Annotated in this window: 56 protein-coding genes and 4 tRNA genes (1 of these 60 running past the window's edge); 38 read left to right on the top strand and 22 right to left on the bottom strand. The window is 64.9% G+C overall.

The window, feature by feature from the left end; genetic code table 11:
* Positions 1-253: 253 nt before the first annotated feature.
* Positions 254-961, top strand: coding sequence for an outer membrane protein (locus DCG74_RS28515; RefSeq protein ID WP_172783125.1), 708 nt, complete (start codon positions 254-256; stop codon positions 959-961).
* A gap of 166 nt (positions 962-1127) precedes the next feature.
* Here DCG74_RS28515 and DCG74_RS39050 read toward each other — a convergent pair whose 3' ends face one another.
* On the bottom strand, positions 1128-1346 hold the full coding sequence (locus tag DCG74_RS39050; RefSeq protein WP_373569497.1) for a hypothetical protein: 219 nt from the start codon (positions 1344-1346) through the stop codon (positions 1128-1130).
* Between DCG74_RS39050 and DCG74_RS38865 the strand changes: the two genes are divergently transcribed.
* A complete protein-coding gene (locus tag DCG74_RS38865; protein ID WP_373569534.1) occupies positions 1273-1470 on the top strand; it encodes a hypothetical protein in 198 nt (65 codons plus the stop codon). The two genes, DCG74_RS39050 and DCG74_RS38865, sit on opposite strands and share 74 nt — an antisense overlap.
* Positions 1471-1497: 27 nt before the next feature.
* Here DCG74_RS38865 and DCG74_RS28505 read toward each other — a convergent pair whose 3' ends face one another.
* Positions 1498-1752 carry a hypothetical protein gene (locus DCG74_RS28505; protein WP_172783127.1) on the bottom strand — a complete coding sequence of 85 codons (255 nt, stop codon included), beginning with the start codon at positions 1750-1752 and terminating at the stop codon, positions 1498-1500.
* A gap of 299 nt (positions 1753-2051) precedes the next feature.
* The gene (locus DCG74_RS28500; RefSeq protein WP_172783128.1) at positions 2052-2417 is read right to left on the bottom strand and encodes a hypothetical protein; all 366 of its coding nucleotides are present in this window, start codon (positions 2415-2417) and stop codon (positions 2052-2054) included.
* Between the two features lie 100 nt (positions 2418-2517).
* Between DCG74_RS28500 and DCG74_RS28495 the strand changes: the two genes are divergently transcribed.
* On the top strand, positions 2518-2682 hold the full coding sequence (locus DCG74_RS28495) for a hypothetical protein (protein ID WP_172783129.1): 165 nt from the start codon (positions 2518-2520) through the stop codon (positions 2680-2682).
* Positions 2683-2685: 3 nt separating this feature from the next.
* On the opposite strand, the gene DCG74_RS28490 is transcribed toward DCG74_RS28495, so the two are convergent.
* The gene (locus DCG74_RS28490; RefSeq protein ID WP_172783130.1) at positions 2686-2889 is read right to left on the bottom strand and encodes a hypothetical protein; all 204 of its coding nucleotides are present in this window, start codon (positions 2887-2889) and stop codon (positions 2686-2688) included.
* Positions 2890-3136: 247 nt separating this feature from the next.
* Here DCG74_RS28490 and DCG74_RS28485 point away from each other — a divergent pair, with 247 nt between their 5' ends.
* The 4 genes from DCG74_RS28485 (at position 3137) to DCG74_RS28470 (ending at position 8367) form a co-directional block, all read left to right on the top strand.
* The gene (locus DCG74_RS28485; RefSeq protein ID WP_172783131.1) at positions 3137-4834 is read left to right on the top strand and encodes a methyl-accepting chemotaxis protein; all 1698 of its coding nucleotides are present in this window, start codon (positions 3137-3139) and stop codon (positions 4832-4834) included.
* A gap of 258 nt (positions 4835-5092) precedes the next feature.
* The gene (locus tag DCG74_RS28480; RefSeq protein ID WP_172783132.1) at positions 5093-5806 is read left to right on the top strand and encodes a class I SAM-dependent methyltransferase; all 714 of its coding nucleotides are present in this window, start codon (positions 5093-5095) and stop codon (positions 5804-5806) included.
* A 96-nt stretch (positions 5807-5902) separates the two neighbouring features.
* Positions 5903-7735: a PQQ-binding-like beta-propeller repeat protein gene (locus DCG74_RS28475; RefSeq protein WP_172783133.1), complete on the top strand. Its 1833-nt coding sequence runs from the start codon at positions 5903-5905 to the stop codon at positions 7733-7735.
* Between the two features lie 212 nt (positions 7736-7947).
* On the top strand, positions 7948-8367 hold the full coding sequence (locus tag DCG74_RS28470) for a GFA family protein (RefSeq protein ID WP_172783134.1): 420 nt from the start codon (positions 7948-7950) through the stop codon (positions 8365-8367).
* 375 nt (positions 8368-8742) lie between these two features.
* On the opposite strand, the gene DCG74_RS28465 is transcribed toward DCG74_RS28470, so the two are convergent.
* Positions 8743-8817: transfer RNA gene (locus DCG74_RS28465), tRNA-Thr, on the bottom strand.
* A gap of 168 nt (positions 8818-8985) precedes the next feature.
* Positions 8986-9456 (bottom strand): hypothetical protein, encoded by a 471-nt coding sequence (locus DCG74_RS28460; protein ID WP_172783135.1) that lies wholly within the window; start codon positions 9454-9456, stop codon positions 8986-8988.
* A 283-nt stretch (positions 9457-9739) separates the two neighbouring features.
* Between DCG74_RS28460 and DCG74_RS28455 the strand changes: the two genes are divergently transcribed.
* Positions 9740-10216 (top strand): hypothetical protein, encoded by a 477-nt coding sequence (locus DCG74_RS28455; protein WP_172783136.1) that lies wholly within the window; start codon positions 9740-9742, stop codon positions 10214-10216.
* Positions 10217-10257: 41 nt separating this feature from the next.
* Positions 10258-10752, top strand: coding sequence for a hypothetical protein (locus tag DCG74_RS28450; protein WP_172783137.1), 495 nt, complete (start codon positions 10258-10260; stop codon positions 10750-10752).
* A gap of 60 nt (positions 10753-10812) precedes the next feature.
* On the opposite strand, the gene rlmB is transcribed toward DCG74_RS28450, so the two are convergent.
* Complete coding sequence (gene rlmB, locus DCG74_RS28445) at positions 10813-11646, bottom strand: 23S rRNA (guanosine(2251)-2'-O)-methyltransferase RlmB (RefSeq protein WP_172783138.1); 834 nt, start codon at positions 11644-11646, stop codon at positions 10813-10815.
* A gap of 207 nt (positions 11647-11853) precedes the next feature.
* On the opposite strand from rlmB, the gene DCG74_RS28440 reads away from it, so the two are divergent.
* Positions 11854-11939: transfer RNA gene (locus DCG74_RS28440), tRNA-Tyr, on the top strand.
* A 95-nt stretch (positions 11940-12034) separates the two neighbouring features.
* Positions 12035-12277, top strand: coding sequence for a GIY-YIG nuclease family protein (locus DCG74_RS28435; protein WP_172783139.1), 243 nt, complete (start codon positions 12035-12037; stop codon positions 12275-12277).
* A gap of 24 nt (positions 12278-12301) precedes the next feature.
* Here DCG74_RS28435 and DCG74_RS28430 read toward each other — a convergent pair whose 3' ends face one another.
* A complete protein-coding gene (locus DCG74_RS28430; RefSeq protein WP_172783140.1) occupies positions 12302-13333 on the bottom strand; it encodes an LLM class flavin-dependent oxidoreductase in 1032 nt (343 codons plus the stop codon).
* A gap of 135 nt (positions 13334-13468) precedes the next feature.
* Positions 13469-14392, bottom strand: a complete 924-nt coding sequence (locus DCG74_RS28425; RefSeq protein ID WP_172783141.1) for a LysR family transcriptional regulator — start codon at positions 14390-14392, stop codon at positions 13469-13471.
* Positions 14393-14505: 113 nt separating this feature from the next.
* Here DCG74_RS28425 and DCG74_RS28420 point away from each other — a divergent pair, with 113 nt between their 5' ends.
* From DCG74_RS28420 to DCG74_RS28410, 3 genes are read left to right on the top strand one after another with little or no spacing between them, the layout of a single operon-like run.
* Positions 14506-15864 (top strand): MFS transporter, encoded by a 1359-nt coding sequence (locus DCG74_RS28420; RefSeq protein ID WP_172783142.1) that lies wholly within the window; start codon positions 14506-14508, stop codon positions 15862-15864.
* Positions 15861-16364 (top strand): GAF domain-containing protein, encoded by a 504-nt coding sequence (locus DCG74_RS28415; RefSeq protein ID WP_172783143.1) that lies wholly within the window; start codon positions 15861-15863, stop codon positions 16362-16364. The genes DCG74_RS28420 and DCG74_RS28415 overlap by 4 nt, the downstream gene beginning before the upstream one ends.
* 17 nt (positions 16365-16381) lie before the next feature.
* Complete coding sequence (locus DCG74_RS28410; RefSeq protein ID WP_172783144.1) at positions 16382-17629, top strand: amidohydrolase family protein; 1248 nt, start codon at positions 16382-16384, stop codon at positions 17627-17629.
* A 48-nt stretch (positions 17630-17677) separates the two neighbouring features.
* On the opposite strand, the gene DCG74_RS28405 is transcribed toward DCG74_RS28410, so the two are convergent.
* Positions 17678-18658 carry an NADPH:quinone oxidoreductase family protein gene (locus tag DCG74_RS28405; RefSeq protein WP_172783145.1) on the bottom strand — a complete coding sequence of 327 codons (981 nt, stop codon included), beginning with the start codon at positions 18656-18658 and terminating at the stop codon, positions 17678-17680.
* A 56-nt stretch (positions 18659-18714) separates the two neighbouring features.
* Positions 18715-20772 carry an ATP-dependent helicase gene (locus DCG74_RS28400; protein WP_172783146.1) on the bottom strand — a complete coding sequence of 686 codons (2058 nt, stop codon included), beginning with the start codon at positions 20770-20772 and terminating at the stop codon, positions 18715-18717.
* A gap of 121 nt (positions 20773-20893) precedes the next feature.
* Here DCG74_RS28400 and DCG74_RS28395 point away from each other — a divergent pair, with 121 nt between their 5' ends.
* A complete protein-coding gene (locus DCG74_RS28395) occupies positions 20894-21484 on the top strand; it encodes a TMEM175 family protein (RefSeq protein WP_172783147.1) in 591 nt (196 codons plus the stop codon).
* Between the two features lie 4 nt (positions 21485-21488).
* On the opposite strand, the gene DCG74_RS28390 is transcribed toward DCG74_RS28395, so the two are convergent.
* Positions 21489-21869 carry a YciI family protein gene (locus tag DCG74_RS28390; RefSeq protein ID WP_172783148.1) on the bottom strand — a complete coding sequence of 127 codons (381 nt, stop codon included), beginning with the start codon at positions 21867-21869 and terminating at the stop codon, positions 21489-21491.
* Between the two features lie 213 nt (positions 21870-22082).
* Here DCG74_RS28390 and DCG74_RS28385 point away from each other — a divergent pair, with 213 nt between their 5' ends.
* Positions 22083-22268 (top strand): hypothetical protein, encoded by a 186-nt coding sequence (locus DCG74_RS28385; RefSeq protein WP_172783149.1) that lies wholly within the window; start codon positions 22083-22085, stop codon positions 22266-22268.
* A 27-nt stretch (positions 22269-22295) separates the two neighbouring features.
* Positions 22296-22499 (top strand): hypothetical protein, encoded by a 204-nt coding sequence (locus DCG74_RS28380; protein WP_172783150.1) that lies wholly within the window; start codon positions 22296-22298, stop codon positions 22497-22499.
* Positions 22500-22510: 11 nt separating this feature from the next.
* Here DCG74_RS28380 and DCG74_RS28375 read toward each other — a convergent pair whose 3' ends face one another.
* Positions 22511-23224, bottom strand: a complete 714-nt coding sequence (locus DCG74_RS28375) for an ABC transporter substrate-binding protein (RefSeq protein WP_172783151.1) — start codon at positions 23222-23224, stop codon at positions 22511-22513.
* Between the two features lie 332 nt (positions 23225-23556).
* On the opposite strand from DCG74_RS28375, the gene DCG74_RS28370 reads away from it, so the two are divergent.
* Together DCG74_RS28370 and DCG74_RS28365 are read left to right on the top strand one after the other, a co-directional pair.
* Positions 23557-25959 (top strand): ATP-binding protein, encoded by a 2403-nt coding sequence (locus DCG74_RS28370; protein ID WP_172783152.1) that lies wholly within the window; start codon positions 23557-23559, stop codon positions 25957-25959.
* Positions 25960-26291: 332 nt separating this feature from the next.
* Positions 26292-26365, top strand: a tRNA-Gly gene (locus DCG74_RS28365).
* A gap of 52 nt (positions 26366-26417) precedes the next feature.
* On the opposite strand, the gene DCG74_RS28360 is transcribed toward DCG74_RS28365, so the two are convergent.
* Positions 26418-27878, bottom strand: a complete 1461-nt coding sequence (locus DCG74_RS28360) for a hypothetical protein (RefSeq protein ID WP_172783153.1) — start codon at positions 27876-27878, stop codon at positions 26418-26420.
* Positions 27879-28178: 300 nt separating this feature from the next.
* On the opposite strand from DCG74_RS28360, the gene DCG74_RS28355 reads away from it, so the two are divergent.
* The 12 genes from DCG74_RS28355 (at position 28179) to DCG74_RS28300 (ending at position 39094) form a co-directional block, all read left to right on the top strand.
* Positions 28179-28631 (top strand): DUF2231 domain-containing protein, encoded by a 453-nt coding sequence (locus DCG74_RS28355; RefSeq protein ID WP_172783154.1) that lies wholly within the window; start codon positions 28179-28181, stop codon positions 28629-28631.
* Positions 28628-29962 carry a sorbosone dehydrogenase family protein gene (locus DCG74_RS28350; RefSeq protein WP_172783155.1) on the top strand — a complete coding sequence of 445 codons (1335 nt, stop codon included), beginning with the start codon at positions 28628-28630 and terminating at the stop codon, positions 29960-29962. Before DCG74_RS28355 ends, DCG74_RS28350 begins: the two co-directional genes overlap by 4 nt.
* 58 nt (positions 29963-30020) lie before the next feature.
* A complete protein-coding gene (locus DCG74_RS28345) occupies positions 30021-30236 on the top strand; it encodes a hypothetical protein (protein WP_172783156.1) in 216 nt (71 codons plus the stop codon).
* Positions 30237-30249: 13 nt separating this feature from the next.
* Positions 30250-30420: a hypothetical protein gene (locus DCG74_RS28340; protein ID WP_172783157.1), complete on the top strand. Its 171-nt coding sequence runs from the start codon at positions 30250-30252 to the stop codon at positions 30418-30420.
* Between the two features lie 370 nt (positions 30421-30790).
* A complete protein-coding gene (locus tag DCG74_RS28335; RefSeq protein WP_172783158.1) occupies positions 30791-32188 on the top strand; it encodes an MFS transporter in 1398 nt (465 codons plus the stop codon).
* A 116-nt stretch (positions 32189-32304) separates the two neighbouring features.
* Complete coding sequence (locus DCG74_RS28330) at positions 32305-33132, top strand: 3-keto-5-aminohexanoate cleavage protein (protein WP_172783159.1); 828 nt, start codon at positions 32305-32307, stop codon at positions 33130-33132.
* Between the two features lie 131 nt (positions 33133-33263).
* Positions 33264-34484: an MFS transporter gene (locus tag DCG74_RS28325; protein WP_172783160.1), complete on the top strand. Its 1221-nt coding sequence runs from the start codon at positions 33264-33266 to the stop codon at positions 34482-34484.
* A gap of 102 nt (positions 34485-34586) precedes the next feature.
* The gene (locus tag DCG74_RS28320) at positions 34587-35624 is read left to right on the top strand and encodes a hypothetical protein (RefSeq protein WP_172783161.1); all 1038 of its coding nucleotides are present in this window, start codon (positions 34587-34589) and stop codon (positions 35622-35624) included.
* 40 nt (positions 35625-35664) lie between these two features.
* A complete protein-coding gene (locus tag DCG74_RS28315) occupies positions 35665-36777 on the top strand; it encodes a pentapeptide repeat-containing protein (protein WP_172783162.1) in 1113 nt (370 codons plus the stop codon).
* 185 nt (positions 36778-36962) lie between these two features.
* Positions 36963-38192, top strand: a complete 1230-nt coding sequence (locus DCG74_RS28310; protein WP_172783163.1) for a CaiB/BaiF CoA-transferase family protein — start codon at positions 36963-36965, stop codon at positions 38190-38192.
* A 200-nt stretch (positions 38193-38392) separates the two neighbouring features.
* Positions 38393-38608, top strand: coding sequence for a hypothetical protein (locus DCG74_RS28305; RefSeq protein WP_025037058.1), 216 nt, complete (start codon positions 38393-38395; stop codon positions 38606-38608).
* A gap of 93 nt (positions 38609-38701) precedes the next feature.
* Entirely contained in the window at positions 38702-39094 is a 393-nt protein-coding gene (locus DCG74_RS28300; protein WP_172783164.1) for a RidA family protein, read from the top strand.
* A gap of 182 nt (positions 39095-39276) precedes the next feature.
* Here the strand turns inward: DCG74_RS28300 and DCG74_RS28295 are convergent, their stop codons facing one another.
* A complete protein-coding gene (locus tag DCG74_RS28295) occupies positions 39277-39948 on the bottom strand; it encodes a TetR/AcrR family transcriptional regulator (RefSeq protein WP_172783165.1) in 672 nt (223 codons plus the stop codon).
* 207 nt (positions 39949-40155) lie between these two features.
* On the opposite strand from DCG74_RS28295, the gene DCG74_RS28290 reads away from it, so the two are divergent.
* The 3 genes from DCG74_RS28290 (at position 40156) to DCG74_RS28280 (ending at position 43567) form a co-directional block, all read left to right on the top strand.
* The gene (locus tag DCG74_RS28290) at positions 40156-41391 is read left to right on the top strand and encodes an acyl-CoA dehydrogenase family protein (protein ID WP_172783166.1); all 1236 of its coding nucleotides are present in this window, start codon (positions 40156-40158) and stop codon (positions 41389-41391) included.
* A 140-nt stretch (positions 41392-41531) separates the two neighbouring features.
* Positions 41532-42590, top strand: a complete 1059-nt coding sequence (locus DCG74_RS28285; RefSeq protein WP_172783167.1) for a phosphotransferase family protein — start codon at positions 41532-41534, stop codon at positions 42588-42590.
* A gap of 350 nt (positions 42591-42940) precedes the next feature.
* A complete protein-coding gene (locus DCG74_RS28280) occupies positions 42941-43567 on the top strand; it encodes a LysE family translocator (RefSeq protein ID WP_172783168.1) in 627 nt (208 codons plus the stop codon).
* A gap of 119 nt (positions 43568-43686) precedes the next feature.
* Here the strand turns inward: DCG74_RS28280 and argE are convergent, their stop codons facing one another.
* Both argE and DCG74_RS28270 read right to left on the bottom strand, forming a co-directional pair.
* Positions 43687-44865, bottom strand: coding sequence for an acetylornithine deacetylase (argE, locus tag DCG74_RS28275; protein WP_172783169.1), 1179 nt, complete (start codon positions 44863-44865; stop codon positions 43687-43689).
* Positions 44866-46100: 1235 nt separating this feature from the next.
* Positions 46101-46886: an SDR family NAD(P)-dependent oxidoreductase gene (locus DCG74_RS28270; protein ID WP_172783170.1), complete on the bottom strand. Its 786-nt coding sequence runs from the start codon at positions 46884-46886 to the stop codon at positions 46101-46103.
* A gap of 133 nt (positions 46887-47019) precedes the next feature.
* Here DCG74_RS28270 and DCG74_RS28265 point away from each other — a divergent pair, with 133 nt between their 5' ends.
* Both DCG74_RS28265 and DCG74_RS28260 read left to right on the top strand, forming a co-directional pair.
* Positions 47020-47718, top strand: a complete 699-nt coding sequence (locus tag DCG74_RS28265) for a histidine phosphatase family protein (RefSeq protein ID WP_172783171.1) — start codon at positions 47020-47022, stop codon at positions 47716-47718.
* Between the two features lie 33 nt (positions 47719-47751).
* Positions 47752-48519 carry an SDR family NAD(P)-dependent oxidoreductase gene (locus tag DCG74_RS28260; RefSeq protein ID WP_135169859.1) on the top strand — a complete coding sequence of 256 codons (768 nt, stop codon included), beginning with the start codon at positions 47752-47754 and terminating at the stop codon, positions 48517-48519.
* Positions 48520-48713: 194 nt separating this feature from the next.
* Here DCG74_RS28260 and DCG74_RS28255 read toward each other — a convergent pair whose 3' ends face one another.
* A complete protein-coding gene (locus tag DCG74_RS28255; protein WP_172783172.1) occupies positions 48714-49949 on the bottom strand; it encodes a serine hydrolase in 1236 nt (411 codons plus the stop codon).
* 148 nt (positions 49950-50097) lie between these two features.
* Between DCG74_RS28255 and DCG74_RS28250 the strand changes: the two genes are divergently transcribed.
* Positions 50098-50173: transfer RNA gene (locus DCG74_RS28250), tRNA-Trp, on the top strand.
* A 116-nt stretch (positions 50174-50289) separates the two neighbouring features.
* Here DCG74_RS28250 and DCG74_RS28245 read toward each other — a convergent pair.
* The 3 genes from DCG74_RS28245 to DCG74_RS28235 all read right to left on the bottom strand — a co-directional run bounded on the left by DCG74_RS28245 (position 50290) and on the right by DCG74_RS28235 (position 52213).
* Positions 50290-51051: a glycosyltransferase family 2 protein gene (locus DCG74_RS28245; protein WP_172783173.1), complete on the bottom strand. Its 762-nt coding sequence runs from the start codon at positions 51049-51051 to the stop codon at positions 50290-50292.
* 140 nt (positions 51052-51191) lie between these two features.
* On the bottom strand, positions 51192-51698 hold the full coding sequence (locus DCG74_RS28240) for a hypothetical protein (protein WP_172783174.1): 507 nt from the start codon (positions 51696-51698) through the stop codon (positions 51192-51194).
* 8 nt (positions 51699-51706) lie between these two features.
* On the bottom strand, positions 51707-52213 hold the full coding sequence (locus tag DCG74_RS28235; RefSeq protein ID WP_172783175.1) for a hypothetical protein: 507 nt from the start codon (positions 52211-52213) through the stop codon (positions 51707-51709).
* Positions 52214-52380: 167 nt separating this feature from the next.
* Between DCG74_RS28235 and DCG74_RS28230 the strand changes: the two genes are divergently transcribed.
* The gene (locus tag DCG74_RS28230) at positions 52381-54042 is read left to right on the top strand and encodes a hypothetical protein (RefSeq protein WP_246708697.1); all 1662 of its coding nucleotides are present in this window, start codon (positions 52381-52383) and stop codon (positions 54040-54042) included.
* Here DCG74_RS28230 and DCG74_RS28225 read toward each other — a convergent pair.
* Positions 54026-55055, bottom strand: the 3' portion of a protein-coding gene (locus DCG74_RS28225) for a Gfo/Idh/MocA family protein (protein WP_172783177.1). It continues 11 nt past the right edge of the window; only the last 1030 of its 1041 coding nucleotides appear in the window; its start codon lies off the right edge, out of view; its stop codon occupies positions 54026-54028. The two genes, DCG74_RS28230 and DCG74_RS28225, sit on opposite strands and share 17 nt — an antisense overlap.

Genomic DNA, 55055 nt, shown 5'->3' with positions numbered 1-55055 from the left:
CAGAAGCAGCCGGAGCCGCTGGATCACATTTCGGCGAGCTTTGAACGGGTGGTTTCGACTTGCGACAAATCGTAACGGCGAGCCTTGCGCGGGCGACAAAAACAGCCGGTGCAGCGCGACGTGACGGAACAAAATCGCGTTGTTGCCGACCCGTCACAGTCACGAACGATCAACGTTCCGGCATTGCCGCGAAGCAACCCAATTCACGCCACGTTGTTTCCCGAGTGTCGTTAATGAAAGAACGGGGATGATCATGAAATCGATCTTGCTGGGTGCAGCAGCTCTGCTTGCGCTGGCCGCGCCGGCCGCAGCCGCAGACGTGCAGCCGCGCACCTACACCAAGGCGCCGGCCTATACGCCGCCCCAGGTGATCTACAACTGGACCGGTTTCTACATCGGCGGCCATGTCGGCGGCGCGTTTGCCGGCGACAACAGCTTCCGCTCGAGCGACGCCCGCTTCGTGGGCGGCGTGCAGGGCGGCTTCGACTACCAGTTCGCGCCCAACTGGGTGGTGGGTATCGAGGCCCAGTATTCCTGGCTGCCGACCAACAACAACGGCGTCACCTTCCCGCTGGGCACCCAGGTGACCTCCAACACCGACCAGATCGGGTCGGTGACCGGTCGCGTCGGCTACACCTGGGGACCGACGCTGCTTTACGCCAAGGGCGGTTATGCCTGGCGGAATAACGGCCTTGGCGTGAACATCGCCGGGGTGCCGCAGGCCTTCACCACCACCGGCAACAACAAGGACGGCTATACCGTCGGCGCAGGCCTCGAATACATGTTCGCGCCGAACTGGTCGGCCAAGGCCGAGTACCAGTATTACAATTTCGGCAGCACCACCTTCACCTCCGGCCCGGTCGACATTGTCGGCGTTCGTGGTCGGGAGGATGAGCATACCGTCAAGGCCGGTGTGAATTACCGCTTTGGCTGGGGCGGCCCGGCCGCCTCGCGGTACTGACGGACAGCGCTGATCCAAGACCTGAACATCCAAGACCTGACAAAGGCCGGCTGCGCCGGCCTTTCGTTTGCCGATCTGCACCCCGGCAGCGCCTTCATTTGCATTCCGTGAACCATTTGGCGCGTCATTTGCTTGCAAACGATGCTGGCGCGCATTCTCACGCGCGTCATGGGGCCGGTGTAAAGCAAAAATAATTTTTGCGATTTACGGAACTCGCGCTCCGGAACGCGTTATATGACAATTGCCGGGCTGGTGGGACGACGGACATGCGTATCTTGGTGTCGGCAGTGGCGCTCTCGTGCTTCTCCTGCCTGCCGTGCTCTGCACAGACAATCCTCAAATCCGAGCCTCTGATGTTGGCACCGTATGAGGTGGCCTTCGTCAAGGACGCCTCCTGTCCGTCCGGCAAGGTGCTGAAGGTCACCGGCGCCATCCGCGGGCTGCACCGCCGAAAGGCGTGCGTGCCGATGCCGGGCGAGCAGGCCTCGCTTGCGGCCGCCACCCCCTGAGCTTTCGCTCCGGCTCCGTGCCGGAGCTCAGGAATTCAGCTCGAGCTCCATCCTCGACTGCCGATCGGCCTCCGCCTTGTTCTTTGCGGGGTCCTCGCCCTGGGCCGCCTGGCAGGGCTCGATCTTGTAGTCGTTGTCGAGCACCCGGCGCGGTCCCGGCCGCTCCTCGTCCGCCGTCACGTCCACGACGAGACCACTTCGCTCGGCGAGCTTCCAGACGTCGGCCTCGCTCGGATAGGCCTTGCTGATCTGGGCGTCGTTGCAGAACAGGGCGTAGGGCATCCATCCCGACTCCAGGAAAGCCCGTTAACGAGCTCACGGGGTGAGGGGTTCCGGCCATCGGGCCGATCACGGGGGCGTGATCGTGGCGGGCGGTCCGTGAGTCCTTAACGAGTCCTGAATCTCGGAAAAAAGAATCCCTGGGACTCGTCGGCCGGAATCAGCGGATGTTTTCCGCCATGACGAGCGACCTGAAGACATCCTGCGGGCACATGCTCTTGCCGCTCACGCTGGCGCTGTTCGGCGCCTGCGCGGCCAATCTCTGGCTGGTCTGGTCCTGGCTGTAGGTCCCTGGGCGGGCCTTATTTTTCGGCCGGTGGGCCGGAGGCGTCGCGGATGGCGGCACGCAACTTGGTCAGGGTCGCCGCACAATATTCCTCACGTTCGCGCTCGAAACGTTCCTGGTGCTTGCGGAAATTGGCGATGCGGGCCTGCATCTCGCTGCGGAAATCGCCGCTGGTCCGCGGCAGCAGAGGCGCGGGCCGCGGCGGAAGGGAGGCTTGCGGCGGCTCGACCTCGACCGCCTCCACGGTGACGATCTCCACTGCAACGGCGGGGCCAGATGCAGGCGTCTCCGGCTGAAGGACGTCATCCTTCCTGCTGGTCACCGATTGGACGAACGCCAGTGTCTGCGCGATCAGTGCGTCGCGCTCCCTGATCCATTTCATGATCCACCTCAGCCGCGCGCATTCCAGCAAAGCGGCTGCTTCGAATCAAGGCAGTTTGCAGGGGATTGCATAATTTTCCCGGTGGTCCGACACTGGGCAGATGGATGCATCGAAAGAACGCCCGAACGCGGCGGAGGGCCTGAGGCTCATCCGCGCGTTCCTGACGCTCCCGCCCGACAAGCGGGCGGAGGTGATCGCGTTTGTCGAGGAATTGGCACGTGTTCACGGCCGACCCGAGGAGGGCGCGAAGGCTTCGCCGAGGTGAGCGCTACCGCTCGCGCGGATTGACGTTGGGCTCGAACGGCGCGCCGACCACCCGAACCGGGATCTGAGCACGCATGCGCGTGGTGAGGTCGATCACGGCTCGATCGGCGACCAGCTTATCGGGCGCTTGTCCCCGCATCGGCTCGAACAGCGCCAACGTCCCGGCCACGGCGCTGCAGCACAGCGTCACCGTCGCCAGCAGAATCATGTTTCGGTTTTCTTCCTGGATCCGCATGCGCCGACAACGGTTGACGCCGGAGCCGGTTCCGGGCCTGCGCTCTCCGACGCGAAAACAGGCTGAAGCTTACGCCAAGCTTACGACGGGGTGCCAAAGCGTTATTTTTCCGTAAGACTACTCCTGTCACTTGGTATCAATTCTTAACGTCCGCTGGTTCCAATCCCACCGCTGGGAATTGCTCGCGGTGCTGCGAGTCGGACATCATTGGGCGGCTGAAATGAGCTTTTTGAACAATCTGAAGATCGTGTGGAAGGTGGCGCTGATCGTGGCGGTGATGGGCTGCGCGATGATCGCAGTTGCGGGCTTCGGCCTGCGCGAGCTATCCGCGACGGTCGACGGCTTCGGCGAGCTCGCCGCTGCGCAATCCTCCGCTCTCAGCCTCGCGCGCGCCCAGCGCCGCGCGGAGACTTATCACGCCGCGCTCTATGCCGTCTTCACTGAGGCGACCGAGGCTGGCAATGCCGCCCGCCTGAAGATCGCGAACCAGAACCGGGACGAGATCCGTCAATACCTGGATGCGGCGGAGCAGGATGATCCGGCGCGCGCCAGCCAGATCAAGAACATCGGTGACCAGCTGAAGGCGGCGTTCGCAGGCTGCGACCCGGTGCTGAAGGCCGGATCGCAGGCCAGCACCACGGAAGAGAACGCCAAGGCCGCCGAGCGTGCGCACAAGGAGTGCGATCCGTTGCTCGATGGGGCTCTGGCACGCATCGCGCAGTTCACGACCGAGACCGGCCAGGCCGTTGCCAAGCGCAAGGATGCCATCAACCGCGACGCTCATGCCGCGACCTGGACCGTGATCGGCGTCAGCGCCGGCGGCCTGATCCTGGGCATCGCGATCGCGCTCTTCATCGGCCTCAAGGCGATGTCGCAGCCGATCGCCCAGCTCAAGCTCGCGATGGAGGGCCTCGCCCGCAACGATCTCACGACCGAGGTGCCCGAGAAGGATCGCCGCGACGAGATCGGCGACATGGCGAGGACGGTCGAGGTGTTCAAGACCAACGGGCTCGAGGTCGAACGTCTCAAGGCCGCGCAGACCGAAGCAGAGAAGCAGGCGGCCGAGCAGCGCCGCCGCGACATGATCAATCTTGCCGACGGTTTCGAGCGCGCGGTCGGTGAGATCATCGACACGGTCGGTTCGGCCTCCACCGAGCTCGAGGCGTCTTCCTCGACGCTGGCGACCACCGCGCAGCGCGCCCAGGAGCTGACCTCGGTCGTCGTCGCTGCCTCGGGTGAAGCCACCGGCAACGTCCAGTCGGTGGCGACCGCGACGGAAGAGCTGTCCTCCTCGGTGAACGAGATCAGCCGCCAGGTGCAGGAATCGGCGCGGATGGCGGGCGAAGCCGTCGCCCAGGCCCGCACCACGACCGAGCGCGTCAGCGAGCTCTCGGTCGCGGCCACGCGCATCGGCGATGTCGTCGAGTTGATCAACACCATTGCCGGCCAGACCAACCTGCTGGCGCTGAACGCCACGATCGAAGCGGCGCGTGCCGGCGAGGCCGGCCGCGGCTTCGCGGTCGTCGCCTCCGAGGTGAAGACGCTGGCCGAGCAGACCGCCAAGGCGACCGGCGAGATCAGCCAGCAGATTTCCGGCATCCAGTCCGCGACCCAGGAATCGGTGAACGCCATCCGCGACATTTCCGCCACGATCGAGCGGCTCTCGGAGGTGTCCTCGACCATCGCTGCGGCCGTCGAGGAGCAGGGCGCGGCGACCCAGGAAATCTCGCGCAACGTTCAGCAGGCCGCGCACGGCACTCAGCAGGTCTCCTCGAACATCACCGATGTGCAGCGCGGCGCCGCCGAGACTGGCTCGGCTTCCTCGCAGGTGCTCTCGACCGCCAAGATGCTGGCGAGCGACAGTACCCGGCTGAAGGACGAGGTCGGAAAGTTCCTGCGCACGGTGCGCTCGGCGTAAGCCGTCGTACCGCGGCTTTCGTCCGCCGGCGCTGACCGCGCTTAATGCGGCAGCACAAGGCCGAGCGCGAACACGAACAGCATGGTCGTCATGACGACGGCCGTCACCGCGCCGGCGACGATCTTGGCCTTCTCTTTGGGAGTGGTGGAGCGCATGGGATCTGGACGGGACGAATACGCTTCGTAGGTTTGCTGCCAGGCAATTTTGAACAGTTCGCCTGGGTTGTATACTGTGCCCGCACCGGAAGAGGCTCGCCCCATGATCCCCGATCGTCCTCCCGTGCTCGCCCACGAGCGCTTCGTCGCCGACCGTGACAATTTCTCAGGGCTGGATCTCGCCGCGCGGTTCGAGCGGATCGAGCGTACGAACCTTTGGGGCGCTGTCGGCTCGGTATCGGGCCTCGGCTCGGAGGACCTTGCCACCGCGGCCATCCAGGACGCGCTTCCGCCATTGCTGCAGCGGCTCGGCGTGCGCTCGCTGCTCGATGCACCTTGCGGCGATGCGGGTTGGATCGGCCGCGTCAAGCTCGACCTCGACTATATCGGCATCGACATCGTGCCCTCGCTGATCGCCACCAACAACCGGCGTGTGGCGGACGGCGAATTCGCCGGCCGATTCCTGGTTGCGGACATCACGCGTGATGCGCTGCCGCGCGCTGATTTGATCCTGTGCCGCGACTGCCTGGTGCATCTGAGCTTTCAGAACATCGCCCGGGCCGCCGCCCGCTTTCGCGAGAGCGGCGCGCAATATCTGCTCGTCACGACCTTTCCGGAATGGGACGACAACCACGATTGCGAGGACGGCGACTGGCGGGCGCTGAACCTGGAGAAGGCGCCGTTCGGCTGGCCGGCGCCGCACGCGCTGATCGATGAGCGTTGCGAGGAGGGCGGCGGCGGCTGGCGCGACAAGAGCCTCGGGCTGTGGCGGCTGCAGGAATTGCCGGATTCAGTCCGCATGGCCGCGGATATCTGACAGCGGCGGGCACAACGTCCATTGCATCCGCGATCGCGCCGGGGATAGACTTCTGGTTGCGTGAAGCGATCTCCCCTCGCATAGCCGGAGCCCACCATGAGCATACGTGCCGTCTTGGCCGCGTTGTTGATCTGGTGCGGCGCGCCGGCGCTGGCGCAGCAGGAAGGCGCCGCGCTCTATGCCGCGCATTGCGCGCAGTGCCACGACGGCGATGCGCAGTCCCGCATGCCGGGTCGCGCCGCCCTGCAGGCGATGTCGTTCGACCACGTGCTGGGGACGTTGACGACAGGCAGCATGGCGGCGATGGCAAAGGACCGCAGCGATGCCGAACGCCGCGCGATCGCCTCGTTCGTGACCGGCAAGATGCCGACGGGCAGCGCCGCCGCCGACGCGGAGGGCCGCTGCGTGCAGCAGGCGGGCGGCTTTCCGCAAGCCCTCGACGGTCCGCGCTGGAACGGTTGGGGCGTTGACGCCAGCAACAGCCGCTTCCAGCCGGCCGACATGGCCGGGTTGACCGCGGTGCAGGTGCCGCATTTGCGGCTGAAATGGGCCTATGCCTTTCCCGGCGCCTCGGTGTCGTTTGCGCCGCCCACCATCGTGGGCGGGATGCTGTTCATCGGCGGCACTGATCGCAAGGTCCACGCGCTCGATGCGCGAAGCGGCTGCACGCTGTGGACCTTGGCGCTTGATGCGGCGGTGCGCGCCGCGATCAGCTTTGCGCCGCTTCCGGGCTCCGATCAGTTCGCGATCTTCTTCGGCGATTTGCGCGCCAATGTCTATGCGGTGAACGCGCTGACGGGCGCGCTGATCTGGAAGGCCAAGGTGGAGGAGCATGCCGCCGCACGCATCACCGGCGCGCCGACGCTGCATTCCGGCGTGCTCTACGTGCCGGTGTCCTCGCTCGAGGAAGCCGCCGGCTCGCAAGCCTCCTACGAATGCTGCACCTTCCGCGGCAGCGTGGTGGCGTTGCAGGCCGCGACCGGCAAGATGATCTGGCAGGCGTACACGATCCCCGAGATGCCGCATCCGACCAGCAAGAATGCCAAGGGCACGCAGCTGTTCGGACCATCCGGCGCCGCCATCTGGTCGGCGCCGACGATCGATGTCCAGCGCGGCGCGGTCTATGTGGCGACCAGCAATTCCTATTCGAATCCGCCGGCCGCGACCGCCGATGCGATCCTTGCGTTCGATCTTGCAACCGGGAAGCTGCTCTGGACGCAGCAGGCGACGCCAAAGGACGCCTTCGTCGTCGCCTGCTTCAGCATGGACAAGACCAATTGTCCCGACCAGCCCGGGCCCGATCACGATTTCGGCCAGTCGCCGATCCTCGTCGCCTTGCGCGACGGCAGGCGCATTCTCGCCATCGCGCAGAAATCCGGCGTCGTGCACGCGCTCGATCCCGACGATGGCGGCAAGATCCTGTGGCAGACCCGGATCGGGAAGGGCGGTGCGCTCGGCGGCAGCGAATGGGGTTCGGCTGCGGACGGCGAGCGCATCTATGTCGCCAACTCCGACGTGCGCTTCAAGCGCGACGGCACGCGGCAGCTCGATGCCACGCAAGGCGGTGGCCTGTTCGGGCTCGACCTTGCCAGCGGCAGAGTCGTGATGGAGGTGCCGCCGGTCGCCTGCGGCGATCGCCCGCAATGCAGCCCCGCGCTCTCGGCGGCGGTGAGCCTGATCCCGGGTGTCGTGTTCTCAGGCAGCGTCAGCGGCTTCCTGCGCGCCTACGCCACCGACGGCAAGCTGCTCTGGGAGTTCGACACCGCGCGGGATTTCAAGGCGGTGAACGGGGTCCCTGCCCACGGCGGCGCGATCGACGGCCCCGGTCCCGTCATCGCCGGCGGCATGCTCTACACCAATTCCGGCTACGGCCAGTGGAGCGGCGTCGCCGGCAACGTGCTGCTGGCATTCGAGGCCGGGACGGAGTGACAATCTCGCCGCGGTGTCCCGGACGCGCTGCAGCGCGTTTGCAGACGGATTGAGGTTACCGCCGCGAACGCGTCATTGCGAGCGCAGCGAAGCAATCCAGAGTCTTTCGGCGGAGGCAGTCTGGATTGCCTCGCTGCGCTCGCAATGACGGAGGTTGAGCGCGAACGTAACCTTTTCAATTCGCAGCCAGCCAATGAGGGAGATCAGATTCGATGATCGATGCCAGATGCAGCTGCGGCGCGCTTTCGCTGTCGCTTCCGGGACCCTCGCGCCTCGTCGTTGCCTGTCACTGCCTCGACTGTCAGCGACGAACCGGCGCGCCGTTCGGCGTCGGTGCCTTCTATGCCGCAGAGACCGTCACGATCTCTGGAGTATCCAAGTCGTATGTCCGAACCGCGATGAGCGGCGGCAAGGTCTGCAGATATTTCTGTCCCGACTGCGGCTCGACGGTCTACTGGCAAGCCGACAATCTGCCTGACATGATCGGCGTTGCCGTTGGCGCGATCGCAGATCCGGATTTTCCGGCCCCGGTCAGATCGGTGTTCGAGCAGTCGAAACATGGCTGGGTCGAGATCGGCGGCTCGGCTGTCGAGCATTTCGAACAGAGCAGCGCGCGCAAGAGTTCAGGCTGAGGCACAGGGTTCGAGCGCTGATGCCGGCGCGGCCGGCGTTCGGTCAAGGCCGCTGCCGATGATTTGCGTTGGACGGCGCTCCTGATGTCTGTATCGCCTCACCAGGAGCACGGTCCAGCGGCGGATGAGGCCTGGCGAGTCCTACCGTTCCGGGAGGTGCGTCGCTGCTGGCCGTACGGGTATTGACGTGCTCTAGCGTGACTGTCGATGCAACCACAATGGCGATGGCCAAGCCGACAGCGGCTAAGACTAAGGCTGTCCGATCATTCGGGTCCATCACTAGACCTCCGCGAGACGGCTCTATGGTGAACGAGGAAACGCCGAACTGACGATTTGGTTCTTGCGTCAGGCCACGACGGGTGTCGGCTCAACCAATGGTGCCGGCTGAGGGGATTGAACCCCCGACCTTCGGTTTACAAAACCGCTGCTCTACCGCTGAGCTAAGCCGGCGACGCCTGGGAGGCAGGGGCGGAGCTCGGCTTGCGCCGGGGCCGTCCACCCGTGCGCGCCGCAATACCAGACTTGATCGGAAAGTGCCAGAACCGGGAGGTCACCAGCGCAAGACGTGAAACGGGCGGCCTCGTGGGCCGCCCGATGTCGTGTTCGGCTCAAGCTGCCTTACTGGCAAATGTGCCGGCGGCCGTCTGCGCCCTTGAACCAGGTGCCGGGCGTACAGACGAAGCCGTTGCGCTGGGCATAGGTGCGGGTGTCCCAGCTACGATTGTTCCAGCCGCGGTCCCACGAATTGTCATAGGCGTAGGAATTGTCCCAAGCGCGGAATGGGGCGGTGGCAATCGCACCAGCAGTGCCGATGGCGGCGCCGGCGACGCCGGCCGCGACGTCGGTCGGCCAGAACCCGGTGGGGCTCCTGTTCCAGTCGTTATTCCAATCGCGGTTGGTCTGGCGATAGGACATGCGACGGTGGCGGTAGCCGCTATCGGTTGATGCCTTTGCGGGGCCGAGGGTCTGGCAGTTGGCGTTGGGGAATTGCGCCGAACAGCGTGGATTATTGACGGCGGTCTGCGCCATGGCAGAGCCTGCCAGCATGGTCGCTGCGATCGCCGTGGCCCCGAGAAGCTTGATGGTCATGGTTGTTCGCTCCCATTTTGTTGACAGGAGCTAAACGCCGACGGCGCAGGACGTTCCGATGCAACCCTGGGATTTTTCGACTGCGCAGCGTCAAACCGATGTGAGCAGCGTGCGCTGTTCCAGCCGCGCGGTTCCGCGCCGTTAACGCTTCGCTAGCTCGCCGTGCAGCATTTGAGCGGCGTGCAATCCTTGCACGTTAGGCTTACCGGAATTTGGTGAGCAGGCCTTAACCCTCTCTGCGTCGCGATCGGTTAGGTTGCGCCCGGATAACCGGGGTCTCCTCATGCGTGCCGTGGCGCTCGCCGCCTTTCTGATCGGACTGCCTGCGACGGCGTTTGCCGGCGGCTTCGAGATTGTCGTGCCCGGCCGTCCCGGCGTGCCTGTCATCATGAACAACATCGACGCGTCCTATGCCGTCGTCGAGGGCACCTGGGGTCTCGGCAAGGGCCAGCAGGTGCAGCCCACGATCTATGGCGGACGCTATATCGCCGAGCGGCAGCCCGACGACGTCGGCCATTACTATCCGACGCTCGGCCTGCGGCCGGGCTACGGCCGGCTCGAGGTCGAGCCGCCGGCGAACCGCAAATTGCCCAAGCCCGCCGAGAGCTATCACCAGAGCTGGGGTGCCTCGTCCGCGCCGCTGCCGGCGCAGATGGACCCGCCCGTCGATCCGCCGCCGGTGATCTACGCGCCCGAGATCAACGACCGTCCTCGGCCTCCGCGGCCGCGCACAGAGATACCCGGCAGGCCGCCGGGTTGAGAAACGTGACAACCAAAAACGGAAATCAACAGGAGAGTATAATGCGTCAGATGATTTCGGGACTGGTCGCGGCAGCTGCCGTGATGTTCGCCGCCACCGCGCCGGCCGCGGCCTGCGGCTTCACCACGTGCGCGCCGGTGGCGCCGGTCTATACCGGCTGCAACACCGGGTGCGGCGGATATGGCTACGGCTACGCCGCCTATGAGCGTCTCGCCGAGCCGACCACGCAGTATTACTACGTCAACCAGGGCCCGACCTATACGGGTCCGGGCGCCTTCGCGCCGTATCCGACCTACCGCGAGGACGCGGTCGTCGCGCCCGCCAATTACGGCTACGGCTATGGCTATCGTGCCGCTGCGGTCGCGCCGCCGGCCGCTTATCCCTATCGCCGCCCGTACTTCCGTCCGTATCGCTACGGCTACGGCCCCCGCTACGGCTACCTGCCGCGCGTGCACTACGGCCCCCGCTACGGCTATGCCCGCCGCGCCGCGCCGTACTATTATGGCGGTCACCGCGTGCTGCGCCGCTATTACTGATCTCTGATCGGTTGATACTAGCGAGGCGCCCGTTCGCGTGACGCGGACGGGCGTTTTGTTTTAGGAGCGCTTCATCAGCCCGAGCCGGCTCGCGCCGACATAGAGCGCGAGCACTGCAGCATTCGAAACGTTGAGGCTCTTGATCTCGCCGGGCATGTCGAGCCGCGCCACGACGCTGCAGGTTTCGCGGGTCAATTGCCTGAGGCCTTTGCCTTCGGCGCCCAGCACGAGCGCAAGCGGCTCGCGCAGCGCGACGTCGCTGATATCCTCACTGCCTTCACTGTCGAGGCCGACAGTCTGGAACCCGCGCTCGTTCAGCGCCGTCAGCGCACGGGCGAGATTTTGCACGGTGACAACAGGCACAAGCTCGAGCGCGCCGGAGGCTGCCTTCGCCAGCACGCCGGTCGCTTCCGGACTGTGGCGCGCGGTCGTGACGATCGCCTTCACCGCGAACGCGGCGGCCGAGCGCAGGATGGCACCGACATTGTGGGGATCGGTGATCTGGTCGAGCACCAGCACCATGCCGTCCTGCGTCAACGTCTCGATCTCGGGCGAGGGCAGGGGATCGGCCTCAGCGAGGAGGCCCTGGTGCACGGCGTCGGGCGACAGCAGCCGGTCGATCTCCTGGGGCCGCACGATCTCGGGCGCCACCCGCGTCTCGATGTGCTCTTCCGCAAGGCGCCTTGCGGCGTTCTCGGTCAGCGTCAGCTTGCGGATCCGCCGCCGCGGGTTGGCGAGCGCCATGGTGACGGTGTGCCAGCCGTAGAGAATGACCGGGCCGTCGCCGTGCGAATCACGGTCGCGCCAAGCCGGTCGGCCAGCCGATTTTCCGGGTCTGTTGAAGGGCTTAGCCCCGCCGCGAGCCCCCTTGGGGCCGAATTTTCGATCCTTCATGGGCTCGCTTCTGTCACGGGTTCCGGAATATGGCAATTTCGGTGCTTGTGAGGGCGATTTTAGCTGCTTGCCTCGGTTGACTTTGCCCCACCGCTTCGCCCATAAACGCGCCCGGTCGCGCCCCGATCCGGGTTGTCGCGGCCTTCACGTTCCATGGCCGTCTTCGGTCCGCCGGCAAGGTCCGGCCCGATTGTGCTGCCGTCGAGCGGGGGAGTGTCCCGAGTGGCAAAGGGAGCTGACTGTAAATCAGCCGCCTCATGGCTTCGCAGGTTCGAGTCCTGCCTCCCCCACCATCCTGCTTCGCGCTAACGCGCTTCGCAGGATTTGCAGCCTTCCACTGCGCGAAGCAGGATGCCCTCCGAAGCCTTGGCGAAGGAGGGCGGCGTCCATGCACTATGTCTATCTTCTGGAGAGCGAAGCTTTCGGAGGCCAGCGCTACATTGGCCTGACTACGGACCTCAAAAAGCGGCTAGCGGATCATAACGCAGGCAAATCATCGCATACCTCCAGATTCATGCCTTGGAAGTTGGTGGCCTATGTGGCCTTCTCGGATTTGCACAAGGCGAGAGCCTTCGAGCGTTATTTGAAGTCGGGTTCGGGCCACGCGTTCGCGAAGAAGAGACTCTGGTGAGCGAAAGCGAAGACGAACATTCCACTACCCCATCATCTCCCGCACCATCGGCACCACCTTCCGCCCGTAGAGCTCGATGCTCCGCATCAGCTTCTCGTGCGGCAATGGTCCCGCCGAATACTTCAACTGAAACCGCGAAATGCCGAGCGCCTTGGCGGTCTTCGCGATCTTGCGCGCCACCGTTTCCGGCGCGCCGACATAGAGCGAGCCATGCTCGGCCTCATGGACGAACTCGTCGCGTCCCATCGGCGGCCAGCCGCGCTCCTTGCCGATGCGGTCGCGCATCGCCTTGTAGTCGGGCCAGAGTTCTTCGCGCGCCTGCGCATCCGTTTCGGCGACATAGCCCGGCGAATGCACGCCGATCGGCTGTGCGGGCCGGCCAAACTCCTTGAAAGCGCGGTGATAGAGCTCGACATAGGGCGCAAAGCGGGCGGGATCGCCGCCGATGATCGCGAGCATCAGGGGCAGATCGTAATGCGCGGCGCGCACCACCGATTGCGGACTGCCGCCGACGCCGATCCAGGTTTTCAGCGTGCCGTTCTCGACCGGCGGATAGACCAGCTGATCCCGCAGCGGCGGACGCAGCTTGCCTTGCCAGGTGACCGGCTGCTGCGACAAGAGCGCGGCCAACAGATCGAGCTTCTCCTCGAACAGCTCTTCATATTTGCGGAGGTCGAAGCCGAACAGCGGGAAGGATTCGGTGAATGAGCCGCGGCCGAGGATCACCTCGGCGCGTCCGTTCGAGACCGCATCCAGCGTGGCAAAGCGCTGGAACACGCGAATGGGATCGTCCGAGGACAGCACCGTCACCGCCGAGCCGAGGTGGATGCGTTTGGTGCGCGATGCGATCGCCGCGAGCACGGTTTCAGGCGAGGAGATCGCGAAATCGGCGCGATGATGCTCGCCGAGGCCGATGAAGTCGAGGCCGAGCTCGTCGGCCAGCACCGCTTCATCGACGACGTTGCGGATCACCTGCGCATGCGAGATCAGGGCGCCTGAGGTGTTCTTGGTGACGTCGCCAAAGGTATCCAGTCCGAATTCGAGCGGTGTGGTCATCGATGAGGTCTCTGCGGGGCGCGACAGGCCCTTATGGGAGGGAAATAGTTGCGGTGCAGCTAGGGCGGGGAGGCGGCTTCGACAATGCTGATCCGGGAAAGGCAACGTTTCCGATTCTACATCGAACCGGTGGGCTCAATCGGATCTGGCGAACATCTCGACCAGGGTCTCGCGCAGCCAGCGCTGCGCCGGCACGGTGTCGTTGCGCTGGTGCCAGAACAGGCTGACGATGCGTGGCGGCGCTTTGAGCGGAAGCGGCATGGCGTGCAGAAGCGGTGCATGCCTCGATTGCGAGCGCAGATCGCTCGGCAGCACCGCGATCAGGTCAGATTGCCGCACGACCTCGTAGGCGGCGCTGTAATGATTGACGGTCGCGACGAGATTGCGCGACAGCCCGCGCGAGGCCAGGAAGAGGTCGTAGGACGGCATGGTCTTGCCGGCGAGGCTCACGTCGACATGTCCAGCGTTGAGGAAGGTGCGCGTGCTCAGCCGTTTCTGGGCGGCGAGCGGATGGCCGCGCCGCATGAAGCAGGCATAGTCGACCGTCCACAGCGAGCGCGAGCGGATGGCGGCCGGCTGCTGCGCCTCGTTGACATAGACGCTGAGCACGCAGTCCACCCTGTTGTCCTCGAGCTGGTCGGCGATCTCGACGACGGTATTGGGCACGGTGTGAACGCGCGACTTCGGCGCAACCTTGCCGAGATGGTCGAGCAGGTTCGGCATCACCAGCGAGGAGACGTAGTCCGACATCGACAGGCTGAATTCGGTCTGCGCACGTGCAGGATCGAATACCTGCTCGTCGAGTGCACCGCGCACGCTTTCCAGTGCCTCGCCGATCGGCTCCCACAGCACCACGGCACGCTGGGTCGGGCGGATGCCGGTGCCGGCCCGCACGAACAGGGGATCGCCGAGCGCATCGCGCAGCCGCGCGAGCGCGTTGCTGACCGCGGGCTGGGTCATCCGCAACGCATTCGCGGCGCGCGTGACGCTGCCCTCGGTCATCAGCGCCTCGAACACTTTCAGGAGGTTGAGGTCGAGCGCGCGGAACGACACGGACATTCACCATCGTGATATATCAGATCATGATTATAAATTATGACGATAATGTCACTTTGTCTATGGTTCCCTCCCGAGCGGCGCGCCGGGGCCCGTGACATCAGAGGGGGACTTTCATGTCGATGATATCGGCGCGCATCGAGCGCCTTCCTTTCGCACGCTTCCACACGCATCTGCTGCTGATGGGCGGGCTCGGCTACATGTTCGACGCGATGGACGCGGCGGTGCTGGCCTTCATCCTGCCGGTGTTGCGCACGGCGTGGAATCTGACGAGCGTGCAGATCGGCGTGCTCGGCAGCAGCACCTATATCGGCTTTCTGTTCGGGGCGTTGCTGGCGGGCACGCTGGGCGACCTGATCGGCCGCCGCGCGGTGATGATGTCGGCGCTGGCGCTGTATTGCGCCGCATCGATCGTGAGCGCGATGGTCGACACATGGCCATCCTTCTTCGCCGCGCGCGTCGTGGCCGGCATGGGCACCGGCGCGGAGAGCGCGATCATCGCGCCTTATCTCGCGGAGTTCGTGGCGCGGCGTTATCGCGGCAGCTTCACCGGGGCGCTCGCGGGCTTCTTCTCCTTCGGCTTCGTTGCCGCGGCCTTGCTCGGTTACTTCATCGTTCCCACCTCCGACAACGGCTGGCGCATCGTGCTGGTGATCACCGCGGTGCCCGTCGTCATGCTGTTGTGGTGGCGCCGGGCGCTGCCGGAATCGCCGCGCTGGCTGGAGAGCAGGGGACGGGAGAAGGAAGCCGAAGCCGTGCTCGACCGGATCGAGGCGAGCTTTGCGCGCGAAGGCCGTGTCCTGCCGCCGCCGGTCGTCGAAGTCGCGGCACCCACCGGGACCGCTGGCACGCTGCTGGCCAATTTCGCGGCGCTTGTTGCGCCCCGCCAGGCGCGCATCACCATCATGACCTGGATCATGTGGCTGGCGATCACCTTCAGCTATTACTCTTTCTTCGTCTGGATCCCGGGCCTGCTGGTCCAGAACGGCATGAGCATCACCAAGAGCTTCGCCTATTCGATCGCGATCTATTGCGCGCAGATCCCCGGCTATTTCAGCGCCGCGTATTTCAACGAGCGCATCGGCCGGCAGGCGACGATCGCGACCTACATGGTGCTCGGCGGTATCAGCGCGCTCGGGCTCGCTTTCGCGCAAAGCGATCAACAAATCATGGCGGCAGGAATCTTCCTGTCCTTCTTCATGAACGGCACCTATGCGGGCGTCTATGCCTATACCGCCGAGGTGTTCCCGACGCCGGTCAGGACCACGGGCGCCGGGCTCGCTTCCGCAATCGGTCGCATCGGCGCGATCGTCTCGCCGATCCTGGTCGGCTATCTCTATCCGAACTTCGGCTTTGCCGGCGTGTTCGGAGTCACAACCACCGTGCTGCTGCTCGGGGCTGTCACCGTCGTGCTGATGGGCGTGCCGACGCGCGGCCGTTCGCTGGAGGAGATCGCGGCGGGCGAGGTGGCATGACGCGGACGAAATTTAAGGCCGATCCGCTGCTCTGCGCCGTCGCGGCGGCGCAGGGCAGGGTGGACCAGCCGGATGCTCTATTCGCTGCGCTCGACCAAGGCTTGAACTTGGCGATCGGGCACAAGCTGTTCACGGTCCTGACCTATGACAAGGCGGCCAGCGAACTGGCGCGGCTCTACTCCAATCTGCCTGGTGCGTACCCGGCTGGCGGACGCAAGTGCCTTGCACCGGGCCCGTGGACCGAGGCCGTGCTGGACCGCGGCGAGGCCTATATCGGCTATACGCGGGATGATCTGCGCACCGTGTTCTCCGATCACGAGCTGATCGCCTCGCTCGGCTGCGAGAGCGTGCTGAACATCCCCGTGCGCTGGCGTGGGCGCACGCTCGGCTCGCTCAATCTGCTTCACGAGGCGGGCTGGTACGGCGAAGATGATGTCGCCGCGTGCCTTCCCTTTGCACAGCTCGCGCTGCCCGCGCTGCTGACAGCGACTTCGTCCTGACCTGACAGGAAACGACCATGACCAGCATCCTCTTCAAGAACGCCGCTCTGCTCGACCCGCTCCAGCCGGATTTGCTGGAGGGACAGCACGTGCTGGTCGAGGACGATGTGATCAAGGAGGTCTCGCACCGGCCGCTCCAGGCCAGCGCAGATCGCATCATCGACCTCAAAGGCAAGACGCTGATGCCCGGGCTGATCGATTTGCATGTTCACGCCATCGCCGTCGAGCTCAATCTGGCGCAGCAGGTGCATATGCCGAACGTGCTGGTGACGCTGCGCTCGACGCTGCTCTTGCGCGGCATGCTGCGGCGGGGCTTCACCACTGTGCGCGACGCGGGCGGCGCCGGCCACGCGCTGAAGCAGGCGATCGACACCGGCCTGACCGACGGTCCTCGGCTGTTCGTCTCCGGCCGCGCGCTCAGCCAGACCGGCGGCCACGGCGACATGCGGGCACGCTCGGATTACCTCGCCAGCGATGCGCCATGTCCCTGCTGCGTGCGGGTCGGCGCGCTGGCGCGCGTCGCCGACGGTGTCGACGGCGTGCGCAAGGCTGCGCGCGAGGAGCTGCAGATGGGAGCCGACCAGATCAAGATCATGGCCTCCGGCGGCGTCGCCTCGCCGACCGATCCGGTCGGCGCCTTCGGCTACTCCGAGGACGAGATCCGCGCCATCGTCGAGGAGGCGCGCGGGCGCCAGACCTATGTGCTCGCCCACGCCTATACCGCTGCGGCCATCGAACGCGCGGTCCGCTGCGGCGTGCGCACCATCGAGCACGGCAATCTGGTCGATGCGCCGACCGCGCGTTTCATGGCCGAGAAGGGCGCCTATGTCGTGCCGACGCTCGTCACCTATGAGGCGCTGGCCAACGAGGGCGCCCAATATGGCCTGCCGCCGGAGAGCGTCGCCAAGATCGCCGATGTCCGCGACGCCGGGCTGCGCTCGCTCGCAATCTATCGCGACGCCGGTGTGAAGATGGGGTTCGGCAGCGACCTGCTCGGGCCGTCGCAGCGCCTGCAGAGCGACGAATTCCGCATTCGCGCCGAGATCCTCGGCCCGCGCGCCGTCATCGCCAGCGCGACATTGATCGGCGCCGAAGTGCTCGGCATGGAGGGCAAGCTCGGCCGGATCGCACCCGAAGCCATCGCGGACCTGCTGGTGGTCGACGGCAATCCGCTGCGCGACGTCGCCTGCCTGCTCGGTCAGGGCGAGCACATCCCGCTGGTGATGAAGGCAGGCAAGGTCCAGTTCGACCGGCTGGGCGCGTAGTTGCCGCCGCATCACGGGCATCTTCGCACCGATGTCGATCTTCGGCTCCTATTTCGAGATGCGCACGACCATCTTACCGAGCGCCCCACGCGTCTGCATGGTCCTGAACGCTTCCCGGAAATCGTCCAGCGCAAAGACACGACCGACCACAGGCTTCAGCTTGCCCTCGGCCAGCCAGCCCGTCAGCTCCGACATCAGGCGCTTCTGCAACTCGGGCTCGCGCGTTGGAAGCTGCGCGAGGTCGACGCCGAGCAGGGCGCCACCTTTCAGCAGCGGCAGATTGAACGGCAGCGCGGGGATGGCACCGGCGGCGAAGCCAACCGCCAGATGGCGTCCGCGCCAGGCGATGGAGCGAAAGGCTTGCACCGAGACGTCGCCACCGACGGGGTCGAAGATCACGTCGGCGCCGTGTCCTCCAGTCGATTCCTTCAGCTTGTCGCGCCAGCCGGTCTGCGTGTAGTCGATCACAGCGTCGGCGCCGTGTTGTTGCGCGAACTCGCGCTTGTCCGGTGTCGATGCCGCTGCGATTACGCGGGCGCCGAGCAACTTGCCGATCTGGACTGCCGCGACTCCCGTACCGCCGGCGGCGCCCAGCACCAGAAGCTGTTCGCCTGCGCAGAGCGAGGCGCGTGCACTGAGCGCATAGAGCGCGGTCAGGTAATTGGCGCGAAACGAGGCGGCGACCTCGGCCGCGACGCCGTCCGGCAGGGGATAGAGCGCCGCGGGGGTGACGACGATCTCTTCGGCAAGCGCGCCCGAGCGCGTCATCCCCATCACGCGCATGCCGGGTTGATAACCTCCCGGCCTGCCCGGGGCTTCGTCCACGATCCCTGCGAACTCCGTTCCGGGGATGAAGGGAAGGGGGTCCTTGGTTTGATAGAGGCCTTGAATCTTTAAGCCATCGACAAATCCGATTCCCGCTGCCTCCACCCGAATGCGCAACTGTCCGGGCTCCATGGACGGGGGCGGGATGTCCTTCAGCTCGATCTGATCGATGGGGGCGTATTGCTCGACGACGACGGCTTTCATGTCGGACCTCGGTTGTTCCAGATATCCTGACAGGTCCCGACACTAGCCTCTTGTGTCTACCGCCACATCCCGCGCATCCTTGCCCCGATGTCGATCTTCGGCCCCTGCGCCGCGGTGCGCGCGGCGCCCGCCGCTGCCTTCGGCCAGGCGGTGCGCTCGAACAAATAGACCAGCTGCTCCGGGATGAACCGGGTGCGCGAGGCGTAGACGTGGCGGTCGCCCTTGGCGGCCTGGCCGTGGACGAAGAAGCGCTGCGGAACGACGAGGTGAAGATCGTCCTTGGCGCGGGTCATCGCGACATAGAGCAGGCGGCGCTCCTCCTCGAGCTCGGCGCTGGTGCCGGCGCCGAGATCGGACGGCATGCAGCCGTCGACGACGTTGAGCACGAACACCGATTTCCACTCCTGGCCCTTGGCGGAGTGGATGGTGGAGAGGATCAAATAATCCTCGTCGCGCAAGGGTGGACCTGATTTGTCGCTGGTCGCATCCGGCGGATCGAGCGTGAGCTCGGTCAAAAATTTCTCGCGGGAGGCATAGCCGCTCGCGATCTGCTCGAGCTGCATCAGATCGGCGCGGCGCGTCTCGGCATCCTCATGGATGCGATCGAGATGCGGCTCGTACCAGAGCCGCACCCGTTCGAGGTCGACGGGCCATTCCGAGTAGCGAAGGTTTTCGACCGTCCGGACGAAGCTGGTCCAGTCCTCGCCGGTGCGCGCCGGCCCCGGCAGCCGGCCGAGCGCCGCAAGCGGGTCGGTGCTCTCCGCCATCTGGTCGAGCACGCGTTGTGCGGTCGCCGGGCCGACGCCCGGAAGCAGGTGCAGGATGCGAAAGCCGGCGACGCGGTCGCGCGGATTTTCGGCGAAGCGCAACAGGGCCAGCACGTCCTTGACATGCGCGGCATCGAGAAATTTCAGCCCGCCAAATTTCACGAACGGGATGTTGCGGCGGGTCAGCTCGATCTCCAGCGGACCCGAATGCGAGGAGGTGCGAAACAGCACCGCCTGGTGCTTGAGCAGCGCGCCTTGCTCGCGGTTGGCCAGCACCGCCTCGACGATGTAGCGCGCCTGGTCGGCCTCGTCGTGCACGGTGACGAGCTGCGGCTTGCTGCCCGACGTGCGGTCGGTCCAGAGATTCTTTGTGAAGCGCTCGCGGGCGAGGCCGATGACGCCGTTCGCCGCCGACAGCACTGCTTGCGTCGAGCGGTAATTGCGGTCGAGCGTGATCATCTCCGCGCGCGGCGAGAAGCTCTGCGGAAAGTCCAGGATGTTGCGCACGGTGGCGGCGCGGAACGAGTAGATCGACTGCGCGTCGTCGCCGACCACGGTGAGGCCGCGCCCATTGGGCTTGAGCGCCAGCAGGATCGAGGATTGCAGGCGGTTGGTGTCCTGATATTCGTCGACCAGCACGTGGTCGAAGCGGCCGCCGATCTCCTCAGCGATCAGCGCATCGCTCATCATCTGCGACCAGTACAGCAGCAAATCGTCGTAATCGAGCACGTGCTGGGCCTGCTTGGCCTCGACATAGGCGGTGAACAGGCCCTTCAGCTCGGCGGCCCAGCCCGCGCACCAGGGATAATGCTGGGCGAGCACCTTCTCGATCTCCATCTCGGCATTGACGCAGCGGGAATAGATCGACAAGCAGGTGCCCTTGGCGGGAAAGCGGCTCTCGGTCTTCGACAATCCGCGCTCGTGCCGCACCAGGTTCATCAGGTCGGCGGAATCCTCGCGGTCATGGATGGTGAAGGCGGGATCGACGCCGATCCGCTCGGCATATTCCCGCAGCAGCCGCGCGCCGATGCCGTGGAAGGTGCCGGCCCAGGTCAGCGCATCGCGCATGATCGCGGCGTTGTTCTCGCCCAGCACCTTGCGGGCGATGCGCTCGACCCGGCCGGCCATCTCCGCGGCGGCTCGGCGGGAGAACGTCATCAGCAGGATGCGGCGGGGATCGGCGCCCGCGACGATCAGATGCGCGACGCGGTGGGCCAGCGTGTTGGTCTTGCCGGAGCCGGCACCGGCGATGACGAGCAGGGGGCCGCCCACGGTCGAGACCTCGGCCACGCCATGCTCGACGGCGCGGCGCTGCTCCGCATTGAGCGTGTCCAGATATGTCGCCACGAATCGCCCCGGTGAAAGGAAGAGACTCGGCGATCCCGGCGCGAAGCGCAATGCGGCTGGACGGGACTGGAATTAGGATTTAGGGGGAAGAGGCCCTTAGGTTCCAGCACCCCATGGCGAGATGACCGAGCTCAAGCCCGACCAGTTCGAGATGCGGCGGCTGGAATCGCTCAGCAACACCATTTTCGGTGTCGCCATGACGCTGCTGGCCTACGACCTGCCGAAGGCGGCGGTGTTCACCAGCGCCCCCGGCTGGAGCGAGCTCGCCCATATCTATTCCGGCAAGCTGGCCGGGCTTGCGCTGAGCTTCATCATCGCAGGCGTGTTCTGGATCAGCCATCATCGCCGGCTGGCGCGCCAGCCGATCGGCAGCCGCGGCGACGTGATCCTCAACCTGTTCTTCCTGCTCTCGATCGTGCTGCTGCCTGTCACAAACGGCCTCTACACCAATTACGGCATGAGCAACGCCGTCGCCGTGCTCTACGGCTTGCATCTGACCGCGATCGCCGGCCTCAACGCCTGGCTGTGGTGGACGATCCTCGGCGGCTGGCGCAACGAAATCATGGCCTCGCTGTTTCCGCTGCTGGTGTTCATTCCGGGCACGATCGTTGCGGCGTTCGCGCCGCAGGCCGCACCCTTCCTGTGGTTCGTCGCTTTCGGCGGCATCGTGATCCAGCGCTTCCTTCCCAACCGGACCGAGCCGGGCGCGTAGGACTTTAGCCGGATGTCGCGCCGAACCCATCGGCCGGCACGTAAAGCTTGACCGGGCGGATCTCGTACACCGCCGTCGGATTGACCGCACGCAGCTTCCGCGCCGCTGCGATCGCCTCCTCCTCGGTGGCGCATTGCATCAAATGGAAGCCCAGAAGCTGCTCCTTGGTCTCGGCAAACGGCCCGTCCAGCACCATTCCCGCGCCGGGGCCACGCAAGGTGCGGGCCTTCCGGGTCTCATCGAGCCGGGCCGCCGGTCCAAACTGGCCGCTGGCGCGCAGGGGCGCCTGAACCTCGATGACTTTGGCGACGACCGCGGCGTCCTGCTCCGGTGTCCAGGACAGGACTTCGTCTTCCACGTGGTAGGCCAGGATCGCGTAGAGCATCGTCACCTCTCTTTTTTCTTTTGCGCGTGGTTTTTATCCAAGTCCCAAGGACGCAGCACGGCAGCCCCTGCCGACACTCCCGAAGCAGAATATTGCGTGGCCGGCAAGCGGCGAAACCATCCTGAAACCCAATTGCGGCCTTGCCATGTGAACGCCGCCGGAACAGGCCGCGACTGATGAACCACGAACAACAAGCTTTTGCTGGAGGCGGCAATGTCGGGTCAAACCATCAAGATCATCTGCGACGCGCGGCGGGCGGGACAGTCGGAGCCGGCCGATCTGCACGATCAGGCCGGCCATCACCGCTATTACGGGAGCTCCGCCGAGAACGGCGGCGAGCGGATCGTCGAGAGTCGGCGCGGCAAACGGCGGCGCGTGCTCAGCATCTTCGGTTTCTGAAGCCTCCCGGCAGGACCGGCATTCGAAATGGATGTGCTGCAGATATCGATCACGGCGATGCCGTTCCTGCTCGCGCTGACGAGCCGGACCTGCAAGGCCATCGTCCCCTGCCTTCTGACGAGCCTGCTCACGGTGCTGCTCGGGGAGGAGCCGCACCGCGCGGTCGTGGCCTGGTGCGTCGGCATGCTGATCGCCGCGGTCGCGCTGCGCGAGCGGCTTCGCACCGGCTGACGCAGCATTCGTCATTGCCCGCTCAAGACCTGCCTGACCAGGGCCTCGCGCAGTGAGGCCAGCTCGCCGCTCGCCTGCATCCGAGCGATCACCTTGCCAACCTCAGGCACCAGATCGCGATGGCGTTCATGCAGGTAGTGGTAGATGTGGATGCGCTCGAGCGGCGGGGAGAGCGGGTAGATCCTGGCCTGCAGATTGAGTTTCCTCACCGTGGCGAGCCCGCTGAAGAGGTCGGTGACCATCACGTCGAAACGGTCGGCATCGAGCATCCTGACCATGTTCTCGAGGCTGCTAGTCGCCGTGACGCGGGCCATGCCGCGTGTGCCGGCTTCCGAGGAGCCGACGCCGCGGACGATGCCGATGCTGTAATCCTTGATCGAATCCCAACCTGCGACCTCGAACCGGAGCTTGGTCGCGAACACCGCCGGCTCGATGTAGTTGATCGCCGGCGTGACCTGGACCAGCGTCGGGTACTCGCGCGAGAGCGTTCCGATCCGCTGGATCTCGCCGTCGACCTCGCCGGCGCTCGACAATGCGAGCGCGCGCTTGCCAGGCACGTCCTCGAACTCCAGCCTGATGTTCAGCTTGGCGTAGACGGCCCGCAGCATCTCGCCGCCGACATATTGATCGGGGATGTCGGCGATGCGCGCCAGCCGGATCGTGTCCTGCGCCAACGCAGGATCAGCGGCGAGCAGCGACAGGCAGGCGACGGCTAGCCGCCACATCAGGCGTCTCCTTCGGCCGTGCATCGCTACCCCAGGCATCCGGATGCTGGCGCGATCTACCGGGAGTTGGCGCCTGCACGCCGGCCGCAACGATCGCTGCCCGCTCGTGCCGCGAGCCTACCGGACTTTCACCGATGTCATTCTAGCACGGGCAGTGGTAGCTTGCCCACGGTCCCGCTGCGGGGCGGAAGACGTGACTTGCCGACCTCGGGCTCGCGGGCCGACGGGATGTCGCTTGCATCGGGTGACGAGACGGGCGTCTCAACCCATGGATTGCTCGAGACTGCAACCGCTCGACCGCAGCAGCGAGCGCCATTTCGGGGACATGGTGCATGGCCAACGCAGGTGACGAGGACGCCAAGCGCAGCCACGCCATCTCGCCGATGGCGGCGAAGCCGGGTCTGACCGACATCGGCGCGCTTGCGCCGTCGACGCTCTCATCGCTGCCGGCACGCTTCATCAACTGGTCGCGCAGCGGCGTCGGGCCGCGGCTGCTCGCGGCCGTGCTGCTGTTCTCTTCGGCCGTGACGCTGACGCTGACCGCGCTGCAGCTCTATCTCGACTACAATCGAGAAGTCGGTCTCATCGAGACGCGGCTCGACGAGATCGGCCGCAGCACGACCGGCAGTCTCGGCGACAGCCTGTGGAATCTCGACCAGAACCAACTCAAGCTCCAGCTCGAAGGTATCCTGCGGCTGCCCGATCTCCGTGCCGCCGAGGTGCGCGAGATTGCCGATCGTCCCAATCCGATCCGCATCGCGGTCGGCGAACCGGGCACGCGTTCGATCGTCACGCGCGACTATCCCTTGAACACCATCGTGCAGGGGACCGCTCGCCCGATCGGCGTGCTTCACGTCGAGGCCACGCTGAGCGAGGTCTATCAGCAATTGCTGAACCGGGCCCTGGTCATTCTGGCGAGCCAGGCCGCGAAGACGTTCCTGGTCTCGCTGTTCATCATCTACATGGTCCATCTGCTGGTGACGCGGCATCTGGTGGCCATCGCCGAGTTCGTCGGCAAGTACAACCTGGCGCGACCGCCGCCGCCGTTACGGCTGGTGCGCCGGGCGCCCTCCGATGCCGACGAGCTCGACAAGGTGATCGAGGCCTTCAATGCGATGTGCGCGAACCTCCAGCAGGCCTATGGCGAGCTGCGCGAGGCCAATGCCAATCTCGAGCGCGACCTCACCATCCGCCGGCGCGCCGAAGCGGAGGCGCGGGCGAGCGAAGAGCGTTTCCGCGACTACGCCGAGACCGCGTCCGACTGGTTCTGGGAGACCGGGCCGGACCACCGCTTCACCTACCTCTCTGACCGGGTGATTGCCTTCGGCATGGATCCCAAAGTGCGGCTCGGCACGCGTCGCACCGATACGGCGCTCGATCGCGATACCGAGCCCGAGAAATGGCGCGCGCATCTGGCGACGCTGGACCGTCACGAGCCGTTCCGCAAATTCGAATATCGCGGACGCGACACGCGCGGGCGGATGCATCATTTCAGCGTCAACGGCAAGCCGGTTTTCGACGCCGATGGACGCTTCCTGGGCTACCGCGGCTCCGCGACCGACCTTACCGCGCAGCACGAGATCGAGGAGCGGCTGCGTCAATCCCAGAAAATGGACGCGATCGGCCAGCTCACCGGCGGCGTGGCGCACGATTTCAACAACGTGCTCACGGTCATCACCGGCACGATCGAGATCATCCAGGAGGGGCTTGCGGACAAGCCCGATCTCGCCGCGATCGCGCAATTGATCGACGATGCAGCCGCGCGCGGGGCGGAGATCACCTCGCAGCTCCTGACCTTCGCACGCCGCCAGCCGCTGGAGCCGCGCGAGATCGACGTCAACGCCCTCGTGGCCGAGACCGCGAAGCTGCTGAAGCCGATGCTCGGCGAGCAAATCGAGATCGAGACGCGGCTCGCCGACGAGGCCTGGTCCGCGATGGTGGATCCGTCGCAACTGTCCTCCGCGATCGTCAACCTCGCCGTCAATGCGCGCGACGCGATGCCGGGCGGCGGCAAGCTCACCCTCGAGACCGCGAACCGCGAGCTCGACGGCACGGAGACCGCCGGCGAGGGCGTGCGCGGCGCCTTCGTGATGGTTGCGGTCGGCGACACCGGTCACGGCATTCCGGCCGACATTCGCGAGCGCGTGTTCGAGCCGTTCTTCACCACCAAGGGGGTCGGCCGCGGCACCGGGCTGGGACTGAGCATGGTCTACGGCTTTGCCCGCCAGAGCGGCGGCGCCGTCGCGATCGAAAGCGAGGAGGGGCGCGGCACCGTGATGCGGTTGTTCCTGCCGCGGGCAAAGGGCGAGGCGGTGGCCAGGACGGCCCCGGTTCAGGCGCCCGCCACGCCGCGCGGGCAGGAGACGATACTCGTGGTGGAGGACGATCCGCTGGTCCAGGGCTATGTCATCGCGCAACTCGGCGGCCTCGGCTATCGCACGCTTGCCGCGAGCGACGGCGCGTCCGCGCTGGCGCTGGTCGACCAGGGCGCCAGATTCGATCTCCTGTTCACGGACATCATCATGCCCGGCGGCATGAACGGGCATGAATTGGCCGAAGCCGTCAGGCTCCGCCGGCCGGGCGTGAGGGTGCTCTACACCTCCGGCTACACCGACAACACCATCGTCCACGAAGGACATCTCGATCCCGGCGTGGCGCTGCTGTTCAAGCCATACCGGAAGGCGGAGCTGTCGCAGAAGATTCGCGAGGTGCTTGCCGGCGAGCCGCCCGCCTGAGCCGCGCCGACAGACGAAAAAGGCGCGGCGGGGAGGCCCCGTCGCGCCCGATTTCTTGCTCGCTGGTCCAGGGCTGAGAGCGCCCCGATGCCAAGCCCAAATCGAAGCCTAGCGGGCGATCCCAGCGAGGTGACAGCGCTCGAGATAAGACACTGGATCACCTCCTTTCGTTGGTTGCGGAAGTCTCCAATATAGGCGGCGATCCCGCCGCTGTTAAGGGGCGGGGCGGCCAAGTCGGAACCAGCCGTCTGCGCAAAGCCCCGGAAAGCCGCCGAAAGCCGCCGTCCCGGCAGTTGAGACCGCCGCCGAGCCGTGTTAGGGGATCGCCCGACGCGGGTGTAGCTCAATGGTAGAGCAGCAGCCTTCCAAGCTGAATACGAGGGTTCGATTCCCTTCACCCGCTCCAATCCGCGATTTAATTGGTCATCGCCGGCGAGATTTGTCCCGCGACGCGGCCATCAGGTTGGTGCCTGGAGCTTGTCAGCGTCGACCGGACGCCCGGTGACGTCGGTGAAAAGCTTGGCCGCTCCTCCCGCTTTGTCGAGGTAGGCCGCTTTTGCTCGGGCGGCCTTGTCCTTTGCCTCCTGGGTCTCGGTGGCATTGTGGGACGCTTCGCGATAAGCGGATTCTGCGTTGCGCAGGTCGGTTATGACGGCATTCAACTGCGTCGCGTTGTTCGAGGTCACGAGCTTTCCTGCGATGTAAACCACTTGGCTGAGGCCCAAGATGCCGAGGATGTTCTGCGGGACCGTGAAGGACGCAAGCTGAAACACGCCGCCGGCGAACAGGGCGAGGCCGACTGCACCGGTGAAGATCAGGCTTTGAAAGCGGTAGACATCAAAGCTGCCGTCACTCGAGATCAAGTCGTAGAAGCTTGGATCGGTCGCAGCTTGGGTCGAGCTCTTGTCGAACCAGCCCTTGTTCATGAGCCATGCCTGATTGGCGGGGTCGAGCGCGGTCTTTGATGATTCTGCTCCCTTCGCCGCAGCCGCCCCGATGCCCGCGATCCCGAGCAGTTCCAGGACCGTGGTTGAAAGGTCCGAAAGCACGCCGGTGCGAAGCAGGACATAAGCAAGCATCGCGAAAACCAGAATCGTGAAGAAGAACACCTGGAAGGCCGAGAGGCTCCCGCGATTGTCGGAACCGGCCGTGATCCGGATGGGATTCCAGGCCTTGAGGCCCTTCAGCGTCGCGTCGTTCAAGCGAGCAAAGGCCTTCGCGGAGAGAAAATACGCCGCGACCACGATCGCGACCGACAACCAGATGCTCAGTTGGTAGGGACTCAAATAGACCGGCAGATAGGAGACATTGAGCGGCCTTCGTGTGCTGTCGCACTGGTAGATGTAGAGATTGCGGCGGGTCCACCACCCCGCCGCCTCGTTAGGGACATCGATGGAAACGATGGTGTCGCCGGCCTTCAGTAGGCGCTTCACGACGAGATCGTCGGTTTCGCCCGCTCTTCGCGCGCGGGCGCCGTGCCTGACCTCGTCCTGCGGAATTTCCTTATCCTGGAGGAAGACCGCAAAATAATGGGCTTCGGGATCGAGCGAGCTCGCAAGTCCGAATTCGACGACGCTTCCGGCGGGTACGAGATTGCTGTTGTAGATGATTGCCGCGCTGTTGGCCGTATTGGCGAGTGTTTGGAAAACCTCGCCGCCTGCGCAATCGGAAATGTCCGTCCGGGCGCCCGTCGCGTTCTTCCCGTTCGCTTTCTTCGTGTTGGTCGTGTTTTCCTTGGTCGCCGCTTGGACACCCTTCGTTTCGGCGGCGGGGGAGACGGCATCGCCTCCCTGTTGAGCAAAGCAAGGGGCCGCCAACACGGAAGCGGCGAGCAGGGCGGCGAGGACCGTAGTGACGCAGGCAGAAGCCCGGTGACGGCTATCAACTGGCACAATGGCCGATTGCGGGAAATCGAACAATGTCCCTCCATGAAAAAAAGACGTAAAGCCGCAAAGACAAAATCGAAAACTACCTAAGATGGTACGCGCAACTCGACTCGCCATCGAGGTTCGGAGGCCGCAAGCCACAACTTATGCACAGGAACCTGACGCGCACCTGCCGGCCGAGACTCCGCCTTCGAGCGAGAGTTTGACGACCCCCGGCGGGCATGTCGGCGATGCGCGCGCGTCGTGGCTAAATCGTCGGGCGCGCAAGAGCAGGAACCATCGCGTCCAGCACGAGTTGGCCGGTCGGGCAGGGTGAAGGTCACGAGGCCAATCGTGCAACACGACGAGCGCGTGCGTTCTACCGCGCAGATCGCGGGTCATCCGATTCATCCCATGCTGGTGCCGATCCCGATCGCGTGTTTCGTCGGAGCGCTGCTGACCGACATCGCCTATGTCGCAAGCGCCGAGATCATGTGGGCGGATTTTTCGGCCTGGCTGCTGCTCGCCGGCGTCATCTTCGGCGTGATGGCGGCGATCGCGGGTCTGACCGATTTCCTCGGCAACCGGCTGGTGCGGACGCAGGCGCCGGCCTGGCCGCATCTGATCGGCAATGCGGTGGCGCTGATCGTCGCGATCGTCAACACCATGATCCACATGCGCGATGCCTGGACCTCGGTGTGGCCGAGCGGGCTGGTTCTGTCCGCGCTCACCGTGCTGATCCTGCCGATCGCGGGATGGCTCGGCTGGGCCATGGTCTATCGCCATGGCGTGGGAGTTGCGCGATGAAGTCTGCGATTCCCTGCGCGCTGTTGTGCGCGTCGCTGCTGGGTCTCGCCGGCTGCAACGACGGCAGCGGCGATCCCAACGCGCAAGTCGGCGCCAACCCGGCACTTCCCGAGATCCAGCAATATCTGCTGCCGCCGATCCACATTGCCCGCATCGTCGGCTGGAAGAAGGACGAGACGCCGACGGTCGCGCAGGGCTTGCAGGCCAAGGCCTTCGCCACGAGCCTGCAGCATCCGCGCTCGCTCTACGTTCTTCCGAACGGCGACGTGCTGGTGGTGGAATCCAAGGCGCTGAAGGGCGCCCCGATCAAGCGGCCCAAGGAGATCGTGATGGGCTTCGTCGAGTCCTGGGCGACGTCCGGCGGCGACAGCGGCGAGAGCAACCGCATCACGCTGCTGCGCGACAGCAATGGCGACGGCGTGCCGGAGACGCAAAGCGTCTTCCTCGACCATCTCAACTCGCCCTTCGGCGTCGCGCTGGTCGGCAACGATCTGTACGTTGCCAACACCGACGCCATCGTCAGATATCCCTACACGGAAGGGGATACGAAGATCACCGCGCCCGGCACGGTGCTGACGCCGCTGCCGGGCGGTCGGATCAACCATCACTGGACCAAGAGCCTGGTTGCCAGCCCCGACGGCTCGAAGCTCTATGCGGGTGTCGGCTCCAACAGCAACATCACCGAGAACGGCCTGGAGGCCGAGCACAACCGCGCCGCCATCCTCGAAATCGATCGCGCCAGCGGCCGCTGGCGCGTCTTCGCAAGCGGCCTGCGCAATCCCAACGGCCTCAGCTTCGAGCCGCAGACCGGCGCATTGTGGACGGTCGTGAACGAGCGCGACGAGCTCGGTCCCGATCTCGTGCCCGATTACATGACCTCGGTGAAGGATGGCGGCTTCTACGGTTGGCCCTACAGCTATTTCGGCCAGCACGTCGATCCCCGCGTCAAGCCGGAGCGGCCGGATCTCGTCGCCAAGGCGATCGTGCCGGACGACGCGCTGAGCTCGCATGTCGCCCCGCTCGGGCTCGCCTTCAACACCGGCACCAGCCTGTCGGCCGCCTATCGCGGCGGCGCCTTCGTCGGCGAGCACGGCAGTTGGAACAGGCAGGTGCTCAACGGCTACAAGGTCGTGTTCGTGCCGTTCACGGACGGCAAGCCGAGCGGACCGGCGCAGGACGTCGTCACGGGGTTCCTCAACAGCGACAACCAGGCGCGCGGCCGCCCGGTCGGTGTCGCCATCGACAAATCAGGCGCGCTTTTGGTCGCGGACGACGGCGGCAACACGGTCTGGCGGGTAAGCGCGACCCATCCGCAGCTGACGCAACGTTAAGCCCGGTCCTGCGTTGAAGGTCAGACGATGTTTTGAACGCAAAGCCAGGAGTTGGACAATGGGTCTCGCTCAATACGCCATCGTGCCGGTGCAGGACGAATGGGGCGTGCTGCATGACGGCGACGTCAAGAGCCGGTACGCCACCAAGGAAGCCGCCTTCGAGTCCGCGGTCGCCGCGGCCTCCCTGGCCCTCCGTGAGGGCCACGAAGTGCATGTCAGCGTGCCCGGCCGCGAGGCGGGAGGCAACGCGCTCGGCGTCCGGGACAACGCTTGAGAAGGACGACGCGATGACCAAGCCCCGTGAGCCCAACGGCGTCGAGCCATCCCGCTCCGAAGACGACATCCAGCGCGAACAGCTCGGCCCGCGCGGCGTGCCGGGCGCGCCCGATCCGGCCAAGATGACGCCGCAGCGCGAGAAGAAGATGCCGAAGCACGTCGATCCCGGCCACACGGCTTGACGCGGCTCTGCGCAGCTAACTGATCAAACGATCAATCGCACGCGCCGCGCGGCAATCCTCCATCATTTCCGTATAGGCATTTGAAATCGAGGCGGTCGGCTTCGCGGTCATCGCGCGTACTGCCGCCGGCTTCCGGGCATAGCCGCTGCCCGGGCGTTCGCCCGCCATAACATCATGTTAGGTTTATCGCATAACTGGGTAATTGTGTTATTCAGGCAAAAGCCTATGCTCCTCCTCACTCAAGACACCGATCGGCAGTGCCAAGCGCTCGCGGAGCTCCGCAGAGCGCGTGGGGATTGCTGCCGAATTTTCCAACGAAGCCCGCCAACGGGACGTCAACAAACAAAACAGATCGGGAGGACATTCTCTGATGGCTACCACGCGTGCGATCCATGTCATGAGTCAGTCCAGAAAGGCTGCTGCAAGCGGCTGGATCGGCTCGGCTCTCGAATATTACGACTTCTTCATCTACGCGACGGCGGCGTCGCTGATCTTCCCGCAGATCTTCTTCCCATCCGACAATCCCACCGTCGCGATCGTCGCATCGCTGGCGACCTATGGCGTCGGCTACGTCGCGCGGCCGATCGGGGCGTTCGTGCTCGGTCATTGGGGCGACACGCATGGCCGCAAGACCGTGCTTATCGTCTGCATGTTCCTGATGGGCGTTTCGACCATGGCCGTCGGGTTGCTGCCGACCTATCAGCAAGCCGGCATCCTGGCGCCGATCCTGCTCGTGATGTTGCGCCTCGTGCAGGGATTTGCCGTGGCCGGCGAAATCTCCGGCGCGAGCTCGATGATCCTGGAGCATGCGCCGTTCGGCCGGCGCGGCTTCTATGCGAGCTTCGCCCTTCAGGGCGTGCAGGCCGGACAAATTCTCGCGGCAGCCGTCTTCCTGCCGCTGGCGGCCTACATGCCGACCGAGGCCTTCAACAGCTGGGGCTGGCGGATCCCGTTCCTGCTCAGCTTCTTCGTCATCGTCGCCGGCTACATTATCCGCCGCGAAGTCGACGAAACGCCGGCCTTTGCCCGAGAGGAGAAGCGCGGAGAAACGCCGCGGGCCCCGATCGTCCAGGCCATCCGCTTGAGCTGGCCCGACATGCTCCGGGTTATCTGCATGGCGCTGATGAACGTGATTCCGGTCGTCGCGACCATCTTCGGCGCGGCCTATGCGGTGCAGCCGGCCTATGGCATCGGCTTTGCGAAGGACGTCTATCTCTGGATCCCGGTGCTCGGCAACATGCTGGCCGTGTTCGTCATCCCCTTCGTCGGCCATCTCTCCGATAAGGTCGGCCGCAAGCCTCCGATCATCGTGGGCGCGCTGCTCTCCGGCCTGCTCGCCTTCGGCTATCTCTATGCCATCAGCATCCGCAACGTGCCGCTCGCCATCCTGCTGTCGCTGCTGATGTGGGGCGTGGTCTATCAGGGCTACAACGCGATCTTCCCGAGCTTCTATCCGGAGCTGTTTCCGACCCGCACAAGGGTGTCGGCGATGGCGATCTCGCAGAACATCGGCACCACGATCACCGCATTGCTCCCTGCGTTGTTCGCGACAGTGGCGCCTCCCGGCTCGGCCAACATCCCATTGACTGTCGGGGCGATCGCCTTTGGCATCACGGTCATCGCGGCGCTGGCGGCTGTCACGGCCCGCGAAACCTATCGGGTCAAGATCGACGATCTCGGCAATCCCGAGGCCGTTCCGATGGCCCGGGCCGATTATGAGCGGCAGCGTGCGGCGGCAGCAAGCCGGGCGACCGCACTTCCGACCTGACGGACGAACAAAGGCCCTGTCGCCGCGATTGACCAATGTTGCGGCGGCAGGGTTTCACGCGTAGCAAGACGAGCCGAACGTTGTGCGCGCGAGCGCGAAGATCATGAGGTCGCTGGATGAACCCCGCTGTCATTGCCGTCGCCATCACCGGCTCCGTTCCGCGCAAGAAGGACAATCCGGCCGTGCCGATCCTGCCCTCCGAGCAGATCGAATCGACGCATCAGGCCTTCGAGGCGGGCGCCACGCTCGCCCATATCCACGTCCGCAACGATGACGAGACGCCGTCCTCCGACCCCGAGCGTTTTGCTCAGGTGCAGGAGGGGATCAAGAAGCATTGTCCCGGAATGATCGTCCAGTTCTCGACCGGCGGGCGGGGCCGCGATCCCTCGGCGCGCGGATCGGCGCTCTACCTCAAGCCCGACATGGCCTCGCTGTCGACGGGATCGGTGAACTTTCCGACCATCGTCTACGAGAACAGCGCCGCGCTGGTCGAGACGCTCGCCACCGGCATGAAGGCGAACGGCATCCGGCCGGAAATCGAGATTTTCGATCTGTCGCATCTGCATGGCGCCCGCCGCCTGATCGAGGCGGGCCTCATCGACGCGCGTCCGCACGTGCAGTTCGTCATGGGCGTCAAGAACGCGATGCCGGCGGACGAGCATGTGCTCGACATTCTCCTGGGCGAGCTCAGGCGGCTGATCCCGAAGGCGACCTGGACCGCGGCCGGAATCGGCCGCCACCAGGCGGAGGTCATGGGCTGGGCGCTCGCCCGCGGCGCGGACGCGGTCCGCACCGGGCTCGAGGACAATATCCGCATCGACAAGACCCGCCTTGCTGCCAGCAACGCCGAGCTCGTGACCTTGGCCTGCGAGGCGGTCGCGCGCCATGGCCGGCGCGTTGCGACCGCGACCGAAGCGCGATCGCTGCTCGCCATCGCAGGGTAGGGCGACTTCCTCGCCTGACATGCTTCCGGCTGCCGCCTGCCATTCGGCGGCCGGCGTTCCGGTGCGCCGAGTCTCCGAGTAGACAGGTGCTACAGGCGTACTCGGCGCCTGCCGGGCAGGCGACGTTTGGAATGCAGTTCTTGAAATCTGACGGCAGGCTCATCGGGGTCCTGCTGGTGCTTGCGATCACGCAGCTGGTCGGATGGGGCACGATCGGGCTTCCCGCCATCGTCGGGCGCGATCTCGCCGCCGATCTCGGCATGAGCCTGCCGGCAGTGTTCGCCGGGACGTCCGTCCTCTACGTCTCGATGGGGCTGTGCGGCCCGTTGCTCGCCAAATCGTTTGCGCGGCACGGGGCGCGGACGGTCATGATGGTCGGCACGATCGTCACTGCGCCGGGCTTCGTGCTGCTGTCGCTCGCGCGCGAGCCGATGCTGTATTTCGCCGCATGGATCATCCTCGGCATCGCCGGCAGCGCGACGCTGTCGACCGGCGCCTACATCATGTTGAACGAGATCGCGGGGAGGCAGGCCAAGAACGCGATCGGCGCGCTGATGCTGGTGACGGGCCTGTCCAGCAGCATCTTCTGGCCAACGACCTCGTTCCTGAGCGGTCACCTCGGCTGGCGGGGGACATGCCTGGTCTACGCGGCGATGATGCTCCTCGTCAGCCTCCCGCTCTATGCGTTCGCCGCGCCGCGCCGGAAGATCGCAAAGGACGATGGCGCCGCGCCGGCGAAGCGGCTGCCGCCACCCGCGATTGCACGGAGCACGTTCGGCCTCGTCGTCGCCGCAATCACGCTGAACGCCTTCGTCAATTTCGGCATCGGCGCGATCCTGATCGAGCTGCTCCGGGCGGAGGGGCTGGCGCCGGCTCAGGCGCTTTTGTTCGGCTCGATGCTGGGCGTGATCCAGGTCAGCGCCCGCGGACTGGATTTCCTCGGCGGCGGGCGATGGGACGGCATCACCACCGGGCTCGTCGCGGGCAGCGCCTTGCCGGTCGCCATGCTGCTGCTGATGACGAGCGAGGGCGCCACCTGGGCGGTGGCGGTCTTCATCCTGCTCTATGGCGCCGGCAGCGGCGCAATGGCGGTGGCGCGGGCGACCATCCCGCTCGTGTTCTACGACCAGGCCGAGTTCGCCAAGGCGATGTCGATGATCGCGCTGCCGCTCAATCTGGCCTCCGCGATCTCGCCGCCGCTCCTGGTCGGTCTGCTCACCCAATTCGGCAGCCGCGGCGCGCTCGGCCTGACGCTGGCGTTCTCCTGCGCGACGGTGCTGATCCTGGTTCTGCTCGCTCGACGCCGGCCGCGAGCGGGGGCGGCCGGTGCGGTGTCAGGAATACACCCATAGATTGCCTACCCCCTTTCGGATAAAGTCGGCAGGGCCGCCTTGTGCGGCGATATTGCCGTTTGCTCTTTATTTCGGTCGCTTCGTCCGAAAGCGGTTTCAGCGATGACGGATCCGGTGGTGCCTGCAGGAGGTCCCGAGCCGTCCGCAGGCACCAATCCGGCGCCTGCGGACGCGCCTGCCGGGCATGCGTCTCCCCAGCCGAAGCCGGGCCTGCCGGCATTTGCTTCCAAGGCGAACGATCTCGACGCATTGCGCGGCGCGGTCGTCGATGCAGCAAATGTCAGCGCCGGCCTCTGGCTCAGCTATCTCTTCGTGCTGCTGTATCTCGCCATCGCAGCCGGCAGCGTGACCCATCGCGATCTCCTGTTCGAGAAATCGGTCAAGCTTCCGTTCCTGAATGTCGAACTGCCCCTAGTCGCCTTCTTCATCATGGGGCCGGCCCTTTTCCTCGTCGTCCATGCCTATGTGCTGCTGCATTTCATGCTGCTCGCCGACAAGGCGGGCGCCTTCCACCAGCAGCTCCGGCTGCAAATCGACGATGATGACATCCGCGCGAGCTTGCGCCGGCAATTGCCGAGCAACGTCTTCGTTCAATTCGTCGCCGGGCCTCCCGGCGTCCGATCGGGCGGAGTAGGTTTAATGTTTCGCCTCATTGCGCAGATCAGCTTGATCGTGCTGCCGATCGGGTTGTTGATGCTGTTTCAGCTCCAGTTCCTGGCCTATCACAGCGAGCAAGTCACCTGGTGGCAGCGGGTGGCCGTGGTGATCGACCTCGCTCTCATCTGGGCGATATGGCCCTCGATCAACCGGGGACGGATCGCGCGTCTCAGGTTACGCAATAGCCTGCGGTGGCCTGTTGAGGGGGCGGTCAAGCGCGCTGGTGATACTGATGATCGGCGCGCTTGCGACATTCCCGGGGGAATGGCTGCATTCGGCGCTGCCGGCCCTGCGGTTTATCCCGGCCTCATGGGTGTCGCCGGCACTTCCGGCAAAGGCCGAGCAACACTCGCGCGAGGCCAAATTCCTGTCCCTGCATACGCTGCTGGTTGCAGGAGACGTCGATGCGGTGACGCGCAGGCCCGTAAGCGTCTGGTCCAACCGCCTTGTGCTGCCGGAGTTCAGTGCAGCGTCGTCCTCTAGCGAGCCGATGTCCTTGCGAGGCCGGCGACTGGAAGGGGCCGTGCTGACCGCGGCTCGGTTCACGGGTGTCGATTTCACCGGGGCCTATCTTCAGGAGGTCAATTTCGACGGTGCGGACCTGCGAGGTGCGCAATTCGGATGCGGCGAGACGCAGTTTGTCAGGACTGACTCGAACGGCAATGAAAAGCCGTGGGAGCATGACTGGGTTGACGATCTGACTTCGAGACTCGCCAATCCGCACGACAAACATGATTGCACCTGGCTTCGCGCAGCCTCCATGAGAAACGCTTCGCTGCAGGGAGCCCTGTTGGATGGGGCGCAAATGCAGGGGGCCGATCTGACCCGGGCTCATCTGCATGGGGCGTCGATGCAGCTGGCCAATCTGGATGGAGCCTCACTGTTTCGCGCTGAATTGCCGGGCGCCTCGCTCAGCGGCGCGTCCCTGATCGGTGCGGATCTGCAAACGACGAAAATGTACGGTGTAACGTTCCTGCTCTCCGATCTGTCGGCGGCCAAACTGAATTTTGCCGATCTCCAGGGCACCGAGTTCGCCGCGGCCAGATTAGAGGGGGCCAGACTTCAGGCATCATTCTTCTGGAGAAGCAGGCCTCCAAATCCGCTGACCGACGCCGCCGTCCAACCCTGGGTTCGCATTCCGGTTTTCGATCAAACCTATCGGGGCAACAGATTTGTGCCATGCAAGGGGATGGTCGGGAACGCTTGCCCCTGGACGAATGAGACGTTCGAAGCGCTCAAGCAATCGCTTCAGGACGGCATTTCCGATGTCAGGCGCCGAAACGATGCGATCAAGCGCATTAGTGTCCTTGATCCGGCTGTGTCCGACCAGCCTGAGTCTCGCCGGCCCTCAGTCTGGGAAGATCTGGAGCACAAAGCGCCGAGCGAGCCCAATTTCCTGAAGACGCGCGCGAAGCATCTGCATCGAGCGTGTTGCCGCGATGGCGGCATTTATGTCCTGCGCGCGTTGCTGAAGCGCCGGTTCGATGACATTCTGCTCGAGGACAGGGACGTGCTGAAGGAATTCGCGGGCGACTTGCTGGACGGCAAGCCCTGTCCGGAAATGAACAAGCTGAGTTCGCAGGACAGAGCTCTGCTCGAACGTGTGAGGACGAGCACAGCTTCCTTCGCACCGTAGGCCAAGGGTGTGCCGAAGAACACGCGGGACCGGGCGGAATACCGCCGTGCGGAACGCCCTGCGGAGCAGCGTCCGAGGATAGCCGTATGCCCGGAGCGCAGGACTCAGCGCGAGAAAAATGGTGTATCCGCAAGGGATCCGGCCGCTTTGAGCCGCCAAGATCTAGTTCCCCGGAGGAAATCGACATGTCGGCCCTGCCGCTCTCAGGCATCAAGATCCTTGACCTCACCCGCGTGCTGGCCGGGCCGCTGTCGGCCCAGATGCTGGGCGATCTCGGTGCGGAGGTGATCAAGATCGAGCGGCCGGGTACCGGCGACGATGCGCGCGCCTTCGGCCCGCCTTACCTGGCCGACCCCGAGGGCAAGGCCAACAACAACAATTCGTTCTATCTCTGCGCCAACCGCAACAAGAAGTCGGTCACCGTCAACATCGCCAAGCCCGAAGGGCAGGCGATCGTCCGCGAGCTCGCCAAGAACGCCGACGTCTTCATGGAGAACTACAAGGTCGGCGATCTCAAGCGCTACGGCCTCGACTACGAGACCATCAAGGCGATCAATCCCGGCATCATCTATTGCTCGGTGACCGGCTTCGGCCAGACCGGACCCTATGCGCCGCGCGCCGGCTACGACGCCATCCTGCAGGCGATGGGCGGGCTGATGAGCGTCACCGGCCATATCGACGGCGAGCCTGGCGAGGGCCCGATGAAGGTCGGCCCGTCGATCGTCGATTACATGACCGGCATGAACGCCTCGATCGGAATTCTGTCGGCGCTCTACCATCGCGACGCCAGGGGCGGGCAGGGACAGCACATCGACGTCTGCCTGTTCGATACCGTGATCGCATCCTTGTCGCACTGGCTGCAGATCTATCTCGTCAATGGCAAGACGCCGCCGCGCCGCGGCACCTGGGGCAATGGCGGCATGCCGGCCGGCGTGTTCCGCTGCGCCGACGGCGAGCTGATGCTGGTGGTCGGCAATGACGGCCAGTTCCAGCGCACCTGCGCCGTGCTCGGCGAGCCCGGGCTCGCGAGCGATCCGCGCTTCGTCAAGAACAACGACCGCGTCGTGCACGGCAAGGAGATCATGGCGATCTTCGCCGGCCTGTTCCTGAAGCAAAAGGTAGCCTACTGGCTGGACAAGCTGGAGGAGGCCGGTGTGCCCTCGGGGCCGATCAACAATTTCGAGCAGGTGTTCTCCGACCCGCACGTCCAGTCGCGCGGGATGCGCGTGAAGGTCAACCACCCCTTCGAGCCCGATCTGTCGCTGGTCCGCAACGCGCTGACGCTCTCGGAGACCCCGATCAAGGACTACCGTGCCCCGCCGCTTCTGGGCGAGCACACACAGGAGGTGCTGGGCGGCAAGCTCGGCTATGATGCCGGCAAGATCGAGGCGCTGAAGCAGCAGGGCATCATCTGACGCTCTCTGTTCCCGCCGCCGAGAAGCCGGAATTCAGGCGCAGCGCGACTGTTGCGACAGCCATGGACGCGCGCGCCATGTTGGGCTTGCGTGAAGCTTGCCCACAATCCCCAGCTAATCCCGGTCCGTAGTCGCACAGGCTTCCGCTTTGCCTCAGACTCTGTTTCGATCTCTCCACTTGAGTTCGGGGAGGGAAGTGAATGTCCTACACGATCGGGTTCCAGGCCAAGGACCAGAAGGCCGTTCTGGCGACCGAGGCGGCCACCGCCAATCAGGCCGTCGCCATCATTGCCGCGCTGCGGCAGAGCGCTGACGAGATCAAGTTCATCCGCTCACCGCAGGAAGGTGAGATGGGAATCGAGATGCTGTTGCTGCTCGCCAAGGAAGAGGCTGAGGAGATGCCGCAGCGGGCGTAGTTCCCCGCATCCACACTTCGAGCTTAAGCGAACCATGCCGGCTACGATTAGTGTAGTCAGCGGATAGATTCGCTCGAACCGAAGGTGGCCGCCATGAAACGCGAAGCGCTCCGCGTCGAACCGATCTCGTCGTTCCTCGATCGCTGGAAGGCGCCGGCCTCGCCGGTGACGCGCGCCGGCAACATGATCTTCGTCTCCGGCCTGCCACCGTTCGACCCCGGCACCGGCGAGATCGCCGTTGCCCCGATCGAGCGCCAGAGCGAGATCATCATGGAGCAGATGAAGCTGTGCCTCCAGACGGCCGGCGCCTCCCTCGACAACGTCATGAAGTGCAACGTCTACTGCACCTCCACAAAACACTTCGCGGCCTTCAACGCGGTCTATGCGCGTTACTTCCCGCATGACCCGCCGGCGCGAATCTTCGTCTGCACGCCGAAATGGTTTGGCCCCTTCGACGTCGAGATCGACTGCATCGCGATGATGTGAGGTGGTGGCTTCACCTCTCCCCGCTTGCGGGGAGAGGTCGGATTGCATCGAAGATGCAATCCGGGTGAGGGGGTACAGGTGCCTCGAAAGTCTCACGCGCGGAGAGAGGCCCCTCACCCCAACCCTCTCCCCGTAAGAACGGGGCGAGGGAGCACACCGTCGCTGCGGCGGCGGCACGATCTTCAACGCGCATCCCGCACCAATGTACGCGCCGGCGCCTTGCTCTCCATCCGCCCCGCCGTCAGCGCCATCGTCGCCACGCTGACGACGCGCGCGACCACGTCCTCGACGTCGTCGAGATCGCATTTGCCTTCCGACAGCTTGATCAGCCGCTCGCTCTCGCGGATGGTGTGATGCGCCATCGCGAGCGCGAAGTTGAGGCCCCAATAGATGTCGACGTCGCTGCGGTCGGGCAGGGACCGTCGCATCGCGCCGACGAATTTGCGCAAATGGTCGATCTCGCGGTTCTTGATGCGCCGGATCGGCGGCACGGATTCGATCGAGGCGCGGATCATGAAGCGCGCGGCGGTCGAGCGCTGGTTCTCCGGCCCCAGGCAGCCGCGCAAGGTCGGCCCGACCAGCGCGCGCAGGATCACCTCGATCGGTGCGCGGCCGCCGCCTTGCTCCTCCGCCGCCTTCAATTCGCGCAGGCGCTCGCGGTTGGTGGCGATCGACCGCGTGACGAACAGTTCCGCGATCAGCTCGTCCTTGGAGCCGAAATGATAGTTCACCGCGGCGAGGTTGACGCCGGCCTCCGCGACGATGTCGCGCAGCGTCACGTCGCCGAAGCCGCGGTCGGCATAGAGCCGTTCGGCGGCGGCGAGAATGGCAGACCTCGTATGATCGCTGGCCATGGATGCCCTCGGGGAGGGAGTTGCAATTCAAACAGTTGTATGAAACTATCGTTTGAAGGCCGGGAAAAGTCAATCCGCAATCGGGACTCGTTCGCAAAAGCGGCTGGGTTTCGGCGGGTCCGCAGCGCCGGCGCATTCGCGCTTGCGGGTCACGCGATGCGGGAGGACAGTCCGGGCAAAAGGACTAGCGAAGGAGAGGAGCGTCCCATGGACTTCGATATGTCGCCCAAGCAGAAGGAATGGCTCGACCGCGTGCGGTCCTTCATGGCCAAGCACGTGCGCCCGGCTGTGCCGATCTACGATCAGCAGGACAAGAGCGGCGACCGCTGGAAGGTGATCCCGGTCCTCGAGGACCTCAAGAAGAAGGCGAAGGCCGAAGGCCTCTGGAACATGTTCATGCCGCCGAGCGAGCATGAGGACGACGAATTCCGCGGCGCGGGACTGACCAATCTCGAATACGCGCTTTTGTCGGAAGAGATGGGCCGCATCACCTGGGCCTCGGAAGTGTTCAATTGTTCCGCGCCCGACACCGGCAACATGGAAGTGTTCATCCGCTACGGCACCAAGGAGCAGAAGCGGAAATGGCTGCGCCCGCTGATGGACGGTGAGATCCGCTCCGCCTTCCTGATGACGGAACCGGCGGTCGCCTCGTCCGACGCCACCAACATCGAGACCCGCATCGAGCGCGACGGCGACCATTACGTCATCAACGGCCGCAAATGGTGGTCGTCCGGCGTCGGCGATCCCCGCTGCAAGATCGCGATCCTGATGGGCAAGACCGACTTCAAGGCGGCCAAGCACCAGCAGCAGTCGCAGATCCTGGTTCCGCTCGACACGCCAGGCATCAAGGTGGAGAAGATGCTGCCCGTGTTCGGCTTCGACGACGCGCCCCACGGCCATGCCCAGGTGCTGCTCGAGAACGTGCGCGTGCCGAAGGAGAACATCCTGCTCGGCGAAGGCCGCGGCTTCGAGATCGCGCAGGGCCGTCTCGGTCCGGGCCGTATCCATCACTGCATGCGCACCATCGGCAAGGCCGAGGAGGCGCTGGAGAAGATGGTGAAGCGGCTCGCATCGCGCACCGCGTTCGGCAAGAAGATCGTCGAGCACTCTGTGTGGGAACAGCGCATCGGCGAAGCCCGGACCAACATCGAGATGACGCGGCTTCTGTGCCTCAAGGCGGCCGACATGATGGACAAGGTCGGCAACAAGACCGCGCAGGCCGAGATCGCCATGATCAAGGTCGCCGCGCCCAACATGGCGTTGAAGATCATCGACGAGGCGATCCAGGCCTTCGGCGGCGGCGGCGTCTCGGATGAAGCGGGCCTTGCCAAGGACTACGCCCACATCCGCACGCTGCGGCTCGCCGACGGCCCGGACGAGGTGCACAACCGCGCCATTGCCAGGCTCGAGCTTCGGAAGTATGCAAACTCTCCAAGTCACTGAGAGGGAGGGCCCGACGGCGCTCCCGACCTGAAGCAACGACAGGGCTTGATCCGGTGACCGCTTGACGCAAGTGCGTCAGCGGTTACCGATTAGGATCATGCTCGATCTGAAATGGTCAGGACTGAAGAGGGAGCGTCACCGTGGCTGACGGCGTCAGGAAAGACGAAGAGTTCTCGGGCACCAAGCCGGTGGAGGAGCGGCATCGTTTCGACGAGCTGCGCCTCGAGGCGTGGATGCGCGAGCACGTCGAAGGTTATGAAGGCCCGCTGGTCGTGCTCCAGTTCAAGGGCGGCCAGTCCAACCCGACCTATCGCCTTAACACGCCGAACCGCTCCTACGTGATGCGCCGCAAGCCGTTCGGCAAGCTGCTGCCCTCGGCGCATGCGGTCGACCGCGAATATCGCGTCATCGCGGCCCTTGGAAAGCAGGGCTTTCCGGTCGCGCGCGCCTATGCGCTGTGCCAGGACGACGGCGTCATCGGCGCGGCCTTCTACATCATGTCGATGGAGGAGGGGCGCGTGTTCTGGGATCCGACGTTGCCGAGCCAGGACAACGATGCGCGCCGAAAGATCTTCACCAGCAAGATCGAGACGCTGGCGAAGCTCCACATGTTCGACCCCGTCGCCATCGGCCTTGGCGACTTCGGCAAGCCCGGCAACTATTTTGCGCGGCAGATCGACCGCTGGACCAAGCAGTACCGGGCGTCCGAGACCCAGCACATTCCCGAGTTCGAGAAGGTCGCCGAATGGCTGCCCAGGACCGTGCCGGAGCAGGCGCGCGTCTCGATCGTCCATGGCGATTACCGCCTCGACAACATGATTTTCCACGCGACGGAACCGCGCGTGCAGGCCGTGCTGGACTGGGAGCTGTCGACGCTCGGCGATCCCATGGCCGACTTCACCTATCTCTTGATGCAATGGATCATGCCGGGCCTCGAGGGTGCCGACCTCAAGGCGCTCAACATCCCGAGCCTGGAAGAGGCCGCGCAGATCTATTGCGACGTCACAAAGATGACGGTGCCTGATCTCAACTGGTATTTCGCCTACAATTTGTTCCGTCTTGCCGGCATCACCCAGGGCATCGCCGGCCGCGTCCGCGACGGCACCGCCGCCAACGCCAAGGCGCTGGAGTCAGCCAAGCGCACCGTGCCGCTGTCAAAGGCCTCATGGGAATACGCGCAGAAGGCGGGCGCGGTGTAGAAACAACGAAGGCGCGGCTGATGGCCGCGCCTTTTTTCTTCGCGGCTGGTTTCGTAGGGTGGGCAAAGGCGCGTAGCGCCGTGCCCACCATCTCTCCGCGATCACACGAAAACGGTGGGCACGCTTCGCTTTGCCCACCCTACGGCACCTACGCTTCGTAGTCTCCGTCATTGCGAGCGCAGCGAAGCAATCCAGGTTCTTTCCGCGGCGGCAGCCTGGATTGCTTCGCTGCGCTCGCAATGACGAGGAGGCGGAATGCGAGACTCGCAATTCACACCGCGCAAGCGCCTTTCGCAGCGACCGAGTCCTTGTATTCCTTGTGTGCCCAATCCGCTCCGGGAGACCCGCGCATGATCGACCACACTACCCTCATCACTTACGTCCTCATCGTGCTCGGTTTCGTCTTCATTCCGGGACCGGCAACGCTGCTCACCATGGCGCGGGCGGCAAGCTCGGGAACGAAGGTCGGCATCGCCACGGGTGCGGGAATCGCCGCTGGAGACCTGGTACACACGGGGATGGCGATTGTCGGACTCTCGGCGATCATCGCCACATCGGCGTTGCTGTTCGGCATCGTCAAATATGCGGGTGCCGCGTTCCTGATCTATCTCGGCATTCGCGCGATGCTGGACAAGGCGCCAATCGAGCTGAACGGCAGCGCCCCTATGATCAGCGCAGGTCGCGCATTCCGAGAGGCCGTGCTGGCCGAAGTGCTCAATCCCAAGACCGCGCTGTTCTTCCTGGCGTTCCTGCCGCAATTCGTCCAGCCGGAGCCAGGATCAACCGCTCTTCAGCTTGCGATCCTCGGCATGGTCTTCGTGCTGCTCGGCCTCGTCAGCACGGTCGTGTTCGCCGTGGGGGCGGGGCGTCTCGGCCAACTTCTTCGCCGCCACCCGGCTGTCGTCAGATGGCAGGGCAAGGTGGTCGGGACCATTTACTGCGCAGTCGGCGTTCGGCTCGCCCTGCAGGAGCGGTGAGGCGGCCAGGCTGGCTCTCGTAGGGTGGGCAAAAGCGCGTAGCTTGTGCCCACCATCTTTGCGCGATCAGGTAATAGTGGTGGGCACGCTTCACTTTGCCCACCCTACGGCAATGCCGCCTAAGACGCCGTCTTCGCACAATGCGCGATCAGCCTTTCCACGAAGCCCGCGCATTTCTCCAGCTCCGCCATCTCCACGAACTCGTCCGGCGTATGCGCCTGCGCTATCGCGCCGGGGCCGATCACCACCGAGGGGATGTCGGCGATGCTGGCGAACAGGCTCGCCTCGGTGCCGAAGGCGACCTTGGCGTGGTCGTTGCGCCCTGCGAGGCTCTTGGCCAGCGTGACGATGGCGGCGTCGGCGGCGGTGTCGAGCGCGGGATAGTCGAGGATCTCCTCGAAATCGATGCCGCAGTCGGCATGTCTCGCCTTCATCGCCGGCTCGATCTCGGCCTTGGCCCAGGCGACGATCGCATCGGTCACCTCCTTGGACTCGGTGATGCCGATGCCGCGGCATTCGAAATCCACGGTGCAGGTATCAGGCACGATGTTCAGCGCTGCGCCGCCATGCACGATGCTGGTGAGCAGCGTCGAATGCGGGACGTCGTAGAGGCTGTCCGCCGATCGCGCAGCCTCGAGCGCCACGGCGCGGCGGCGGATCTCGACGATCAGCTCGGCGGCATATTCGATCGCATTGACGCCGTCGGGGGCGATCGAGGAATGACGCGCGAGCCCGCGGAACGTGGCGCGCACGCCGTGCTTGCCCTTGTGGCCGATGATGACCTGCATCTGGGTCGGCTCGCCGATGAAGGCGCCGAGCGGCCTGATCGTCTTCTTCGCGACCTCGTGCAGCATCGGCCGCACGCCGACGCAGCCGATCTCCTCGTCATAGGAGATCGCCAGATGAATCGGCGTCTTGAGTCTCGCCTCCACCATCTCCGGCACCATGGCGAGGCACACCGCCACATAGCCCTTCATGTCGGTGGTGCCGCGGCCGTAGAGCTTGCCGTCGCGCTCCACCAGCTTGAATGGATCATGGCTCCAGTCCTGGCCCCCGACAGGCACCACATCGGTATGGCCCGACAGCACGAATCCCGGCCGATCCTCCGGCCCGATCGTGACCCAGAGCGAAGCCTTCTCGCCGGTGTCGTCGACGATGCGCTCGCCCTTGATCCCGAAGGAGGCGAGATAGCCCTCGATATGGGCGATCAGGGGCAGGTTGGTGCGGTCGCTGACGGTGTCGAACGAGACGAGGTCGGCGAGGAGCTTTCGGATGCGGTCGGGTCTTGAGCTTGGCATTGTCATATTCTGTTGGAGAGCAGGAAGGCTCAGGTGCCTGCAGGAACCATACCAACGTGGCGGTGGGATGGGCAAATCAACACCGCAGCCGTCATTCCGGGGCGATGCGCAGCATCGAGCCATGGTGCGCAATTGCGCACCTGAGAATCCATCGGACCGCACGACGCGCTGTGAAATGGATTCCGGGCTCGCGACTTCGTCGCGCCCCGGAATGACGGGGAGGTCTACCAAACCTTGCGTTGTCCGTCGGGCAAAACACCAAGGCATCGGTCAAGACGAGGCCGATGAAATATTCCGCTTTACCGAAATTCGGAAATGACGTATGAGTCGGCTCAACCCGGCCCAAGGAAGAGGGGCGTATCGCGATCGTCACGAACGCGGGCAGGGGGGTGGTGGACGCGAGCCACATCGGCGCGAAAAGCTTCGCAGGGCGGAGAGCCGTGAGCGAAGAGCTCGTGCCAACGACGGGTGCGGTTCGCGTACGGCAAAATCGTGTGGTCCTGACGCCCGGGGTCTGTGCGTCAAATCTTGTGGTGATGTGGTTGCCCGACTGGGCGATGCGCATCAGCCATCCGCAAGGTGACGGGGGCAATAGTGCATCGCTCCCCGGGGAGAGCGCGGCATAAGCCGTAAAACCACTGCGCAGGGAAGGCCGGATGTTTGGCTTCACCTGTATGCCGCTGTGCAAATTCTTGTTGCCACCTTTCGCACAGTGGACCGTGGGTGCCCGGCCGGCACCCGGTCTTCCCTGCGCCCTCTTTCAATTGAGGGTGAGGCGACAAGGTATAACTCGGGCGAAATGCGCCGCGAGGACGCGGAAGCGCGTCTGCAACGACACACTCGCTGTCATCGCCCGGTTTAACCGGGCGATCCAGTACTCCGAGACAGTTGTGGTTCAATCGATAGGCCGCGGCGTACTGGATTCCCCGCCTTCGCGGGGAATGACAGTAGCATTTGGAAAGCGATTTTCCTGCCACACCCCGTCATTGCGAGCGCAGCGAAGCAATCCAGGGTCTCTCCGCGGATGCATTCCTGGATTGCTTCGCTGCGCTCGCAATGACGATGCGGAGGCAGGTGTGCGCCAACCTCCGCTCTCGTGCCCCGGCCGCTGCGCAGCACGAAGTGATGCGCTGCAGAGCCGGGGCCCATGCAGCAGCGAGCGACGTCGCCTGCTGGGTCCCGGCTCTGCGCCGCATCGCTTGCGCGCTGCGTCGCGTCCGGGACACGAGTGCGAACTAAACCGGCTTGCCCGTATACGGCATCGATGCCGTCAAGCCGCCGTCCACCGGGAACGCTTGCCCGTTGACATACGACGCCTCGTCGCTCGCCAGGAAGAGTCCCATCGCCGCGAGCTCGTGCGGCTGGCCGGGGCGCTTGAGCGGATTGAGCTGGCCGATCTTGTCCTGGGTGCCGCGCTCCTTGGCGCGGTCGAAGATCGGCTTGGTCATGCCGGTCTCGATCAAGCCGGGGCAGACCGCATTGATGCGCACGCCGGTGCCGGTGAGCGAATAGGCCGTCGTTTGCACCAGGCTGATCACGCCGGCCTTGCTCGCGGCATAGGGATGCCCGCTCGCGCCAGCCTTGAGACCGGCAACAGAGGCGGTCAGCACGATCGCGCCGGACTGCTGCTTGACCATATGCGGCATGGCGTATTTCACCGCGAGGAACGGCCCGATGAGGTTGACGCGCAGGATCTCCTGCCAATGCTCGACGGTCTGCTCGGCGAGCGGAACGAGCCCGCCGGAGACGCCGGCATTGGCCCAGATGACGTCGAGCCGGCCGTGCGACTTCACCGCCTTGTCGATCATTGCGATGACGTCCTTTTCGGAGCCGGCATCTGCAACCATCGCTTCCGCGACGCCGCCGGCCTTTTTGATCTCCTCGACCGTCTCCTTCACAGCTTCGGTGCGATCGACCGCGATCAGCTTGCCGCCTTCCCTGGTGAACAGCAGCGCAGCCGCTCGGCCGATGCCGCTGCCGGCGCCGGTGATGATGACGGATTTGCCTTGCAGGCGGCCCATGCGTTTCTCCCTTTTGCTCGCGCACGACGCTTGCCGTGCGACGGAATTTCAAACAAGATTTCAAACGGCAAAGTGTCTTGAGACACGTTCGCTACTCACGTACAGCGACATCAGACGGGATGGAAGGGTTTCGATGGCAGGTGCAGACAAGCCGAATGTGGTCATCACGCGGTGGTGGTGGGTCCGTCACGCGCCGGTGCGCAATGACGGCGGCAACATCTACGGGCAGAGCGACATCGCCTGTGACACCAGCGATACCTATGTGTTCAATGCTGTCGCCAAGGTGCTGCCACATCAGGCCGTCTGGTATTCGAGCAATCTGATGCGCACCCATCAGACCGCCGAGGCGATCTGGGCCGCAGGTTTTCCAAGGCCGGCATCGATGAAGCGGGAGGCGGATCTCGCCGAGCAGAACCTCGGCCGCTGGCAGGGCATGAACCGCGCCCAGTTCATTGCCAGCCGCCCCGTCGGCGCGAGCTGGTTCGCCGACATCAACGAGCCCGCGCCCGGCGGCGAAAGCTTCATGGACCTCTACAACCGCACGCGCCGCACCATCGAGCGGATCAACGCCGAGGCGGCCGGGCAGGACATTATCGCGGTGGCGCATGGCGGCACCATCAAGGCGGCGGTCGGTCTTGCGCTCGGTGACCGGCCGGAGCAGGGGCTCGGATTCGATATCGACAATGTGTCGGTGACGCGGCTCGATCATTTCGCGAGCCCCGAGCGCACCCTTTGGCGGCTGCCGATGGTCAATCAGCAGCCGTGGATCGCGGATCCCGCGCACGCGGCAATGCATCAGCCGGCGGGACCGGAAGTCAAGAAGCTGGCCTGACACTGAATACGAAAATCAATCTGGGAGAGAAGCATGACCTTGTTCGACATGAAGGGGAAAGTCGCCGTCATCACGGGATCGACGCGTGGCATCGGGCTCGCGATCGCCGAGCGCATGGCCGAGCACGGCGCCAAGGTGGTGATCTCCTCGCGCAAGGCCGACGTGTGCGAGCAGGTGGCGAAGGGCATCAACGATAAGTTCGGCAAGGGCACCGCGGTCGCGGTCGCCGCCAACATCTCGTCGAAAGAGAACCTGCAAAACCTCGTCGACGAGAGCAACCGTGCCTTCGGCAAGATCGACGTGCTGGTCTGCAACGCGGCGTCGAATCCGTATTACGGCCCGCTCGCCGGCATTTCCGACGATCAGTTCAGGAAGATCCTGGACAACAACATCGTCGCCAACAATTGGCTGATCTCGATGGTGGTGCCGCAGATGATCGAGCGCAAGGACGGCTCGATCATCATCGTCTCCTCGATCGGCGGCCTGAAGGGCTCGACCATCCTCGGCGCCTACGCCATTTCGAAAGCCGCCGACATGCAGCTCGCGCGCAACCTCGCCTGCGAATACGGCAAGCACAACATTCGCGTGAACTGCATCGCGCCCGGCCTGATCAAGACCGATTTCGCCAAGGCGCTGTGGGACAATCCGGAGAACCTGAAGGCCTCGACCTCGCGCTCGCCGCTCTTGCGCATCGGCATCCCCGACGAGATCGCGGGCGCGGCCGTGTTCCTGGGCTCGAAGGCCGGTGACTTCATGACCGGCCAGACCATGGTGATCGACGGCGGCGCGACGATCAGCTGACGCGATAGAGCTTAGAAGGGAAGCGGCACCTGCCCACCCAACAACCAGTGTCATCGCCCGGGAAGGCGGGCGATCCAGTACTCCGCGGCGGAAGTTGCGTAAACGAACTGCTGCCGCGGCGTACTGGATGCCCCGGTCAAGCCGGGGCATGACAGCGAAAATGTAAATAAAGGTTGGTGCGTAAGCGCAGAGCCTCACTCCACCGCCGCGTAAACCAGATCCCGCACCAGGGTCCGCGTGTAGTCGCGCTGGCCCGGCCCCTGGCTCATGAACACCGCAAACAGATCCTCCTTCGGATCGATCCAGAAGAACGTACCGGCAATGCCGCTCCAGAAATACTGGCCGACGCTGCCGGGGAAGGGGGCGATACCGGCCTCGCGGCGCACGGCAAAGCCGAGACCGAAGCCATGGCCCGGCGACAGCAGCGTGCCATTGGTCGCAACGCCTGGCCCGAGGTGATCGGAGGCCATCAGCTCCAGCGTCTTGCGGCCGATGATCCTGTTGCCGTCGAGCGTACCGCCATTGCGCAGCATCAGGCAGAAACGGGCATAATCCATCGTGGTCGAGACCAGGCCGCCGCCGCCGGATTCCATCAGCGGCTGCTCGAGCATGTTGAATAGCGCGACCTTGTCGCCGGTCCAGGGATCGGCCGCGAACGGCTCAGCAAGGCGGCCGGCATTGGCCTGGCTTGTCGAGAAGCCGGTTTCGGCCATCTGCAGCGGCGCGAGCACGCGCTCGGTGAGGAAGGTGCCGAGCGATTTGCCGCTGACGACTTCGATGATGCGGCCCAAAATGTCCGTGGAGCGGCTGTAGTTGAATTCCGCGCCGGGCTGGCAGACCAGCGGGAAGCTCGCCACCAGCGCGGCGTGCTCGGCATTGGTGATCTTGCGGCTGCGGACGCGGGACTCCTGGTAGAGCTTGTGCACGGGGCCGTCGCCCTGGTGCTCGTAGGTGAGGCCGGAGGTGTGGCGGAGCAGGTCCTGAACGGTCATGGGCCGCGCCGGCGGCACCAGCTCCAGCTTGCCGTCCTTGACGATGCCGACCTGCTGGCTCGCGAACTCCGGGATGAACTTTGCGACGGCATCGCTGAGCAGGAGCTGGCCGTCCTCGACCAGCGCCATGATGCCGACCGAGACGATCGGCTTGGTCATCGAGAAGATGCGAAAGATCGAATCGCGCGCCATCGGCGCCGCGCCTGCCGGGCTCTGCTTGCCGAGCGCCTCGAACCAGCCGATTTGGCCACGCCGCGCCACCAGCACGGTGACCCCCGGAACGGTTCCCTTGTCGATCTCGCGCTTGAAGGCGTCCGACATGGCCTGCAGACGCGGCCGCGACAGCCCGAGCGTCTCCGGGCGGGCTTCCGGCAAAGCCGGGGTATGGAGCGCGGTCGGGGCCTGTGGGGCGGCTGTGGCGGTCGCTGTAACGGTCATGGGCACTCCCGATTATTTTTCATTATGGCCGATGGACTGTGGCCCAGAACCCCCGGCACAAACAAGCGAAGCCGGCGCGGTTCACCCTTGCAAACCGGCCGCTCTCTGTGCTTGAAAGCGCCCCTGATCCGCGGCGACGCGGGTTCGTAGGAGTGTAGCTCAATTGGTAGAGCACCGGTCTCCAAAACCGGGGGTCGCAGGTTCGAGCCCTGCCACTCCTGCCAGTCAAATCAATCACTTAGATTAGGACTTGGTAGGGTCTTGGCGGGAAGTCGTCCCGCGTGCGCGCTGGCATGCTGCAGCCCCTGTGCTGGACGTCCCGCGTCAGGGCCCGGCGAGGCTAGCGCGCCGGGGTCCGTTCCGCGTCGGCGGGGATCTGACTGAGATTGACGTTCCGGATGGGAACGCGGCGCAGCAGTGAAAGGATGGTCCCGCCGAGCTCGAAATAGGTGCGCAGCCGCAGCGCGCGGGACGACCCCTTCAGCTCCGCGTTCAGGCTCACCGGAACCTGGACGTAGGTGAGGCCGAGCTGGAGCAGCGAGATCAGGGCACAGATCTGATAGCCGTAGCCGTCGGCCTTGACCGCGATCTGGCGCAGCCATTTCACGGGGTAGACGATCATGCTGTGGTAATCGGACAGCCAGAAGCCGAACAGGCAGTTCAGGATGAACCGCAGCGAATGCGACTGCAATGAGCGGTTGACCGAGCGGTCCGACTGGTTGTCGCGATAGGTAATGACGAGGTCGGCGGCGCCCGCCGCCTTGAACATCCGGGCAATACCTTCGTTCTGGAAGGCGTGATCGCCGGGGATGAGCGTGATGGCATCGAATTTCGCGCGCGACAGCGCATATTCGAAGCCGGCACCGACACCGCGCCGTACGGCATTGTGATGCACGATGATGCGCGGCTCGCCGGCCGCGAATTCGTCCATGATCGCGCCGGTGGCGTCGGTGCTGCCGTCGTCGATCAGGAAGATCTCGAAATCGTCGAGCAGCTCGCGGGCAAGCGGCAGCACGCCGCCGATCGTATCGGCGATCTTGTCCTGCTCGTTCAGAGCAGGAATGACGATCGTAAGCCTTTTTGCCGCCCTGGAAGGTGTCATTTGATACCGCCGTTGCCGGCCACTCTTTACTGGTGAACCCTCAGCGCAACTCTAGGTCATCTGCGCCGGGCGAACAATGCGACTCGCCGGTATGATCCACACAACCGGCACGAAACCGACGATGTGTGTGTTCCGCGCAACTAGTCGGAAAAATCATAGAGGCTGGTATCACCGATGCCGAAGGCGCGGCGCAGCCGGCCGACGTGAGCTGCCATTTTCCGCCCGGCCGTGGTCGCCGACAAGCCTGAATTGACCCGTTCGACCAGGCCGCGATCGACCAGGATCCCAATTCGTCCCTGGAACAAATCTGGAACCTGCCTTTCGATGATCTCCGAAAGCGGCGCGGTCCGACCGGGGCGGTCGACGAGGCCGAGCAGGATCTCCAGGGACACCGACTTGTACACTGCGCCAAAGGCGAAAACGTAGGCCATGACGCAAAATGCGAATATCGATGCGGCGTCCCAATACTGAAATTGCGGAATCGCGACGATGCCGAGCGCCACGCCAAGACCATGCGAAACGAGTGCGGCGATCGCAAGCAGGGTGACGGGTCCGAGCGGCCATGCGCGAGCGCGGGCCATGATCTGCAAGGCAGGCGCGAGCAGGGCGAAAACGGCAACGGCGATGAGCCCGACGGCGAAGGACATCGTGCCGCTCACCCAAGGCCCGTCGACAAACGAACGAGCTTGGCGAGATGCGCGATCGCTACCCCCTTGGCTGTCGGGACCAGCCTGCCGTCTGCCGTGATCACCATCCCCGCGCCGACCAGGAGCTTCAGGCGGTTGTGCGTGAAAGTGCCGAGATCTCCGCCCTGCATGTACGCCTCGGCCCATTGCTCCAGGGTGAGGGGACGTTCGGCCTGGACGAGGGCCGTGAGCAGCGTCAGCGTAAAGCCCCAGGCCAGCAGGCTAAACAGGATGTAGCAAAACATCATCGCTGTCCCCAACAGCAGGAGACCGCCAAGCACGTCCGCGAGCTGGCGTTGCCCCGGAAGCGCGAGACAGGCGATCGCGTAGAGCACGACGATGGTGACGCAGCCCAGCCGGAAGCGGCGGCCCGATCCGCCGGTGGCGGCGATGCGCGCGTAGCACAGCAACAGCAATGGAAAGGCGATGCTGAGACCAATCGCAGCGGCTTGCGCAGGGCCCGGGAGCATGTTCATCGTGGAAAATCGTCCCGGACGCCTCTCAGGCCCAGCCAAGCAAAAGTCTATAGGAGGTCGCATTTTTGCGGTCAAGGGAGCCCCGGCGCCCCGGCCTTGCGGTCGTCCCGTGGGCGTGCGAATCCTCGCCGACGATGTCCTCCCTTTCCCCTCCGAGCTTGCCCCCGTTGCTGCGAGCGATAGCCATCCTGATCGTCGTGTTGCTGGTTGCGCATGCGCCGATGCTCCTCAATGACGGCCTCTTCATGGACGACTGGCTGGTGCTCAAGCCGCGTCCGGACTATTTCATCGACATCGATTTCCTGCTGAATGGCGCCGGCCATCCGATTTTCTACAGCTACGACAGGTTCGCGAACTGGACCGGCGCCCCGGTCGTCGTGATGGTATCGCTGGCGCTCGCCGGAATCGTCTTCGGCGCGGTGTGTCTGATGCTGACGGCGACACGGCTCGGTCTGCTCGATCGCGCCGAAGCGGTCGGCTTCGCGCTGATCGTCTGGACCTATCCCGGCTATCAACTCTGGGCGGGCAAGGCGAACGCGGTCTACGTGTTCAGCTTCGGGCTATTGTTCATCGGTGCATGGCTGTTGACGCTCGCCTTCAGCGCCGTCGGCCTGCGGCGCGTGCTGCTTCGTGTGCTCGCTTCGCTGGTGTTCCTGCTGAGCTTCGCGCTCAACTCGACGATCGTGCTGTATGCCGTCGTGATGTTCGGCCTGTTCGTTGCGATATGGCGGAGCGGAGACGCGGCGCATGGCTTCGTTCGCCGGACATGGCTCGCAGCCTGGCGCTGTGTCCTGCGCTATCCGGAATTGGTGGTGCTTCCGCTGGTCTATTGGGGCACGCTCAATATCTGGTTCAAGCGGATCGGCGTCTACGCACAGCACTATGGCGCCCATTTTCCGACGCTCGGCGAGTTGGCGCGAGGGTGGTCGGCGTTCTTCGCCGCCAGCTACAGGGATGTCCTCACCCACGCGATCCGCGCCGCGATTCAGGTCCCAGCGCTCTTCATCGCGGCTGCAGTCCTCGTTGGAATCGTGTTGTTATTGCTGCGTCGGGACGCGAAGACGACCGCGTCCAGAAGCGCGATCACCGTGCCGCTCGCACTCGCCGTGGTCTTGTTCCTCGCATTGTCGTCGCCGTATCTGATCGCCGGCCTGCGGCCGTCTTCCGTGCATTTCTATGAGAGCCGTCACCTGCTGATGTTCGGCGTGCCGCTCGCGCTGACACTGCTGGCGTTCAAGCGACAGGCCGAACGATGGACGGGCCCCGGCGCCGCCCTTGCTGCGATATTCGGGGCAAGCCTGATCGTGTCGATCGGCATGCTATGGAGCGACTACGTCTTCATGCAGGCGAGAACCCTGAAACAGCAGGCCTTGGCGCGCGACCTTGCCAGCCGGGTGCAGCCGGCGGCGACGGTTTATGCGCTCGATGATGGTTTCTTCGACTACCCGTCGCGGCACGTGCCTTTCGGTGTCGCCGAAGTCACGGGCATGCTCCGCCTTGCCTGGGGCAATCAGCCGGTCTTCGGATTTGCCCTGCGTGCCGAGCGGCCCGACATCCTCCGAGAGATGGACGAGGCGCGGAAGGCTCCGGGAAGTGCGTTCCGTCATTTCGATCCGACGGGGCCGCAGGCAACCATCTCGCTGCAGCCGGGGCCGGGAGCCGCGCCGAACCACATTCTGGCGCGGAAGTACTACGTGTGTCGGTTGCTGGCGCGCTGCGATGTTGCGGAATTGCTCTCCCAACTTGCAGAGGTCACGATCAAGCTTGGCCCGATCGGCGGCATCCTGCCGCTCGACGGCGCGAGCAAGAGTGTCACGCCTGGCCGCTGACTTGCCGCTTCCAGATCGCCTCGGCCAGCGCGATGTCGGTCACCGAATCTGCGCCGGACGCAAGCGGCGTCCTTCGTTCGACGATGTCGGCGACGAAAGCATCAGCCTGACGCCGAAACGCCCAGCTGCCTTCACCCGTCAAGCGCGTGATTTGTCCGCCCTGGTCGAGGATGACCTCCGCCTCCCGCTCGGCAAAGGGCGGGGGCAGTTCGATGGTCACCGCGCCGTGCTCGAAATCGATCGACAGCCCCTCGCGCCACGCACCTTCGGGCCCGTTCGCAAGCTGCAGCACACAGGCAACGCCCTCGAAGTCGAGCGTCACCGTCGCAGTGCCAGAAGTCTCGACGGTGCTTTCGGCGACAGTCGGCGACGATCCGAGCAGGTAGCGCGCGAGGTTGATGATATGGCTGAACACGTTCAGAAAGTTGTCGTAGCCAGGCCGCAACGCGCCCGGCATCCAGTCGGGCCCATCCTGCCAGAGCTCGAGTCCGTCCGGCCGGGTCTCGCCGGTCATGACGAAGTTGTCCTGCGATCGGCCGGTGTCGCCGCCGAAGCACCAGCCTCTTGCTCCGACGACGCGTCCGAGCGAGCCGTCCGTGCGCAAGCGCGCCAGCTCGGCCAGCGCGCGTGTCACACCGGCATCGTGACGCTTCATGTAGCCGATGCTGTAGACGAGGTGCTGTCGCCGCGCCGCTTCGATCAGCGACGCGGCCTGAACCGTCGTGTAGGCCATCGGCTTCTCCGACAGCACGTGCCGGCCACTTTTCAACGCGTCCAGCACGATCGGGCCGGTGGCTCGCCGCTTCGTCACGACCACGACGGCGGACACCGCAGCGTCCGCGAGCAACTCGCGGTGCGTGCCGTAGACCCGCGAGATACCGAATTTCTGCGCGGCGGCGGCCGCCAGATCGGGCCGGAGATCGGCGATGGCGACGACGCGGCAGGCGGGATTGGCGACGAAATTGGCGAGGTGGCACATCTGGCCGACCATCCCCATTCCGATGATGCCAATG

Origin of the sequence: Bradyrhizobium sp. WBAH42 (assembly GCF_024585265.1) — a bacterium.
Classification (GTDB): domain Bacteria; phylum Pseudomonadota; class Alphaproteobacteria; order Rhizobiales; family Xanthobacteraceae; genus Bradyrhizobium.
This window is presented reverse-complemented; position numbering and strand designations above follow the sequence as displayed.

Excerpts from the sequence above, each read along its gene's own strand:
- DCG74_RS28515 (WP_172783125.1), top strand. The coding sequence starts at position 254 with ATGAAATCGATCTTGCTGGGTGCAGCAGCTCTGCTTGCGCTGGCCGCG.
- DCG74_RS28505 (WP_172783127.1), bottom strand. The coding sequence starts at position 1,752 with ATGCCCTACGCCCTGTTCTGCAACGACGCCCAGATCAGCAAGGCCTAT.
- DCG74_RS28500 (WP_172783128.1), bottom strand. The coding sequence starts at position 2,417 with ATGAAATGGATCAGGGAGCGCGACGCACTGATCGCGCAGACACTGGCG.
- DCG74_RS28495 (WP_172783129.1), top strand. The coding sequence starts at position 2,518 with ATGGATGCATCGAAAGAACGCCCGAACGCGGCGGAGGGCCTGAGGCTC.
- DCG74_RS28490 (WP_172783130.1), bottom strand. The coding sequence starts at position 2,889 with ATGATTCTGCTGGCGACGGTGACGCTGTGCTGCAGCGCCGTGGCCGGG.
- DCG74_RS28485 (WP_172783131.1), top strand. The coding sequence starts at position 3,137 with ATGAGCTTTTTGAACAATCTGAAGATCGTGTGGAAGGTGGCGCTGATC.
- DCG74_RS28480 (WP_172783132.1), top strand. The coding sequence starts at position 5,093 with ATGATCCCCGATCGTCCTCCCGTGCTCGCCCACGAGCGCTTCGTCGCC.
- DCG74_RS28475 (WP_172783133.1), top strand. The coding sequence starts at position 5,903 with ATGAGCATACGTGCCGTCTTGGCCGCGTTGTTGATCTGGTGCGGCGCG.
- DCG74_RS28470 (WP_172783134.1), top strand. The coding sequence starts at position 7,948 with ATGATCGATGCCAGATGCAGCTGCGGCGCGCTTTCGCTGTCGCTTCCG.
- DCG74_RS28460 (WP_172783135.1), bottom strand. The coding sequence starts at position 9,456 with ATGACCATCAAGCTTCTCGGGGCCACGGCGATCGCAGCGACCATGCTG.
- DCG74_RS28455 (WP_172783136.1), top strand. The coding sequence starts at position 9,740 with ATGCGTGCCGTGGCGCTCGCCGCCTTTCTGATCGGACTGCCTGCGACG.
- DCG74_RS28450 (WP_172783137.1), top strand. The coding sequence starts at position 10,258 with ATGCGTCAGATGATTTCGGGACTGGTCGCGGCAGCTGCCGTGATGTTC.
- rlmB (WP_172783138.1), bottom strand. The coding sequence starts at position 11,646 with ATGAAGGATCGAAAATTCGGCCCCAAGGGGGCTCGCGGCGGGGCTAAG.
- DCG74_RS28435 (WP_172783139.1), top strand. The coding sequence starts at position 12,035 with ATGCACTATGTCTATCTTCTGGAGAGCGAAGCTTTCGGAGGCCAGCGC.
- DCG74_RS28430 (WP_172783140.1), bottom strand. The coding sequence starts at position 13,333 with ATGACCACACCGCTCGAATTCGGACTGGATACCTTTGGCGACGTCACC.
- DCG74_RS28425 (WP_172783141.1), bottom strand. The coding sequence starts at position 14,392 with ATGTCCGTGTCGTTCCGCGCGCTCGACCTCAACCTCCTGAAAGTGTTC.
- DCG74_RS28420 (WP_172783142.1), top strand. The coding sequence starts at position 14,506 with ATGTCGATGATATCGGCGCGCATCGAGCGCCTTCCTTTCGCACGCTTC.
- DCG74_RS28415 (WP_172783143.1), top strand. The coding sequence starts at position 15,861 with ATGACGCGGACGAAATTTAAGGCCGATCCGCTGCTCTGCGCCGTCGCG.
- DCG74_RS28410 (WP_172783144.1), top strand. The coding sequence starts at position 16,382 with ATGACCAGCATCCTCTTCAAGAACGCCGCTCTGCTCGACCCGCTCCAG.
- DCG74_RS28405 (WP_172783145.1), bottom strand. The coding sequence starts at position 18,658 with ATGAAAGCCGTCGTCGTCGAGCAATACGCCCCCATCGATCAGATCGAG.
- DCG74_RS28395 (WP_172783147.1), top strand. The coding sequence starts at position 20,894 with ATGACCGAGCTCAAGCCCGACCAGTTCGAGATGCGGCGGCTGGAATCG.
- DCG74_RS28390 (WP_172783148.1), bottom strand. The coding sequence starts at position 21,869 with ATGCTCTACGCGATCCTGGCCTACCACGTGGAAGACGAAGTCCTGTCC.
- DCG74_RS28385 (WP_172783149.1), top strand. The coding sequence starts at position 22,083 with ATGTCGGGTCAAACCATCAAGATCATCTGCGACGCGCGGCGGGCGGGA.
- DCG74_RS28380 (WP_172783150.1), top strand. The coding sequence starts at position 22,296 with ATGGATGTGCTGCAGATATCGATCACGGCGATGCCGTTCCTGCTCGCG.
- DCG74_RS28375 (WP_172783151.1), bottom strand. The coding sequence starts at position 23,224 with ATGTGGCGGCTAGCCGTCGCCTGCCTGTCGCTGCTCGCCGCTGATCCT.
- DCG74_RS28370 (WP_172783152.1), top strand. The coding sequence starts at position 23,557 with ATGGCCAACGCAGGTGACGAGGACGCCAAGCGCAGCCACGCCATCTCG.
- DCG74_RS28350 (WP_172783155.1), top strand. The coding sequence starts at position 28,628 with ATGAAGTCTGCGATTCCCTGCGCGCTGTTGTGCGCGTCGCTGCTGGGT.
- DCG74_RS28345 (WP_172783156.1), top strand. The coding sequence starts at position 30,021 with ATGGGTCTCGCTCAATACGCCATCGTGCCGGTGCAGGACGAATGGGGC.
- DCG74_RS28340 (WP_172783157.1), top strand. The coding sequence starts at position 30,250 with ATGACCAAGCCCCGTGAGCCCAACGGCGTCGAGCCATCCCGCTCCGAA.
- DCG74_RS28335 (WP_172783158.1), top strand. The coding sequence starts at position 30,791 with ATGGCTACCACGCGTGCGATCCATGTCATGAGTCAGTCCAGAAAGGCT.
- DCG74_RS28330 (WP_172783159.1), top strand. The coding sequence starts at position 32,305 with ATGAACCCCGCTGTCATTGCCGTCGCCATCACCGGCTCCGTTCCGCGC.
- DCG74_RS28325 (WP_172783160.1), top strand. The coding sequence starts at position 33,264 with ATGCAGTTCTTGAAATCTGACGGCAGGCTCATCGGGGTCCTGCTGGTG.
- DCG74_RS28320 (WP_172783161.1), top strand. The coding sequence starts at position 34,587 with ATGACGGATCCGGTGGTGCCTGCAGGAGGTCCCGAGCCGTCCGCAGGC.
- DCG74_RS28310 (WP_172783163.1), top strand. The coding sequence starts at position 36,963 with ATGTCGGCCCTGCCGCTCTCAGGCATCAAGATCCTTGACCTCACCCGC.
- DCG74_RS28305 (WP_025037058.1), top strand. The coding sequence starts at position 38,393 with ATGTCCTACACGATCGGGTTCCAGGCCAAGGACCAGAAGGCCGTTCTG.
- DCG74_RS28300 (WP_172783164.1), top strand. The coding sequence starts at position 38,702 with ATGAAACGCGAAGCGCTCCGCGTCGAACCGATCTCGTCGTTCCTCGAT.
- DCG74_RS28295 (WP_172783165.1), bottom strand. The coding sequence starts at position 39,948 with ATGGCCAGCGATCATACGAGGTCTGCCATTCTCGCCGCCGCCGAACGG.
- DCG74_RS28290 (WP_172783166.1), top strand. The coding sequence starts at position 40,156 with ATGGACTTCGATATGTCGCCCAAGCAGAAGGAATGGCTCGACCGCGTG.
- DCG74_RS28280 (WP_172783168.1), top strand. The coding sequence starts at position 42,941 with ATGATCGACCACACTACCCTCATCACTTACGTCCTCATCGTGCTCGGT.
- argE (WP_172783169.1), bottom strand. The coding sequence starts at position 44,865 with ATGCCAAGCTCAAGACCCGACCGCATCCGAAAGCTCCTCGCCGACCTC.
- DCG74_RS28270 (WP_172783170.1), bottom strand. The coding sequence starts at position 46,886 with ATGGGCCGCCTGCAAGGCAAATCCGTCATCATCACCGGCGCCGGCAGC.
- DCG74_RS28265 (WP_172783171.1), top strand. The coding sequence starts at position 47,020 with ATGGCAGGTGCAGACAAGCCGAATGTGGTCATCACGCGGTGGTGGTGG.
- DCG74_RS28260 (WP_135169859.1), top strand. The coding sequence starts at position 47,752 with ATGACCTTGTTCGACATGAAGGGGAAAGTCGCCGTCATCACGGGATCG.
- DCG74_RS28255 (WP_172783172.1), bottom strand. The coding sequence starts at position 49,949 with ATGACCGTTACAGCGACCGCCACAGCCGCCCCACAGGCCCCGACCGCG.
- DCG74_RS28245 (WP_172783173.1), bottom strand. The coding sequence starts at position 51,051 with ATGACACCTTCCAGGGCGGCAAAAAGGCTTACGATCGTCATTCCTGCT.
- DCG74_RS28240 (WP_172783174.1), bottom strand. The coding sequence starts at position 51,698 with ATGTCCTTCGCCGTCGGGCTCATCGCCGTTGCCGTTTTCGCCCTGCTC.
- DCG74_RS28235 (WP_172783175.1), bottom strand. The coding sequence starts at position 52,213 with ATGAACATGCTCCCGGGCCCTGCGCAAGCCGCTGCGATTGGTCTCAGC.